This is a genomic window from Streptomyces sp. MMG1121, from assembly GCF_001280015.1.
Taxonomy (GTDB): domain Bacteria; phylum Actinomycetota; class Actinomycetes; order Streptomycetales; family Streptomycetaceae; genus Streptomyces.
In genome coordinates this window covers 230687-286609 of the sequence record NZ_LGDV01000001.1, presented here as the reverse complement: position 1 = coordinate 286609, position 55923 = coordinate 230687, and the positions used below count along the sequence as shown (strand labels likewise).

General features: G+C 72.1%; 52 protein-coding genes and 4 pseudogenes (2 of these 56 only partly in view). 15 read left to right on the top strand and 41 right to left on the bottom strand.

Annotated elements, in window-relative coordinates; translation table 11 throughout:
- Nucleotides 1-2936 carry the 3' portion of a pullulanase-type alpha-1,6-glucosidase gene (pulA, locus tag ADK64_RS01310; protein ID WP_053654021.1) on the top strand. Its footprint begins 2437 nt before the window's first position, so the window shows 2936 of its 5373 coding nt (coding positions 2438-5373); its start codon lies beyond the left edge, outside the window; the stop codon is at nt 2934-2936.
- Nucleotides 2937-2979: 43 nt separating this feature from the next.
- Entirely contained in the window at nt 2980-3342 is a 363-nt protein-coding gene (locus ADK64_RS01305) for a 5-carboxymethyl-2-hydroxymuconate Delta-isomerase (RefSeq protein WP_053654019.1), read from the top strand.
- Nucleotides 3343-3348: 6 nt separating this feature from the next.
- Here the strand turns inward: ADK64_RS01305 and ADK64_RS01300 are convergent, their stop codons facing one another.
- The 5 genes and pseudogenes from ADK64_RS01300 to ADK64_RS44685 form a co-directional block, all read right to left on the bottom strand.
- The gene (locus tag ADK64_RS01300; protein WP_107092891.1) at nt 3349-4038 is read right to left on the bottom strand and encodes a TetR/AcrR family transcriptional regulator; all 690 of its coding nucleotides are present in this window, start codon (nt 4036-4038) and stop codon (nt 3349-3351) included.
- 36 nt (nt 4039-4074) lie between these two features.
- Entirely contained in the window at nt 4075-5097 is a 1023-nt protein-coding gene (locus ADK64_RS01295; RefSeq protein WP_053654015.1) for a PDR/VanB family oxidoreductase, read from the bottom strand.
- Complete coding sequence (locus tag ADK64_RS01290) at nt 5097-5975, bottom strand: metal-dependent hydrolase (RefSeq protein ID WP_053654013.1); 879 nt, start codon at nt 5973-5975, stop codon at nt 5097-5099. The genes ADK64_RS01295 and ADK64_RS01290 overlap by 1 nt, the downstream gene beginning before the upstream one ends.
- A gap of 76 nt (nt 5976-6051) precedes the next feature.
- On the bottom strand, nt 6052-7971 hold the full coding sequence (locus tag ADK64_RS01285; RefSeq protein WP_053654011.1) for a hypothetical protein: 1920 nt from the start codon (nt 7969-7971) through the stop codon (nt 6052-6054).
- Nucleotides 7972-8067: 96 nt separating this feature from the next.
- Nucleotides 8068-8341 (bottom strand): annotated as a pseudogene (locus ADK64_RS44685) (tetratricopeptide repeat protein); the annotation flags it as partial.
- A 124-nt stretch (nt 8342-8465) separates the two neighbouring features.
- Here ADK64_RS44685 and ADK64_RS01280 point away from each other — a divergent pair.
- The gene (locus ADK64_RS01280; RefSeq protein WP_199829447.1) at nt 8466-8867 is read left to right on the top strand and encodes a hypothetical protein; all 402 of its coding nucleotides are present in this window, start codon (nt 8466-8468) and stop codon (nt 8865-8867) included.
- Nucleotides 8868-8959: 92 nt separating this feature from the next.
- On the opposite strand, the gene ADK64_RS01275 is transcribed toward ADK64_RS01280, so the two are convergent.
- The 8 genes and pseudogenes from ADK64_RS01275 to ADK64_RS01240 form a co-directional block, all read right to left on the bottom strand.
- The gene (locus tag ADK64_RS01275; protein WP_053654007.1) at nt 8960-10516 is read right to left on the bottom strand and encodes a DUF1996 domain-containing protein; all 1557 of its coding nucleotides are present in this window, start codon (nt 10514-10516) and stop codon (nt 8960-8962) included.
- A gap of 149 nt (nt 10517-10665) precedes the next feature.
- Nucleotides 10666-11319 carry a LuxR C-terminal-related transcriptional regulator gene (locus tag ADK64_RS01270; protein WP_053654005.1) on the bottom strand — a complete coding sequence of 218 codons (654 nt, stop codon included), beginning with the start codon at nt 11317-11319 and terminating at the stop codon, nt 10666-10668.
- Complete coding sequence (locus ADK64_RS01265) at nt 11304-12578, bottom strand: sensor histidine kinase (protein WP_053654003.1); 1275 nt, start codon at nt 12576-12578, stop codon at nt 11304-11306. Before ADK64_RS01265 ends, ADK64_RS01270 begins: the two co-directional genes overlap by 16 nt.
- 31 nt (nt 12579-12609) lie before the next feature.
- The gene (locus ADK64_RS01260; protein ID WP_199829446.1) at nt 12610-13659 is read right to left on the bottom strand and encodes an NAD-dependent epimerase/dehydratase family protein; all 1050 of its coding nucleotides are present in this window, start codon (nt 13657-13659) and stop codon (nt 12610-12612) included.
- A 68-nt stretch (nt 13660-13727) separates the two neighbouring features.
- Entirely contained in the window at nt 13728-14294 is a 567-nt protein-coding gene (locus ADK64_RS01255) for a winged helix-turn-helix domain-containing protein (RefSeq protein WP_053653999.1), read from the bottom strand.
- Nucleotides 14295-14652: 358 nt separating this feature from the next.
- Nucleotides 14653-15066, bottom strand: coding sequence for a hypothetical protein (locus ADK64_RS01250; protein ID WP_053653997.1), 414 nt, complete (start codon nt 15064-15066; stop codon nt 14653-14655).
- Nucleotides 15067-15134: 68 nt separating this feature from the next.
- Nucleotides 15135-16166: a glutamine synthetase gene (glnII, locus tag ADK64_RS01245; protein WP_053653995.1), complete on the bottom strand. Its 1032-nt coding sequence runs from the start codon at nt 16164-16166 to the stop codon at nt 15135-15137.
- Nucleotides 16167-16321: 155 nt separating this feature from the next.
- Nucleotides 16322-16708 (bottom strand): annotated as a pseudogene (locus ADK64_RS01240) (MarR family transcriptional regulator); the annotation flags it as partial.
- 5 nt (nt 16709-16713) lie between these two features.
- Between ADK64_RS01240 and ADK64_RS01235 the strand changes: the two are divergent.
- Nucleotides 16714-17034, top strand: a pseudogene (locus ADK64_RS01235) (alpha/beta fold hydrolase); the annotation flags it as partial.
- A gap of 3 nt (nt 17035-17037) precedes the next feature.
- Here ADK64_RS01235 and ADK64_RS01230 read toward each other — a convergent pair.
- On the bottom strand, nt 17038-17745 hold the full coding sequence (locus ADK64_RS01230; RefSeq protein ID WP_053653993.1) for a hypothetical protein: 708 nt from the start codon (nt 17743-17745) through the stop codon (nt 17038-17040).
- A gap of 132 nt (nt 17746-17877) precedes the next feature.
- The gene (locus ADK64_RS01225; protein WP_053653991.1) at nt 17878-18246 is read right to left on the bottom strand and encodes an arsenate reductase family protein; all 369 of its coding nucleotides are present in this window, start codon (nt 18244-18246) and stop codon (nt 17878-17880) included.
- Between the two features lie 164 nt (nt 18247-18410).
- Between ADK64_RS01225 and ADK64_RS01220 the strand changes: the two genes are divergently transcribed.
- Nucleotides 18411-18725: a hypothetical protein gene (locus ADK64_RS01220; protein ID WP_053654385.1), complete on the top strand. Its 315-nt coding sequence runs from the start codon at nt 18411-18413 to the stop codon at nt 18723-18725.
- Here ADK64_RS01220 and ADK64_RS01215 read toward each other — a convergent pair.
- Complete coding sequence (locus tag ADK64_RS01215) at nt 18706-19158, bottom strand: hypothetical protein (protein ID WP_199829445.1); 453 nt, start codon at nt 19156-19158, stop codon at nt 18706-18708. The genes ADK64_RS01220 and ADK64_RS01215 overlap by 20 nt on opposite strands.
- A gap of 173 nt (nt 19159-19331) precedes the next feature.
- Here ADK64_RS01215 and ADK64_RS01210 point away from each other — a divergent pair, with 173 nt between their 5' ends.
- Entirely contained in the window at nt 19332-19619 is a 288-nt protein-coding gene (locus ADK64_RS01210; RefSeq protein WP_053653989.1) for a hypothetical protein, read from the top strand.
- A 16-nt stretch (nt 19620-19635) separates the two neighbouring features.
- On the opposite strand, the gene pspAB is transcribed toward ADK64_RS01210, so the two are convergent.
- From pspAB to ADK64_RS01190, 4 genes are all read right to left on the bottom strand, one after another.
- Nucleotides 19636-20220 carry a PspA-associated protein PspAB gene (pspAB, locus tag ADK64_RS01205; protein ID WP_053653987.1) on the bottom strand — a complete coding sequence of 195 codons (585 nt, stop codon included), beginning with the start codon at nt 20218-20220 and terminating at the stop codon, nt 19636-19638.
- 3 nt (nt 20221-20223) lie between these two features.
- Entirely contained in the window at nt 20224-21141 is a 918-nt protein-coding gene (gene htpX, locus ADK64_RS01200; RefSeq protein ID WP_078992428.1) for a zinc metalloprotease HtpX, read from the bottom strand.
- A 161-nt stretch (nt 21142-21302) separates the two neighbouring features.
- Complete coding sequence (locus ADK64_RS01195; protein ID WP_053653983.1) at nt 21303-21554, bottom strand: hypothetical protein; 252 nt, start codon at nt 21552-21554, stop codon at nt 21303-21305.
- 143 nt (nt 21555-21697) lie between these two features.
- Nucleotides 21698-22288: a cysteine hydrolase family protein gene (locus ADK64_RS01190; protein ID WP_053654383.1), complete on the bottom strand. Its 591-nt coding sequence runs from the start codon at nt 22286-22288 to the stop codon at nt 21698-21700.
- Nucleotides 22289-22386: 98 nt separating this feature from the next.
- Here ADK64_RS01190 and ADK64_RS01185 point away from each other — a divergent pair, with 98 nt between their 5' ends.
- Nucleotides 22387-23376 carry a GlxA family transcriptional regulator gene (locus tag ADK64_RS01185; protein ID WP_053653981.1) on the top strand — a complete coding sequence of 330 codons (990 nt, stop codon included), beginning with the start codon at nt 22387-22389 and terminating at the stop codon, nt 23374-23376.
- A 166-nt stretch (nt 23377-23542) separates the two neighbouring features.
- Here the strand turns inward: ADK64_RS01185 and glnA are convergent, their stop codons facing one another.
- The gene (gene glnA / locus ADK64_RS01180; protein ID WP_053653979.1) at nt 23543-24952 is read right to left on the bottom strand and encodes a type I glutamate--ammonia ligase; all 1410 of its coding nucleotides are present in this window, start codon (nt 24950-24952) and stop codon (nt 23543-23545) included.
- Nucleotides 24953-25162: 210 nt separating this feature from the next.
- On the opposite strand from glnA, the gene ADK64_RS01175 reads away from it, so the two are divergent.
- From ADK64_RS01175 to ADK64_RS01170, 3 genes and pseudogenes are all read left to right on the top strand, one after another.
- Nucleotides 25163-25630 carry an RDD family protein gene (locus ADK64_RS01175; protein WP_053653977.1) on the top strand — a complete coding sequence of 156 codons (468 nt, stop codon included), beginning with the start codon at nt 25163-25165 and terminating at the stop codon, nt 25628-25630.
- A 213-nt stretch (nt 25631-25843) separates the two neighbouring features.
- Nucleotides 25844-25966 (top strand): annotated as a pseudogene (locus tag ADK64_RS48860) (hypothetical protein); the annotation flags it as partial.
- Nucleotides 25967-26206: 240 nt separating this feature from the next.
- On the top strand, nt 26207-26707 hold the full coding sequence (locus ADK64_RS01170) for a flavin reductase family protein (protein WP_078992427.1): 501 nt from the start codon (nt 26207-26209) through the stop codon (nt 26705-26707).
- A gap of 28 nt (nt 26708-26735) precedes the next feature.
- Here the strand turns inward: ADK64_RS01170 and ADK64_RS01165 are convergent, their stop codons facing one another.
- From ADK64_RS01165 to lipB, 4 genes are all read right to left on the bottom strand, one after another.
- A complete protein-coding gene (locus tag ADK64_RS01165) occupies nt 26736-27425 on the bottom strand; it encodes a DUF4191 domain-containing protein (RefSeq protein ID WP_053653974.1) in 690 nt (229 codons plus the stop codon).
- Between the two features lie 60 nt (nt 27426-27485).
- Nucleotides 27486-27683, bottom strand: a complete 198-nt coding sequence (locus ADK64_RS01160; protein WP_053653973.1) for a hypothetical protein — start codon at nt 27681-27683, stop codon at nt 27486-27488.
- A 234-nt stretch (nt 27684-27917) separates the two neighbouring features.
- Nucleotides 27918-28883, bottom strand: coding sequence for a lipoyl synthase (gene lipA / locus ADK64_RS01155; RefSeq protein WP_053653971.1), 966 nt, complete (start codon nt 28881-28883; stop codon nt 27918-27920).
- 107 nt (nt 28884-28990) lie between these two features.
- On the bottom strand, nt 28991-29788 hold the full coding sequence (gene lipB / locus ADK64_RS01150) for a lipoyl(octanoyl) transferase LipB (protein ID WP_053653969.1): 798 nt from the start codon (nt 29786-29788) through the stop codon (nt 28991-28993).
- Between the two features lie 247 nt (nt 29789-30035).
- On the opposite strand from lipB, the gene ADK64_RS01145 reads away from it, so the two are divergent.
- Complete coding sequence (locus tag ADK64_RS01145; RefSeq protein ID WP_053653967.1) at nt 30036-31505, top strand: hypothetical protein; 1470 nt, start codon at nt 30036-30038, stop codon at nt 31503-31505.
- A 61-nt stretch (nt 31506-31566) separates the two neighbouring features.
- Here the strand turns inward: ADK64_RS01145 and ADK64_RS01140 are convergent, their stop codons facing one another.
- A complete protein-coding gene (locus ADK64_RS01140; RefSeq protein WP_053653965.1) occupies nt 31567-32931 on the bottom strand; it encodes an NAD(P)/FAD-dependent oxidoreductase in 1365 nt (454 codons plus the stop codon).
- A 216-nt stretch (nt 32932-33147) separates the two neighbouring features.
- Nucleotides 33148-34044 (bottom strand): TIGR01777 family oxidoreductase, encoded by an 897-nt coding sequence (locus ADK64_RS01135; RefSeq protein ID WP_053653963.1) that lies wholly within the window; start codon nt 34042-34044, stop codon nt 33148-33150.
- Between the two features lie 65 nt (nt 34045-34109).
- Between ADK64_RS01135 and ADK64_RS01130 the strand changes: the two genes are divergently transcribed.
- On the top strand, nt 34110-34589 hold the full coding sequence (locus ADK64_RS01130) for a GNAT family N-acetyltransferase (protein ID WP_053653961.1): 480 nt from the start codon (nt 34110-34112) through the stop codon (nt 34587-34589).
- A gap of 3 nt (nt 34590-34592) precedes the next feature.
- On the opposite strand, the gene ADK64_RS01125 is transcribed toward ADK64_RS01130, so the two are convergent.
- Nucleotides 34593-35777, bottom strand: coding sequence for a MarP family serine protease (locus ADK64_RS01125; protein WP_053653959.1), 1185 nt, complete (start codon nt 35775-35777; stop codon nt 34593-34595).
- 475 nt (nt 35778-36252) lie between these two features.
- Between ADK64_RS01125 and ADK64_RS01120 the strand changes: the two genes are divergently transcribed.
- Nucleotides 36253-37017, top strand: coding sequence for a peptidoglycan recognition protein (locus ADK64_RS01120; RefSeq protein ID WP_420712934.1), 765 nt, complete (start codon nt 36253-36255; stop codon nt 37015-37017).
- 275 nt (nt 37018-37292) lie between these two features.
- Here the strand turns inward: ADK64_RS01120 and ADK64_RS01115 are convergent, their stop codons facing one another.
- The 9 genes from ADK64_RS01115 to ADK64_RS01075 form a co-directional block, all read right to left on the bottom strand.
- The gene (locus ADK64_RS01115; protein ID WP_053653954.1) at nt 37293-37811 is read right to left on the bottom strand and encodes a DUF4240 domain-containing protein; all 519 of its coding nucleotides are present in this window, start codon (nt 37809-37811) and stop codon (nt 37293-37295) included.
- A 99-nt stretch (nt 37812-37910) separates the two neighbouring features.
- Nucleotides 37911-38897 (bottom strand): helix-turn-helix transcriptional regulator, encoded by a 987-nt coding sequence (locus ADK64_RS01110; RefSeq protein ID WP_053653952.1) that lies wholly within the window; start codon nt 38895-38897, stop codon nt 37911-37913.
- Between the two features lie 65 nt (nt 38898-38962).
- On the bottom strand, nt 38963-41665 hold the full coding sequence (gene aceE, locus ADK64_RS01105) for a pyruvate dehydrogenase (acetyl-transferring), homodimeric type (RefSeq protein ID WP_053653951.1): 2703 nt from the start codon (nt 41663-41665) through the stop codon (nt 38963-38965).
- Between the two features lie 292 nt (nt 41666-41957).
- The gene (locus tag ADK64_RS01100; RefSeq protein WP_053653949.1) at nt 41958-42581 is read right to left on the bottom strand and encodes a GntR family transcriptional regulator; all 624 of its coding nucleotides are present in this window, start codon (nt 42579-42581) and stop codon (nt 41958-41960) included.
- 203 nt (nt 42582-42784) lie between these two features.
- Nucleotides 42785-44443 (bottom strand): 2-oxoglutarate dehydrogenase, E2 component, dihydrolipoamide succinyltransferase, encoded by a 1659-nt coding sequence (gene sucB, locus ADK64_RS01095; RefSeq protein ID WP_053653947.1) that lies wholly within the window; start codon nt 44441-44443, stop codon nt 42785-42787.
- A 62-nt stretch (nt 44444-44505) separates the two neighbouring features.
- Nucleotides 44506-45894, bottom strand: coding sequence for a dihydrolipoyl dehydrogenase (gene lpdA, locus ADK64_RS01090; protein WP_053653945.1), 1389 nt, complete (start codon nt 45892-45894; stop codon nt 44506-44508).
- Between the two features lie 292 nt (nt 45895-46186).
- Nucleotides 46187-47743 carry a leucyl aminopeptidase gene (locus tag ADK64_RS01085; RefSeq protein WP_053653943.1) on the bottom strand — a complete coding sequence of 519 codons (1557 nt, stop codon included), beginning with the start codon at nt 47741-47743 and terminating at the stop codon, nt 46187-46189.
- Nucleotides 47744-47962: 219 nt separating this feature from the next.
- Nucleotides 47963-48571: an RDD family protein gene (locus ADK64_RS01080; protein WP_234384420.1), complete on the bottom strand. Its 609-nt coding sequence runs from the start codon at nt 48569-48571 to the stop codon at nt 47963-47965.
- 45 nt (nt 48572-48616) lie between these two features.
- A complete protein-coding gene (locus tag ADK64_RS01075) occupies nt 48617-49411 on the bottom strand; it encodes an adenosylcobinamide-GDP ribazoletransferase (RefSeq protein WP_053653941.1) in 795 nt (264 codons plus the stop codon).
- 59 nt (nt 49412-49470) lie between these two features.
- On the opposite strand from ADK64_RS01075, the gene ADK64_RS01070 reads away from it, so the two are divergent.
- Nucleotides 49471-50235: a hypothetical protein gene (locus tag ADK64_RS01070; protein WP_053653939.1), complete on the top strand. Its 765-nt coding sequence runs from the start codon at nt 49471-49473 to the stop codon at nt 50233-50235.
- An 8-nt stretch (nt 50236-50243) separates the two neighbouring features.
- On the opposite strand, the gene ADK64_RS45745 is transcribed toward ADK64_RS01070, so the two are convergent.
- From ADK64_RS45745 to cobT, 3 genes are read right to left on the bottom strand one after another with little or no spacing between them, the layout of a single operon-like run.
- A complete protein-coding gene (locus ADK64_RS45745; protein ID WP_053653937.1) occupies nt 50244-51008 on the bottom strand; it encodes a hypothetical protein in 765 nt (254 codons plus the stop codon).
- A 24-nt stretch (nt 51009-51032) separates the two neighbouring features.
- Nucleotides 51033-52829: a phosphatidylglycerol lysyltransferase domain-containing protein gene (locus tag ADK64_RS01060; protein WP_053653935.1), complete on the bottom strand. Its 1797-nt coding sequence runs from the start codon at nt 52827-52829 to the stop codon at nt 51033-51035.
- A gap of 57 nt (nt 52830-52886) precedes the next feature.
- The gene (gene cobT / locus ADK64_RS01055) at nt 52887-54002 is read right to left on the bottom strand and encodes a nicotinate-nucleotide--dimethylbenzimidazole phosphoribosyltransferase (protein WP_053653933.1); all 1116 of its coding nucleotides are present in this window, start codon (nt 54000-54002) and stop codon (nt 52887-52889) included.
- 133 nt (nt 54003-54135) lie between these two features.
- On the opposite strand from cobT, the gene ADK64_RS01050 reads away from it, so the two are divergent.
- Nucleotides 54136-55098, top strand: a complete 963-nt coding sequence (locus tag ADK64_RS01050) for a class I SAM-dependent methyltransferase (RefSeq protein WP_053653931.1) — start codon at nt 54136-54138, stop codon at nt 55096-55098.
- A 2-nt stretch (nt 55099-55100) separates the two neighbouring features.
- Here the strand turns inward: ADK64_RS01050 and ADK64_RS01045 are convergent, their stop codons facing one another.
- Nucleotides 55101-55923, bottom strand: partial view of a bifunctional adenosylcobinamide kinase/adenosylcobinamide-phosphate guanylyltransferase gene (locus ADK64_RS01045; protein ID WP_053653929.1) — the 3' portion only. Its footprint extends 380 nt past the window's final position; 823 of the gene's 1203 nt are visible here — the last part of the coding sequence; the start codon falls outside the window, past its right edge; its stop codon occupies nt 55101-55103.

Sequence of the window (55923 nt, the reverse complement as noted above, 5' to 3'; positions counted from 1 at the left end):
CCGACGTCGTCACGGAAAGGCCCGCGTACCCGGCCCAGGACACCACCAGGGCCGTCCTCCACTACCACCGCGCCGACGGGAACTACGACGGCTGGGGCCTGCACGTCTGGACGGGTGCCGCGAACCCCACCGACTGGTCGAAGCCGCTGCAGCCGGTGAAGACTGACGCCTATGGCGCGGTCTTCGAGGTGCCCCTCACCGAGGGTGCCACCAGCCTCAGCTACATCATCCACAAGGGCGACGACAAGGATCTGCCCACCGACCAGTCACTCGACCTCAAGGCCGACGGACACGAGGTGTGGCTGTTGAACGGCCAGGACAAGCACCTGCTCCCGCAGCCGGCGGGCAGCGCCGCCGCGCTCGACCCGACCACCTCCAAGGCGGTCTGGATCGACCGGAACACCGTCGCCTGGAACGGCGCCGACGGTGCCGCCTCCACCCAGTTGCTCTCCTCCCGCGACGGCTCGATCACGGTCAGGGACGGGACCCTGACCAGCGACGACGAGCGCTGGATCCGGCTGGAGAAGACCTCGCTCACCGACACCCAGAAGGCGAGGTTCCCCTACCTGAAGGACTACGCCGCCTGGTCCGTCGACCCGCGTGACCGGGGCCGGGTGCGGACGGCGCTGACCGGCCAGCTCGTCGCCTCCCAGCGGGCTGCCGACGGCGCCGTGCTGGCCGCGACCGGGGTGCAGATCGCCGGCGTGCTGGACGACCTCTACCCCGGTGCCACGAAGGCCGCGCTCGGGCCGGTCTTCCACGACGGCAGGCCCACCCTGTCCGTCTGGGCGCCGACGGCCCAGAGCGTGTCGCTGGAGCTGGGCGGCGCCACCGTGGCCATGCACCGCGACGACACGACCGGCGTCTGGTCGGTCACCGGCCCCGCGTCCTGGAAGGGCAAGCCCTACCGGTACGTCGTAAGGGTCTGGGCGCCCAGCGTCCGCAAGCTGGTCGTCAACAAGGTCACCGACCCCTACTCGGTCGCCCTCACCGCGAACTCCGAGCGCAGTCTCGTCGTCGACCTGAACGACAGGTCGCTCGCCCCGAGCGGCTGGTCGGGCCTCGCCAAGCCCAAGGCCGTACCGATGAAGGACGCGCAGATCCAGGAGCTGCACATCCGGGACTTCTCGGTCGCCGACAAGACCGTACCGGCGAAGGACCAGGGCACGTATCTGGCCTTCACCGACAAGAACAGCGACGGGTCCAGGCACCTGCGGGCGCTGGCGAAGGCCGGCACGTCGTACGTGCATCTGCTGCCCGCCTTCGACTTCGCCACCGTTCCCGAGAAGAAGGCCGACCAGGCGGGCCCCGGCTGCGATCTGGCCTCCTACCCGGCGGACTCCGACCAGCAGCAGGCGTGCGTGGCGAAGACCGCCGCGAAGGACGCCTACAACTGGGGCTACGACCCGTACCACTACACGGTCCCCGAGGGCTCGTACGCCACCGACCCGGACGGCACCGCCCGCACCGTCCAGTTCCGCGAGATGGTCCAGTCCCTCAACCAGGACGGCCTCCGCGTCGTCATGGACGTCGTCTACAACCACACCGCCGCGAGCGGCCAGGCGGACACCTCCGTCCTCGACAAGATCGTGCCCGGCTACTACCAGCGGCTCCTCGCCGACGGCTCGGTGGCCAACAGCACCTGCTGCTCCAACACTGCGCCCGAGAACGCGATGATGGGCAAGCTGGTCGTGGACTCGATCGTCACCTGGGCCAAGGAGTACAAGGTCGACGGCTTCCGCTTCGACCTCATGGGCCACCACCCGAAGGCCAACATCCTCGCGGTCAGGAAGGCACTCGACGCGCTGACCTTGAAGAAGGACGGCGTCGACGGCAAGAAGATCATCCTGTACGGCGAGGGCTGGAACTTCGGCGAGGTCGCGAACGACGCCCGGTTCGTGCAGGCCACCCAGGCGAACATGGCCGGCACCGGCATCGCCACCTTCTCCGACCGGGCCCGTGACGCGGTGCGCGGCGGCAGCCCCTTCGACTCCGACCCCGGTGTCCAGGGCTTCGCGTCCGGGCTGTACACGGACCCCAACTCCGCTGCCGCGAACGGCACGTCCGCCGAGCAGAAGGCACGTCTCCTGCACTACCAGGACCTGATCAAGGTCGGCCTGAGCGGCAACCTCGCCAAGTACCGCTTCACGGACACCGACGGCAAGGAGGTCAGCGGCGCCGAGATCGACTACAACGGCGCCCCCGCCGGATACGCGGACGCGCCCGGCGACGCCCTCGCCTATGTGGACGCACACGACAACGAGTCGCTGTTCGACGCGCTGGCCTACAAGCTGCCCGCGAGGACCGGCGCGTCCGACCGGGCCCGGATGCAGGTCCTCGCGATGGCCACGGCCGTCCTCTCACAGGGGCCGTCCCTCTCCCAGGCGGGCACCGACCTGCTGCGCTCCAAGTCGCTGGACCGCAACTCCTTCGACAGCGGCGACTGGTTCAACGCCGTCCACTGGAACTGCGCCGACGGCAACGGCTTCGGGCGCGGGCTGCCGATGGCGGCCGACAACCGGTCCGCGTGGGACTACGCCCGGCCCCTGCTCACCGGCGTCAAGGTCGGCTGCCCGCAGATCACCGGCGCCTCGGCCGCCTATCAGGACCTGCTCAGGATCCGTACGACCGAGCGGGCGTTCTCCCTCGGCACGGCCGCCCGGGTACAGGACGAGCTGTCCTTCCCGCTGTCGGGGACGGACGAGACGCCCGGAGTGATCACCATGCGCCTCGGTGACCTGGTCGTCGTCTTCAACGCCACCCCGCAGCGGCAGGACCAGCGGATCGGCGCCCTCGCCGGAACGCCCTACCGGCTGCACCCGGTGCAGGCCTCCGGTGCCGACCCGGTGGTGAAGGGCTCCTCCTACGCGGCCGGCTCGGGCACGTTCACCGTCCCGGCGCGGACGGTGGCGGTGTTCACCCGGGCGGCGAAGTAGGGTCGGGCCGTCGCCGTAGAAAGCCGTGGAAACAGGAGTGCTCATGCCGCAGATCACCATCGACTACTCGGACCTCGTGGCGGACGCCTTCGACCGCGAGGGCTTCGCCCGGGCGCTGCACGAGGCGACCGTGGCGATCGCGGCGGCGAAGCCGGAGGCCTGCAAGACGCAGTTCCGGCCGAGCGCGTACACGGTGTTCGGATACGAGGACCCCGGAGCGGGCGGGCACGCCATCGTGCACGTGACGATCGGGCTCCTCGCCGGACGCAGCGACGAGACGAAGGCCAAGCTCACGGAGACGGCCCTGGAACTGCTCCGCGAGCACGTGGCGGACGAGGGCGTCACCCTGCACGCCTCCGCCGAGGTCCGCGAACTCGACCCGTCCTACCGGAAGTCCGACCGGTAGCGGCCCTCAGAAGCCGAGGCCGATGAGCCGGCCGAGCAGCTCCGCGAAGGGGCCGTCGGCCGGCTCGTCCTTCACCATCTGCTGCAGCAGCGCGGCCATGTCCGCGTCGTAGGCGGCACTCACCGCCGTGAGCGCGGCGAAATCGTGCACGAGCTGGAGCTCCAGCTCGGCGCGCGGGACGCGCCGGCCGTCCAGCCACAGCAGCGCCGTCGACTCGGCGAGCGAGATCCAGGAGCGGACGACCAGCTCCAGGCGCGGGGAGGGGGTGGCGACCGCGAGGTGCGACAGGATCTGCTCGTAGGCGGCCTGGCGGACCGAGTCGATCAGCGCGTTGGCGGCGGACGAGCCCGCCGCCGGACCGCCGCGCATCAGCGCGGAGAAACCGGGGCCGTGCTCGTCGACGAAGTCGAAGAAGCGGCGCATCACACGCAGCAGCCGGGCGCCGAGCGGACCCTCGTGGGGTTCGCCGAAGCGGTCCGCGAGTTCTTCCGAGGCACGCTTCAACGCGGCCTCGTACAGGCTGAGTTTGCCGGGGAAGTAGTGGTAGACCAGCGGACGTGAGATGCCGGCCGCCGAGGCTATCTCGTCGATGGAGACCTCGTCGGGCGAGCGCTGGCTGAAGAGGTCGAGAGCGACGCCGATCAACTGCTGCCGCCGCTCCTCGACGCCCATCCTGCGGCGAACCCCGGTACTCATGCGAACACCTTACCGATCGGATCCGGCCGCAGGTGTTCACAGATCGAGCACGAGCCGCTCGCTCCTCGCCCGGGACACACAGATCAGCATCGAGTCGCCACGCTCCGCATCCGTCAGCAACTCGTCCCGGTGGTCGATCTCGCCCTCCAGCACCCTCTGTTGGCAGGTCCCGCAGAAGCCCTGCTCACAGGAGTAGGCGGTGTTCGGCAGCTCGCGTCGTACGGCCGCCAGCACGGTGGAGCCGGCCGGGACGGCCAACGTGCGTCCGCTGCGGCGCAGTTCGACCTCGAACTCCGTGTTGCCGTCGGACGACAGACGTGGCGCGAATCGTTCGATGCGGACGTCCGGGAAGCGCGCCGCGACGGCCGCCATGAGCCCCTCGGGACCGCAGCAGTAGACGGCGGCCCCTTCCGGCACCTCCAGCGCGTCGAGATCGGGCTGCCCCTCCACGACGGTCACCCGGTCGCGGCCCAGCTTCTCGACCTCCTCCAGGAACGGCATCGAGGCCCTCGCGCGCCCCGCGTACAGCAGCCGCCACTCGGCGTTCTCAGGGAGCGCCCGCAGCATCGGCAGCAGCGGGGTGATCCCGATCCCGCCGGCGACGAAGACGTACGACTCCGCCTCGACCAGCGGAAAACGGTTCCGCGGCCCCCGCACCTCCAGTTCCGTGCCCTCCGTCACCTGCTCGTGCACCTCGCGCGAGCCGCCCCGCCCGCCCTCGACCAGCCGGGTCGCGACGGTGTACGAGGAGGTGTCCTCCGGGTCACCGCACAGCGAGTACTGCCGCACCAGCCCCGACGGCAGCACCAGGTCGAGATGGGCGCCGGGCTGCCAGCGCGGCAGGTCCGCGCCCTCCAGGCGGAGCCGGACGACCCCGTCGGCCACCGTCTCGCGAGAGGTCACCAGCAGCCGCAGCGCCCGCGAGCGCGGCCGGCCCGAGGCGGGCTCCTCCAGCGCGGGCAGCGGCCACAGCGGCGAGACCTGGATACGGCGGCGCAGGGCACCCCGGGTCAGCAGCGCGGCACCCGCGAGGAGTACGACGGTACGCAGCCTCGGCATCACGCGGCACCCTTCTCCGCCGCCGTGGCTGCCGGAGAGGACGCCAGGTAGGCGACGGCCTGCTCGGTGTCGCCCTCCTGCGAGGGGTGGTAGTCGGGGCTCAGATAGCGGGGGATGGACCTGAGCATGTCGCCCGTCGCGGGGAGCAGACCGCGCCGGCCACGGACGTAGAACTCCTTGAATCCGGCCTTGGCGTCGACGAGGGTCGGGTCGTTCTCCATGAAGAACCGCACCCCGCGCTGCCACAGGAACACCAGCGCCGAGAAGGCCGTGGCCCAGGTCCGTGCGCGGCGGCCGTAGCCCCCGTCGACGTGCGTGAACAGCTCGAAGGCCACGGAGCGGTGCTCGACCTCCTCCGCGCCGTGCCAGCGCAGCAGGTCCAGCATGGTCGGGTCGGCGCCGCGCCGGTCCAGCTCCCCGGCGTTGAGCACCCAGTTGCCGAGGAACGCGGTGTAGTGCTCGATGGCCGCGATGAGCGCGACCCGTTCCATCAGCCACCACGTGCGCGGCCTGCCCGGCGGCAGCGTGCGGTCGCCGAGCAGCTTCTCGAAGAACCAGTCGACCTGCGCGGTGTACGGCGTCGGGTCGAGCCCCTGCTCGCGCAGATGCGGCAGCACCTCGTCATGGGCCTGGGAGTGCATCGCCTCCTGCCCGATGAACCCGATGACGTCCTCGCGGAGCCGCTCGTCGCGTATGTGCGGCAGCACCTGCTTGTACACGTGCACGAACCAGCGCTCACCGGCGGGCAGCAGCAGGTGCAGCACGTTGATGGTGTGCGTGGTGAAGGGATCGCCGGGCACCCAGTGCAACGGCGTGCCGTCCCAGGAGAAGGACACCTTGCGTGCCTTGAGCGGCACCCGGGCCTGCGTGTTAGACATGGCGTCAATGTACTGATGGGTAGGCTCGCTGAGAACCCCTGCGGCCGAGCTTGTTTACGCCCATGTCAATAAAGGGTCACCGCAGTCCGTCGATCGCTCGCCCGTCCTCCAGCGTGCCCTTGAGCGTGGCCTGCGCCCCCTGCTTGGCCCGGGCGACGAGCAGCGGGCCCTGACCGGCCGCCGTGATCCCGCCCCCCGCCTGGATCGCCGCCGTGTCCTTGCTGCCCGCCGCCAGCAGATACCAGTGCCCGGCCGAGGACTTCCACAGCACCCCGGCCAGCACATGCGGATCACGCGGCCCGCAGGCCCGTACGTCCGTGCCCTTGGCGACGACCGCCCCGACGCGCCCGCCCGGCGTGCGGAACTGGGCCAGCGCGGCCGTCCCGTCGCCGCGCCAGGTCTCGGCCCGGGTGCACATCCACTGCGCGGCCCCACTGCCGTCGGGCAGCGGCTGCGCGGCGTAGGCCCAGGCGTTGACGCTCCGGACGCCCGCCGCGCGCTCGGCCGACAGGGAGCAGGCGAACGGCGCCCAGGTGCGCAGCCCGGCGGCACCGGACGCCGCACCGGCGGAGCCGGGTCGGCCGGCGGTCAGCCGGGCCGGGACCAACTCGCCCAGATCGGTCGCGAGTTCGGTGCCGGAGGCGTCGGTCAGCTGCAGCACGGTCCACGAGGTGCAGCTGCCGGTCTGGAGCGCGGGGCTGGTCAGCGGGGCGGTGACACCGGCGGTGAGGGGCAGGGGGGTCGTGGCCCCGTCCGGCTTCATCAGGTCCCGCGCCGCCGCCGTCTTCACCCAGGGCGCCGTCAGGTACTGGACGTTGCCGTCGGAGCGGCCCAGCACCAGCGCGCTCGCCTCCGCGCCGGTCGCGCCGTCGACGCGGGCGAAGTCGAGGGCCGCGCCCTGGGTGCCGTTCACCGGCTCGGCGTAGCGGGCGATGCGCAGACCGTCGTAGAGGAGCACGACGCGGGCATTGTCGACCTGGCCCGCGTACAGCAGCTGGGGCGGGCCGGCCGGGCCGCCGGTCTGGGTGCCGGGGGTCGCCGAGACGCGGACCGTGTCGCCGGGGCGGGCCCAGACGGCGAGGGCGCGGCGCAGCAGGTCCTGGTCGCCGGTGAGCGGCCCGCGCGCGGGCCACACGGAGAAGTCGGTGCGCGTGGCGGTCTGCCAGGCGGTGGGGGAGACCCGGGTGAGGTGGGCCGGGTCGAGGGCGGCCTGGGCGGCCGGGTTCTCGGCGTAGGCGGGCGCGGCGGCGCCGTCCGGGCCCCAGCCGTCGCCCGGCATGACGACCAGCGCCCCGCACACCGCGAGTGCGGCGACGGCCGCGAGCGCGGCCTTGGTGTGCTGGCGGCGGCGCATCAGATCGGTGGGCCGGGCCTGGAGCGAGCACGGGTCGAACTCGGGGGAGGAGAGCAGTGCGGGCTGGATGGGCACGCTGTTCGCGGCGGCCAGCGCGCCGCCCGGGTCGTCGGCCCCGGCGCAGTCGAGGATCCTGCGGATGTCGGCGTCGGGCAGCTTCTCCAGGCCGCGCAGTACATAGGCGGCGCGGGCCGGGCCGGACAGGGCGGACAGCCGCTGGTCCAGGGCGAGTTCGTCGGCACCGCCCGAGCGCGGGAACAGCCTCAGGCCCCAGACCTGGGGCAGCAGCGGCGGCAGCTGGGAGAGCCGGGGCAGGACCCCCCGCGGCCGGCCCGCCTCCAGGGCCGTGTGCAGGACGCGCTCGCGCAGGAACGCGTAGCCGGGGTCGCCCTCGCGGCCCGGGGGCTGGGCCGGGATCACGGCCGGCTGCTTGCGGCCCCGGGGCAGGGCGCGCTGGACGAGGGAGTGTGCGGTCAGCACCCGGCGGTTGCGGCCGAGGCTCGGCGGCAGCACCAGATAGGCGATCCGGACCAGCCGTGGGTAGTGCTCGACGAGCGCGGCCTCGGCCTGCTCGAAGTCGACCGGGCCGGGCTCCCCGGCGGAGGTGGCTGCGTGACGCTGGGCTACATCCTGTGACTGCACGTCGTGGAGAACGAGCGAGCGGTGGTTTGGTCACCGCCGGATGGGTGACGCGGCCCGTTGTTCCGGCCCGCCGTCAGCCCGTCGTCAGCGCGGCCGTCAGTCCTCGGGATCGACCGGCAGGCGCGCGCAGGTGGCCATCGACCGCTGGCAGTACGGCAGATGGGGGCCGGTGCGCCGAGGACGGGCAAGAGGCCCTCGCGGTCCCGGCCGAGGCCGGACAGGCGCAGCGCGGGAGTGGCCCGTACCCCGTCGTCCAACTCGCCCCAAAGGGCGTCCGGTTCGGGTGTGCGGAGCTTGACGCCCTCCTCCGCCCCCGGCCGGTGTTCCGCAGGAAGGGCGACAGCCGGATCCTGGCCCGGCGGCCCTGGTACTCGTTCGCCGGGGCACTTCCGCGCATCCGTGCGCGGCCGGTCACCGGAATTGAGCGTACGGCGGCCCGGGTCCGTATCCGAAGGGGCCGAGGCATGCTTGGGCCATCAGGACCGGAGGAACAGATGAGGGTGACACGACTGCTGCTGGGCGGCGCGGCCGTACTGGCGTTGGCGGGCTGCGGCGCGGGCGGGCAGACCAAGGCGGTCCCGCCCGCCGCGACCGGCAGCCTGGAGAGCCTCGCCGCCGAGGTGAAGTGCAGGCCGGACATGCAGACCGACGCCGACGAGATCCGCCAGGCCATCTGCACGAACACCGACGGCAAGTTCATCCTCGCCACCTTCGCCACCGACCGCGGCCAGCGCGAGTGGATCAACGACGCGAAGGACTACGGCGGTTACTACCTCGTCGGCCGCAAGTGGGTCGCCGTCGGCGACGACGGCGTCGTCAAGGCGCTGCGCGGCACGCTCGGCGGGGACGTGGAGCTGGGCACGAACCATGCCGCTCATTCCGCGCACGGCGGCTGAGGCGGCCGCGCGCACACGAAGGCCGGTGACGGGAGGGGGTTCCGTCACCGGCCTCGTTCGTGGGCCCTGTGGCCGTGGGCCCGGTCAGGCGCTCACTGGCAGTTCTGACCCCGGTTGATGCAGTTCGCGATCTTGTTGGCCAGGCCGCCGGTCGTGACGCTGATGAAGTCGTCGTGGTCGGTGATCGGCTTGTGCAGTTCCTCCGGGAAGCCGTCGACCGCGTAGGCGTTCTTCACCGTCCCGTCCGCCTGGACGACGGGCTGCGGCACGTTGTAGACCAGGCGCATCGTCAGCTGCGGGATCGCCTTGAAGCCGTTCGGGCAGACACCGCTCGCCGGATCGGCGAAGGCCACGTGCGTACGGTGGTTGGCACTGTCGATGTTCACGCCGTCCCAGCAGCTCTGGAAGGCGAACAAGCGCACCACGTTGCTGCCCTGCGGGCAGATCGGGTACTTGTCGGTCAGCTGCACCTTGTTCTCGAAGCCGGTGCAGCTCCAGTGCGCGTTGGCGTTGGCCGGGCCGTTGACGAAGGCCTTGGCGTCACCGGTGATGATCCGCAGGAACTGCGGCATCGCGGCGACCTTGCTCGCCGGGCTGCCGACGTACTTGATCTGCGCCTGCTGGGCGACCAGGATCTTGCCGACGTTGAGGTCCTTGCCGCCGCCGTCGGCGCCTGCGTCCTTCTCCTGGGTGCCGTCCTGTTCGCGGATGACCGGCCAGTAGTACGCCGACAGGTCGTTCCTGTTCTGGCAGCTGGTGCCGCCCTGCAGGAACGTCTGGTTGCTGGAGAACGCGTTGACCTTCTGGTTGCCGACGTAGTCGTGCACGTGGTGGGCACCGTTGGTCACACCGGGCGCGACGATCACGTTGTCGCTGTTGTGGTTCTGGTTCGCGTTCACACCGCAGCGCGTGGTGAACGTGCCGGTCGAGGCGTTCTGCAGCTGGCGCGGCCTGCCCTGGACGTTCGGGGCGACCTTCGTGATGTCCACGAAGTCCGCCGCGGCCGGGCCGTCACCGCCCTGGCCGCCGTTGCTGCCCTGCTGCTGACCGCCCTGCTGCTGGCCGCCGTTGTTCTGCTGGCCGCCCTGCTGCTGACCCCCGTTGTTCTGCTGACCGCCGTTGTTCTGCTGGCCGTTGCCGCCCTGCTGCCAGCCGCCGGCGGTGGTCTGGTTGGCGGCCTGGGTCGTACAGGCGGCGAGCTGGGACAGCGAGCTGTTGAACCGCCCGCCGACGCGCTGGATGTCGATGCGGATCCGGTCGATCGTCGCGGCCCGCTTGTTCTTCAGGGGGCCGACGATCGCGTTCTGCACGAAGCTCGGGTCGTTCGTCTGCGCCTGCCGGGTGGAGGCGAGCCGGTTGTAGGCCTCGGTGATCTGCTTGTCGAGGTTGGCCAGCTCCGTCGCCACGCCCTGGCGGGCCCGGTACGGAACGTTCGTCAGCTTCTGGCCGACGTCCGGGCAGGAGATCGTCGCCACCTGCGCCGTCGCGGCCTTCGTCTGGTTGCCTCCCCACGTCTGGTTGTTCGACTCGTGCGCCGAGGCGTAGAAGTTCGCCCAGATCAGCCCGCCCCCACCGAGCGCTAGGGCCGCCGATGCGGCTATGGCCTTGGTGGCCAGCGGCGTACGGCGTTTTCGTGTGTTGCGTCCCATGGAACTCCTCTGACTTCCTTGCGGGGCAGCAGCGAGGCGCCCGACAGGAGTGAAGCGGCGCCCATGGATACGGACGCCGCCTCAGAGGTGTTCACCGGTCTCACAAATTCCTCGTGGAAACAGGGGAGTTGGCAGGTCACCGGCTTCTGTCAGCGGTCCTGGTCGAGGTGGGCGAGCACCGCCAGTACGCGCCGGTTGTCATCGTCCGACACCTCCAGTCCCAGTTTGGCGAAGATGTTGGAGGTGTGTTTGGCGATGGCCCGTTCCGTCACCACGAGCTGGGCCGCGATGCCCGCGTTCGACCGGCCCTGCGCCATCAGCTCCAGCACCTCCCGCTCACGCGGGGTGAGACGGCCGAGCGGCCGGTCCTCGGCGGCCCGCCGGGCCAGCAACTGCTGGATCACCTGCGGGTCCATCGCCGTCCCCCCGGCCGCGACCCGTCGTACGGCGTCGATGAACTGCTCCGCGTCGAACACCCGGTCCTTCAGCAGATAGCCGATCCCGCCGGTGCCGTCGGCCAGCAGCTCGCGCGCGTACAGCTGCTCCACGTGCTGGGACAGGACCAGCACCGGCAGCCCGGGCCGCTCCCGGCGGGCGGCGAGCGCGCACTGCAGCCCCTCGTCGGTGTGCGTGGGCGGCAGCCGTACGTCGACCACGGCGATGTCGGGCTCCAACTCGGCGAGCGCCCGGGTGAGTTCGGGGCCGGTCTCGACGGCGGCCGCGATCTCGAAGCCGAAGGCCTGAAGCATCCGGACCAGCCCGTCGCGCAGCAGGAAGAGGTCTTCGGCTAGGACAACGCGCACGGGAGCTCCATGGTCACCATGGTGGGGCCGCCGGCGGGACTGCTGACGGCCAGGACGCCGTCGAATGTACCGAGCCGGCGCTCGACCCCGGCCAGCCCCGACCCGGCGCCGAGCGCCGCGCCGCCCCGGCCGTTGTCGGTGACCGTGATCCGCAGCCTGCCCTCCGTGTGGTGCAGGTCGGCCCAGATCCGGTCGGCGCCGGAGTGCTTGACGGCGTTGGTGAGCACCTCGCTGACCGCGAAGTAGGCGGCCGACTCGACGGGGGCGTCCGCGCGGCCGGACAGCTCCACGGTCACCTCCGTGGGCAGGGGCAGCCGCAGCGCCAGCGCCCGTACGGCGTCGCCGAGTCCGCGTTCGGCGAGGACCGGCGGGTGGATGCCGCGCACCAGGTCGCGCAGCTCCTCCAGGGTCTCGGCGGAGTTCCGGCGGGCCTGGGCGAGCAGCCTCTTCGCCTGTGCGGGATCGTGTTCCACCAGCATCTCGATGGTGCCGAGGTCCATGCCCATGGCGACGAGCCGGGCCTGGGCGCCGTCGTGCAGGTCGCGCTCGATACGGCGCAGCTCGGCGGCGGAGGTGTCCACGGCGTCCCGCCGGGTCTCGGTCAACACCCGGACCCGCTCGGTGAGTTCGCTGTCGCCGCCGAGCGCGGCCCGGGCGATCCGGAAGTGCAGGACGAGCATACGGCGGGAGTGGCGCTGGGCCACCGGCAGAAGCGCGGCACCGAGCGCGGCCGCACCGAAGGCGGTCGCCTGGCCGGAGACCGGGACGAAGGCGTACCAGTAGGTGCCGCCGGAGTCCGGCACGTACGCCCGCCACAGCCCGGCCGCCAGCAGGAACCCCTCGACGGGGTAGAACAGCAGCAGGGCCGGGAGCAGCGCGGTGACGAAGCCCGCCGTGATGTCCACCGGCAGCCACAGCACATCGCGCCGGACCTGCGGGTCGCCCAGCAGGTGGAAGGTGAGCGTCCACCGCTTGGCGTCCGGCGGCGGGGGCCGGTACGCCGCCGGGATCCGCACTCCGCACCACTCGGCCGCGAGCCGCCTGCGCACGTCCGCCAGGGCCCGCACCCCGGTCAGCAGCACCGGGGTCGTGAAGAGCCCGACGCCGAGCGGGACGAGGGCGAGGGAGACGAGGGTCAGCACGAGGAACGCGACGCCGAAGGGCAGCACGGCCACGGCCAGCGTCAGGCCTTGTACGGCGGCCAGCAGGACCTCGCGCGCACGGGGCCGCAGGGTGCCGCGCTTCGTGTCGGTGTTCATGCCGCAAGTCTCGCCGACGGCCCCCGGCGCGTCAGTCGTCCGAAGGCCCCTGTCCTGAGGTGGTGCCAGGTACACCGTCGGCCCCGGCCAGCACCTTCGCCTCGGCCTCGGGGGCGAGCCCGACGGGGGGCCGGTCCGGGCGCCGCGGTGCCTCGCCGCCGATGCCGGTGAGCCAGCGCCAGGTGTCGGCGACGGTCTCCCGGACCGGCCGGCAGCGCAGGCCGGTGGCCAGCGCCCGGGACACGTCACCGCGGTGCGCCGCGGCGTGCAGGTCCGTGTCCGGCGGCGTCCACACCGGCAGTTCGGTCCACGGCGCGATCCCGGCGCCGAGGATCACCTCCGGATCGGTCCAGCGCAGCTCCGCGTCCGCGCCGGTGACCCGGACGCACTCCCGGAGCAGCTCGCCCATGGTGGCGTGCCCGGACGGGCCGACCAGGTCGTACGGCCCGCTCAGCCGCTGTTCGAGCGCGCCGAGCAGCCAGTCGGCGAGGTCGCGCGCGTCGATGTACTGAAGCGGCAGATCGCTGGGTCCCGGAGCCAGGACCGGGCCGCCGCGGGCGATCCGGGTCAGCCACCAGGGCAGCCGGCCGACGTTCTCGTACGGGCCGAGGATCAGCCCGGCCCGCACCAGCAGCGAGCCGTCCGCGCCGAAGGACTCGACGGCGGCCAGTTCGCCGCCCCGCTTGTCCGCCGCGTAGTCCGTCGGCTCCGCGTCGGCGGCGCCCTCGACGACGGCCCCGGCCTCGGCGGGCCCGCCGGCGCTGGGCCAGGGCCAGACGTACACGGACCGGCTGGAGACGTACGCGTACCGGCCGGCCCGCCCCCGCAGCAGCCGTGCCGTGTCCTGGACCGCGCGTGGCCCGGCCGACCAGGTGTCGATCACGGCGTCCCAGGTGCCCGGGTCCGAGGCGAGGGCGGTGAGGCCGTCGGGAGCGGTGCGGTCGCCGTGCAGCGACCGCACCCCGGCGGGTGGTTGGTGCCGTCCCCGGTTGAAGACGGTCACCTCCCATCCGCGCGCCAGCGCCGACTCCACGACGGACCGCCCCACGAACTCCGTACCGCCCAGCACAAGAAGTCTCATGCCGGTGATCGTGCCCGCTGGGGGCGGGCGCCGGTAGCGGACTCTGCCCAGAGCAGAGCGGGGGAGGGTCAGTGGGTGGTCGGCGGGGTGTACTTGTAGCCGACCCGGCGCACCGTCTGGATCGTCTGCCGGTACCGGTCGCCCAGCTTGCGGCGCAGCCGGGCGATGTGCACGTCGACGGTACGGCCGTCGCCGACATGGCCGTAGCCCCACACCGTGGTGACCAGCTGGTCGCGGGTGTGTACCCGGTGCGGATGCGCCACCAGGTGCGCGAGCAGCTCGAACTCCAGGTAGGTCAGGTCGAGTTCACGGCCGTCGACGCTGGCGGTGCGCTGCACGGGGTCGATCCGCATCAGCGGCTCGGCACCGGTGCCGTCGGGGGACTTCGGCTCGTCCGGCGCCACGGCCGCCAGGAACGGGGGCCGCTGGTCGGCCGGGACCAGCACCAGATAGCCGACCATCGGCGGCCGGCCGGGCAGGGTGGGCAGGGTGTGCTGCGGCGCGGGCAGCCAGGTGGCGCCGGGCGGCAGGAAGTCCGCGACGTCGATCGCCTCGTCCCGGTCTACGGCGCGCAGCCGGTGCCGGGCGGGTGCGGTGAGCGTGGAGGCGGAGGAGAGGGAACGGGTGGTCGCCATGAGAGGTCAGCTCTTTCGCGCGAGAAAGTTCGTCGGGCAGGACGACGGCCGCGATTCGTGGTCGGGCACGCCGGAGGGACGTACGGCGTTTCGCGCTGGCCGGAGGCCGGGGATTACGGCTCTAGAAGGCCCGCGCGTCGGTCGCGCGACAACACACCCGGTCGAAGTCGTGATGCTGACGAGAAGGCCAGAAGGGCTCGAGGTCATGGCGACCCGTCGCGGTGTACTTCTGGAAGCTGGCCATGCGCCCATTGAAGCAGACACCGCCGCCGGACAGGACCCTCCTCTCACTGCTTGGACGCTTCCTTGGCGGGAAGTTGACGGCTCGTGCCTCCCGCTCCCGTGGATTCGCCCCTGATCAGCGGCTTCTGGCCTGCCGTGCTGTCCGGAATGTCGTCTCGCCATCCGGACGAGGAGTGTTCAGTGGAGCACTGTCGCCGCGGCCGGCAGCTCGCGTAGGCGGCAGCGCCTCGGCCACCGCCCGCTGCGCGGCGGCGCGTTCGGCGGGCTGTCCCGCGGCGTCCGCGATGCCGCCGAGCAGCCGGGGCGACTCCCGCCGGTGGCCGGGCCCGTCGAGGGCGAGCCGGGCCAGGTGGGGTACGGCGGGGGCCGACGCGGGGTAGACGTCCGCCTGGTGGCACAGCGCGGAGCTCAGCTCGTCCAGGGCCTGTCCGCGTACGTCCGCGTCCTCGGACTCCGTCGCCCGCGGCGGGCCGGGGGCGACGTCGGCCGGCCCGTACGCCGGTGAGAGCCCGCCCCGGTCGATCTCCACGACAGCGCACGACATGCCCGAGGGGCGCCCGCCATGACGGCGGGCGCCCCTCGGGCGAGCGGGACGGATCAGACCTGGCCGGCCTTCTCCAGGGCGGAGCAGCAGGTGTCCACCAGCAGGCGGGTCACCACGTACGGGTCGACGTTGGCGTTCGGGCGGCGGTCCTCGATGTAGCCCTTGCCGTCCTTCTCGACCTGCCACGGGATGCGGACCGAGGCGCCGCGGTCGGAGACGCCGTAGGTGTACTTGTCCCACGGGGCGGTCTCGTGCAGACCGGTGAGGCGCTCGTCGATGCCGGCGCCGTAGTTCTTGACGTGGTCCAGCGGCTTGGAGCCCTCGCCGAGCGACTCGCACGCGGTGATGATCGCGTCGTAGCCCTCGCGCATGGCCTTGGTGGAGAAGTTGGTGTGCGCGCCCGCGCCGTTCCAGTCGCCCTTGACCGGCTTCGGGTCGAGGGTCGCGGAGACACCGAAGTCCTCGGCGGTGCGGTAGAGCAGCCAGCGGGCGATCCACAGGTGGTCCGAGACCTCCAGCGGGGAGACCGGGCCGACCTGGAACTCCCACTGTCCGGGCATGACCTCGGCGTTGATGCCGGAGATGGCGAGGCCGGCCTTCAGGCAGTTGTCCAGGTGGGCCTCGACGACGTCGCGGCCGAAGATCTCGTCGGCGCCGACACCGCAGTAGTAGCCGCCCTGCGGGGCCGGGAAGCCGTTCTCGGGGAAGCCGAGCGGACGGGAGCCGTCGAAGAAGGTGTACTCCTGCTCGATGCCGAAGATCGACTCCTGTGCGGCGAACCGCTCGGCGACCTCGGCCAGCGCGGCGCGGGTGTTGGACCGGTGCGGGGTCATGTCGATGTCGAGGACCTCGCACAGCACCAGGATGTCGTCGCCGCCGCGGATCGGGTCCGGGCAGGTGAAGACCGGCCTGAGCACGCGGTCCGAGGCGTGGCCCTCGGCCTGGTTGGTGGAGGAGCCGTCGAAGCCCCAGATCGGCAGCGCGTCGAGACCGGCCGGAGCACCCGTGATGATCTTCGTCTTGGAACGGAGCTTCGCCGTCGGAGCGGTGCCGTCGATCCAGATGTACTCGGCCTTGAACGTCACGGGGCACTTCCTTCGGGGGTGGTTCGGGCGCAGTCGGTGCGGGTGCCGCGGCCTCGGTGCGCCGCGTCGATCTCCCCGGCAGCCTGACAACAGGCGATTTCCCGTCCGTTGCTCTTATGTGAACCCCGTGTTACCTGATGTTTCTGTGGCGCGTCTCACGTGGTGGTGCCCCCGCCGGCCGCGGCGGCCTCGTGGGCGCCGTGCAGGAAGCCCCGGATCGCGGCCAGTTCCCGCTCGTCGTATGCGCACAGCAGCTCCACCGGGCGCTCGATGAGCGGCCCGAAGAAGGCCCGGCCCGGTTCGACCGCCCGTTCCTCGACCTCGATCACGACCCGGCGCCGGTCCCGCTCCGCACGCACCCGCCGCACGTGCCCCGCCCGTTCGAGCCGGTCGACGAGCGCTGTCGGGCCGGCCGAGCTGAGCCCGAGCACGGCCCCGAGCCGCCCCGCGGTCATCTCCGCACCGGCCCGCCGGGCGTCCATGAGCGCGATCAGGGCGCGCACGTCCGTGGGGTGCATGTCGTTGTGGTGCGCGAACCGGGCGCCGCCTGCGGTGGCAGACCGGGGGAGCGGTCCCGGATCCGGACTGGCTCGCCCTCCAGGAGGCGGCCGCGGGCTTCCCGGCGCTCAGGCCGGTGACCGGCCCGCGCCCGGCGCCGGACGCGCTGCGGGAGCTGGACGTACGGGTCCTGCTGCTCGTGGCGGCGAACAGCAGGACCCATCACCCGGGTCAGGTGGCGGCGCGGGCGGCGGCGGTGCTGCCACGCGTGGAGGCGGAGGTCCTGCCGGACGTGTCGCACCACGCGCTGCCGCAGGCCGCACCCCCCGCCCTGGCCGGCCGCCTCACCGGATTCCTGTCCGGTGCCTGAGCCTCACCCCACCTTCTCGATCACCGCGTGGCGGATGAGGAACTTGCCGGGTTCCCGGACCTGTTCGAAGGCCGCGTTGTTGAGCAGGACACAGCTGCCCGAGACCGAGGTGACCTTCACCGTCGTGGACTTGTTGTTGTCCAGGTTGGTGACCTTCAGGGTCGTACCCGCGGGGAACTGGTTGCTGGACGCGGCCGGGGCGCCTGCCTCGCCGGAGAGGGTGACGGTGGACCCGTTGCACACCTGCTGGCCGGAGCCCGCGGCGGCACTCTGCGAGGGCTGCGCGCTCTGCTGTCCGGTGCTGCCCTGTTGCCCAGTACTGCCCTGTTGCCCGGTGCTGTCCTGCGGTCCGCCGTTGCTGCCGCCCTGCGCCGCCTGGGAGCCCTGAGCCGACTCCCCAACCGTGCAACCGGCCGCCTTCTGCTGGACCTTGATCTGTGCGATGACCGCCTGCCGGTTGGCGATCCGGGCCGCCGACTGGGAATCCGGAGCGGCCTGCTGCCCGGCGATGAACCGTTCGTTGTTGCCGAGGGCGGTGGCGAGCCCCTGGCAGACGGTCGAGTCCCCGGTGGACAGGGTCTTCGCGTTCTGTGCGGGCTGGGCGGCGTTGGACGTGCTCGCCAGCGCGAAGGCCCCGCCGCCCGCCACCGCCGCGGCGCTGACGAGCAGTGCGATCTTCTTCTTCGTACCGAGAGTTCTCCTGCGCGACATGCGCGCCTCCTGAAGAGGTAGGGGAGCGTACGCCGCTATGTACGAGATACCGAACGTGGTTGCTCAGCGGTCGCAGGAGATGCTGAAGTAACGTATGTCACAGGGGAGTTGAGTCGATCCAGGAAGTGACGCTCAGCTCCTGCCGTGGGACAGGGCCTCCCGTACGGCCTCCTCGGTGCGGGCCACCAGGGCCGTTCCGTCGTCGGCGGTGATGATCGGGCGCTGGATGAGCCTGGGGTGCTCGGCGAGCGCGGTGATCCACCGCTCGCGCGTGCTCGCGTCCTTCGCCCACTCCTTGAGCCCCAGCTCCTTGGCGTCGGCCTCCTGGGTGCGGGTGATGTCCCACGGTTCGAGCTCCAGCCGCTCCAGTACGGCCCTGATCTCCTCCGCGCTCGGCACGTCCTCCAGATAGCGGCGGACGGTGTACTCGGCCCCTTCGGCGTCGAGCAGGCTGAGGGCGCTGCGGCACTTGGAGCAGGCCGGATTGATCCAGATTTCCATGCGGGACACGGTACGCGAAACCCGTACTGCACCCGTGTCACGGCAGCCCCGAAAGCCCTGGTGGCCAGGGGCTTTTGTCAGTGGTGGGTCGTAGAATAGAAGCAGTGTTCGAGGGTGTCGCCGGGCTGTCCGGCCGGCACCCTGACCGCGACAGGAGGATGCCCGTGCCCGCTGCCGCCCTGAAGCCGAAGCCGCTCCCGACCCAGTCCACCGCCCAGCATCCCGTTCTCTTCGACTCGCCCTACGAGCCCGTGACGAAGCGCCCGCTGCCGGCCGGGCGCCCGCGCGAGTGGTACGTCAGTCACAACCGCCGGCTGAAGGCCATGCGCCTCGCCATAGCCCTCCTCGACTCGGGCCTCTATCTGCCGGCCCAGGCCCACGACGACACGATCCGCGCCACGGCTCGGGACATCGGCATGCGGCCGCCGTCCGACATGACCTGCCACATGGTCCGGGCGTTCATGCGTGACAGCCGCTGAGACCGGCCGGACGCCGGGTGCCCCGCGCTGCGGCGGGGCACCCGGCGCCCCTCACGCCGAGGTGACCTTCGCCGGCTCCGGCCACATCGGCCAGTACACGCGCCGCGAACGCCTGCCGGTCCTCGATGTGGTCCCGGAACCGGAGGCCCAACCGGTGCTCCGCGCCCGGGACTTCGAAGCGGGGGAACCGGGCCCGTGCCGACAGCGCGTCCTGCACGGCCTCGGTCACGGCCGGCGGAATGGCCGCGTCGGTGCCCGGCACGGCCGGCACCGCGCGGCCCTCGTACGCCCGCAACGCCTCCAGCGCGGCGGAATCCCGCCGGCTGTCCGGCGTGCGGATGATCCCGCTGAACCGCCCCCCGCCGTCCCCGAACGGCACTTCCCAGGCCTCGGGAGCGCAGACGGCGGGCGCGCGCAGGCCGACGGCCGCCACCCGGCCACCGTGCAACCGTCGGTGTAAGTCCGTTCATCGAGTCATTCGCTCACGGCAGGCGTGCGGCGGGCGGAAAACGGGGTGCGGGCGTGGTGGCACGCTCCCTACGCTGAACAAACGGCACGAAGCCGACACACTCCACCCCCGCCACCCTCACCCCACGGAGGTCCGTCATGCGTGGCATCGTCGCGTCCGGGACCGTCGTCCTGGTGATCCTCGGAATCGGAAACCATCTCTGGTGGCTCGCCGCCGTCGCACTGCTCTACCTGTACGCGACGCACGGGCGTGGCTCCCCCGGCACGTCGCCGACCAGCACCGGCGCGGGCACCCCGGCCTCGCCGCCACCCGAGAACTACCGCGCCTACCGCGAGCGCAGGGACCGGCAGGCCAAGTGGGAGCGGCGCTACCGCCGTGAGCGTCCCTACGAGACCCGTCGGCAGGAGCGCGAGAAGAGCAGGTGAGCGACGGCGTCCCCGGTCACAGGCCGGGGGCGCCCCACACCGGGAACCAGCGGCTCAGATCCTGCTCGATCCGCAGATCGTTCGCGAGCGTCGCCTTCACCTGGAGCTCCAGCGCGCTGTCCCGCCGCTCGGCGGCCCCGGGCAGGGGAGCGAAGGGGTAGAAGGTGCCTCGTTTGTAGAGGTAGACCAGGGCCAGCTTGCGGCCCGCGTCGTCCGTGAAGGCGGCCAGCGAGCACAGCAGCTGCGGGCCGAAGCCGTTGACCTCCATCGCGCTGTTCACCGCGTGCAGATCGTTGACCAGCTGCACCAGCTGGTCGGGGGACCGCTCGGAGACCAGCCACGAGTAGCCGTAGTCGTCCCGCCGCAGCTCCACCGGCGGCCCCGTCCGGTCGGTGTCCGCGTCCAGCAGCGCCTGCACCTCCCGATGGGTCTGCTCGAACGCCGCGCCCTCCACCGTGGCGAAGCACACCGCCCCGCTCCCGGTGGGTGTGAAACCGGCCGCGGCCTGAAGGGTCACGGCCGCCGAAGGCAGCGCGAAGAGCTGGTCGAGATCGGGCGCGACCGGTTTCGTACGGCCCAGCAGGATGTCCAGCAGCCCCAATGCTCAGCCCGCCTTCCCCGGTGTGGCTGCCTCGCCCAGCTCCGCCGAGATCCGGCCCAGCTGCTCCAGCCGCTGCTCCAGGGTCGGGTGGGTGGAGAAGAACCGCTCCAGGCCCGGCTCCTTTCCCTCCGCCGGAGTGAAGAAGAAGGCGTTGAAGGCCTGGGCCGTGCGCAGGTCCTTGGTCGGGATCCGGGCGATGTCCCCGGAGACCTTGGTGAGCGCCGAGGCGAGGGCCGACGGGCGGCCGGTCAGATGCGCGGCCGCGCGGTCCGCCGCCAGCTCCCGGTACCGGGACAGTGCCCGGATCAGCAGGAAGCTGATCGCGTACACCGCCACCGAGACAGCCAGTACGGCGGCCATGACGGCGGCCGTGTTCTGGTCCCTGCGGCCCCCGAAGACCTGCGAGTAGAAGGCGAAGCGGACGATCAGGCCCGCCAGCACCCCGAGGAAGGACGCGATCGTGATCACGGCGACGTCCTTGTGCGCCACGTGCGACAGCTCGTGCGCCAGCACGCCCTCCAGCTCGGCGGGCTCCAGCCGCCGCAGCAGCCCGGTCGTCACACAGACCACCGCGTGGTCGGGGTTACGCCCGGTCGCGAACGCGTTCGGCATGTCCAGCTCCGACACGGCCACGACCGGCTTGGGCATGTCCGCGATCGCGCACAGCCGGTCCACCACCGCGTGCAGCTCGGGATACTCCTCGCGCTCCACGACCCGCCCGCGCATCGCGAACATGGCGATCTTGTCGGAGAACCAGAACTGGGCCACGAACATCGCGCCGACCACGACGACGACGAGCACCCAGGACTTCAGCAGCACGATCAACGCCGCAACGAATCCCACGTACAACAGCCCGAGCAGGAACATCGTGAGTCCCATGCGCACGCTCAGCCGTCGATCGCTCCGGAACCGGCTCTGCATCTTGCATCACCCCGCAGTCAGGCACTCGTCCCGCTGTCCAGTGTGCACCAGCCGAATCCCATGAAGTGGTCCCGAACGACCCTAGGGGCAGCAAAAGCTACCTGTGAGCGCTGCCCCTGGCACGAAGAGTGAAGCCGCCGCGCGGAGTGGAACCGGCCGGGCTACGAGGAGTGGAACTGAATGAACCCGATCAGTGCCATCACCGCGACCACGGATCCGATCACCATGGCCCACGACGCCCACGACGCCCGGCGCGGCGCCGGGTCCGGGTCGCCGCGGAAGGGCGCCGGGTCCGGCGGGCTCTCCTTCCAGCGGGCGGCGAGCATCCGGGCCCGGGCCGAGGGCTCCTTGTGTTCGGCGGACTCCGCCCACCGGTGATCGAACTCCCGCTCCCAGTCGTCCTGTTCCGTCATCCCCGTTCAACCTCTCTCGTCCGGCAGGGTCAGGGAGGATGATCCCCCGACAATAGGAAGTCCGGAAAGCGGAAAAGGTTGCACGCCCCCGGACACCCGCCGGTGCCCGGCCGGGCACCGGCGGGTGTCCGGCCGGGCGGCGGTCAGGAGAGCGACGCGGCGGACGGCACGACGACGCCGTACAGGTCCGTGATCGTCGCGAGCGCGCCGTGGTGGAGGTGTTCGGCGGAGACCCCGGCGACGGCGGACTCGAGCGGCCGGGTCGCGCAGGCGTCGGCGACGACCGTGGGCCGGTTGCCGCGCAGGAAGGCGCCCTGGGCGGTGAAGACGACGCACATGTGGGTCATGAAGCCCGCGATGATCACGTCCTTGTGCCCGGCGGCATCCACGTGGTCGGCCAGATCGGTGTCCAGGAACGCGTTCGGCACCTGCTTGACGACCACCGGCTCGCCCTCGACCGGGGCGACCTTCGGGTGGATCGCGCCGATCTCGGCACGGATGTCGTACGGCGTGCCTTCGCCGCCGTCGTTGACGACGTGCACGATCTTCGCGCCCGCGCTCCGGGCCCGCGCCAGCAGATCGGCCCCGGCATCGAGGGCGGCCTCCCAGCCCGCCAGTTCCATGACGCCCTGGGTGTAGGTGTTCTGGTAGTCGATGAGGATCAGCGTCGCACCGGCGAGCGAGGCCGGGGTCTGATCGAAGCCGTTGAGTTCACGCAGAGTGGTCGTAGCCATGACCACAACGCTATGAGCGACCCGGCATGGCGGCAATGTCGTGTAACTTGCAGATCCGGACATCGGCGAGGGGGGCGGTGAGGGGTGTGGCGAGGGACATGGAACACAGGGAACGGCTCGTCGTCGTCCTCCTCTTCGACGGCGTCGATCTGCTCGACGTCACCGGCCCGCCCGAGGTGTTCGCGCTGCTGCGCCGGGAGACGGACGACGCGGCCGGCTGCCGGGTCGTCCTGGCCGCCGAGACCCTGGACCCCGTCACCACCTCCGCCGGGGTGCGTGTGCTGCCCGACGTCACCTTCGAGGACGCCGCCCGGCGCGGCATCGACACCCTGCTGGTGCCCGGCGCGGTCGAGGTCGACGACGAGCGCCGGGTGCGGGCGCTCACCGACGAGGGCGTGGTCCGGTGGGTACGCGCGCTCGCCGGCCGCTCCCGGCGCGTCGCCTCCGTCTGCGTGGGCGCGCACCTGCTCGCCGCCGCGGGGCTGCTCGACGGCAAGCGCGCCACGACCCACTGGTCGACCGCGCGGCAACTGGCCGCCGAGCATCCGGCCGTGCGGGTCGACGCCGACCCGATCTTCCTGCGCGACGGAAAGGTGTGGACCGGCGCGGGCATCACCGCCTGCCTCGATCTGTCCCTCGCGCTGGTCGCCGAGGACTTCGGCGAGGCCGTCGCGCTGCGCGTGGCCCGGCAACTGGTGATGTACCTGAAGCGGCCGGGCGGCCAGAGCCAGTTCAGCGTCCCGATCGAGCCCGTCTCGACCACCCGCCGCATGGACGATCTGCGCCACTACGTCGCCCAGCACGTCACCACCCGCCTCACGGTCGCCGACCTCGCCGCCCAGGCCCACGTCAGCGAGCGCCAGCTGACCCGGCTGTTCAAGACGGAACTCGACATGACCCCGGCCGCCTACATCGAGTCCGCCCGCGTCGAGGCGGCCCGCAACCGCCTGGAGTCCACGGACGACACCCTCGACCGCGTGGCGTCGTCCTGCGGCTTCCACACGACCGACACCCTGATCCGCGCCTTCCGCCGCCGCCTGGACACCACCCCGACGGAATATCGCAGCCGCTTCCGGCACCGGGGCTAGCAGCGGGCCGACAGGAGCTCCGCTGACCGTGACCGTCCGCCGCCGGCCCCCGGACATGGGGAAACCCCCCGGTCCTCTCCTTTTCACGAAGAGAGCCGAGGGGTTTCCCCATGTCGTGGAACACGCGCCGGGCCGCAAGAGGCGGGCCGTGCGGCCGGCGGGTCTGTCACACGTCGAAGTAGAGCTCGAACTCGTGCGGGTGCGGACGCAGCTGCAGCGGCGCGATCTCGTTGGTGCGCTTGAAGTCGATCCAGGTCTCGATCAGGTCCGGCGTGAACACGTCGCCCTGGAGGAGGAACTCGTGGTCGGCCTCGAGCGAGTCGAGGACGGCCGGCAGCGAGGTCGGGACCTGGGCGACGTTCGCGTGCTCCTCGGGAGCCAGCTCGTACAGGTCCTTGTCGATCGGCTCGGCCGGCTCGATCTTGTTCTTGATGCCGTCCAGACCCGCGAGGAGCAGGGCCGAGAAGGCGAGGTACGGGTTGCCGGAGGAGTCGGGCGCGCGGAACTCGACGCGCTTGGCCTTCGGGTTGGAGCCGGTGATCGGGATGCGCATGGCCGCGGAGCGGTTGCGCTGCGAGTACACCAGGTTGATCGGCGCCTCGAAGCCCGGCACCAGACGGTGGTACGAGTTCACCGTCGGGTTGGTGAAGGCCAGCAGCGACGGGGCGTGCTTGAGGATGCCGCCGATGTAGTAGCGGGCCATGTCCGACAGGCCCGCGTAGCCGGCCTCGTCGTAGAACAGCGGGTCGCCGTTGCTCCACAGCGACTGGTGCACGTGCATGCCCGAGCCGTTGTCGCCGAAGATCGGCTTCGGCATGAAGGTCGCGGTCTTGCCGTTGCGCCAGGCCACGTTCTTCACGATGTACTTGAAGAGCTGGAGGTCGTCGGCGGCGGCGAGCAGCGTGTTGAACTTGTAGTTGATCTCGGCCTGGCCGGCGGTGCCCACCTCGTGGTGCTGACGCTCGACCTTCAGGCCGTTCTTCTCCAGCTCCAGGGAGATCTCGGCACGCAGGTCGGCGAAGTGGTCGACCGGCGGGACCGGGAAGTAGCCGCCCTTGTAGCGGACCTTGTAGCCGCGGTTGTCCTCGAGGGCGCCGGTGTTCCAGGCACCCGCTTCGGAGTCGATGTGGTAGAAGGACTCGTTCGCGGTGGTCGCGAAGCGGACGGAGTCGAAGACGTAGAACTCGGCCTCGGGACCGAAGTACGCGGTGTCCGCGATACCGGTCGACGCGAGGTAGGCCTCGGCCTTCTTGGCCACGTTGCGCGGGTCACGGGAGTACTGCTCGCCCGTGATCGGGTCGTGGATGAAGAAGTTGATGTTCAGCGTCTTGTCGCGGCGGAACGGGTCGACCCGAGCCGTGGACAGGTCGGCGCGCAGCGCCATGTCGGACTCGTGGATGGCCTGGAAACCACGGATCGACGATCCGTCGAAGGCCAGCTCCTCGTCGGGGTCGAACGCCTCGACGGGCACCGTGAAGTGCTGCATGACGCCCGGCAGGTCGCAGAACCGGACGTCGACGAACTTGACGTCCTCGTCCGCGATGAACTTCTTGGCCTCGTCGGCGTTCTGGAACATCCAGCTCCTCCTACTCCCGACCGTCCTCGCCGGGGTGGTAGATCGTTCGTGCGGCCAGTGCGGTGGCACACGCTGGTCTCGACCCTAGGGACGGGTGATTTCTCGGGCGTGACCCGTTTGTTTCGCAGAAGTTAACCGGCCACGGGTCCACCGTAGCCCCGACACACCCCTCGGCGTAGGGCCGTGGACCGGGCGCAGTACCGTTTACGGGTGGACAACAGGCGTGTCATCGGATCATGGCTCTCCGGGCCCCGCGAGGCCATGGAAGACGCCGGTGCCGACTTCGGTTACCGGGGTGAACAGCTCGGCCTGCCCGAGGACGGGCCGAACTCGATCGCACGGCCCGGCCGGCGCCTCGGCGCGCTCGCCGTGGACTGGGCGCTGTGCGTCTTGATCGCATACGGCCTGATCACCCACGGCTACAGCCAGGCGACCAGCAACTGGTCCCTCGGCGTCTTCTTCGTCCTGAGCGCCCTGACCGTCGGCACGGTCGGCTTCACCCCGGGCAAGCGCCTGTTCGGCATCCGGGTCGTGGCGCTGGAGACCGGCGTGGTCAGCCCGGTACGCGCGCTGGTGCGCACGATCCTGCTGTGCCTCGCCATCCCCGCGCTGGTCTGGGACCGCGACGGCCGCGGCCTGCACGACCGGCTCGCGAAGACCGTCGAAGTACGCATCTGAGCCACACGCACGCGAAGCACGCATCTGGGCCACACGCAAGCGAAGTACGCATCCGAGCCACACACCTGACGCGCCCGACCCCCGTCTGACCCACCCGGGCCCGGCTCCACCCGGCGTCGGGGCGTCCCTGAGTCCGCCGCTGCCCCACGCCCGGGCCCGGCCCGCACCCCGCGCCCCTCGCCCGGGCCCGCCGCGGTCGGCACGCGTCCAGTCCTGCCGCAGGCGCCACGCGCCCGGTCGAGCTGCTGCAAACGTCTCTTCCGTGCCACGGGGACCTCGGGGCACTTCGCGTCCGACCCCGTCCAGTGGTCGCGGCGGGACATCGACACGGTGGCGTCGCACGTGGCCCCGTCCCTCGAGACCTGCGGCGCGGCGCCCACGGCGCCCGGGCGCTCGGCGCCGAGAACGCCGTACCGGCACACTGACCGCCCCGGCGCCTGCCCGGGCCCTCTCTGGTTGCCCGGTGCCCGCGGCGGCGGCATAGTCGGTCCTGATCGGTACGGTGACGGGCCGCACACGCACGGTCGCCGTGCCGGGCCCAGCCGGGCCGGACTTCGCGGGACAGGTGGTGCGCGTATGACCGATGGCCAGGATGTGATGACGGCGGGGGTGACCCCCGAGGAGTTCCGCGACGCCATGGCGCGCTATCCGTCGGGTGTGGTGGTGGTGACCGCGCAGTGCGAGGACGGCACCCCGCGCGGCTTCACGGCCAGTTCCTTCTGCTCGGTCTCGCTGGAACCGCCGCTGGTCCTGGTGTGCCTGGCGGACGCGGCCGACTCGGCGGTCGTCTTCGCGCGCTGCGACCACTTCGCGGTCAGCGTGCTGGCCCCGGAGCACCAGCATCTGGCGCTGCGGTTCGCCACCAAGGGCGCGGACAAGTTCTCCGACGGCCTGCTGCAGCCGAACTCGGCGGGGCTGCCGACGGTGTGGCAGGCGCCGGTGCAGCTGGACTGTGCCGCATACGCGCGTTACCCGGCCGGGGATCACACGATCCTGATCGGCCGGGTAACGGGGGTGCGGCTGGGCGAGGGGTCGCCGATGGTCTACTGCGAGCGGGAGTTCCGGGCGCTGCCCTGACGGGGCCGCCCGCAGGGGACCACGAGCCTCAGCGGCCCTTCGGCATGCGCATGCCCTTGGGCATGGGCCCCTTCGGCAGCGGCATGTTGCTCATGAGGTCGCCCATGGCACGCAGCCGGTCGTTGGTGGTCGTCACCTGGGGGCCGGTCAGCACGCGCGGGAACTTGAGCATGGTCGTGCGCAGCTTCTTCAGCTCGACCTGTCCCTCACCGGTGCCCACGATGACGTCGTGCACCGGGACGTCCGCCACCACGCGGTTCATCTTCTTCTTCTCGGCGGCCAGCAGGCTCTTCACCCGGTTCGGGTTGCCCTCGGCGACCAGCACGATGCCGGCCTTGCCGACCGCGCGGTGCACCACGTCCTGGCTGCGGTTCATCGCCACCGCCGGAGTGGTCGTCCAGCCCCGGCCGATGTTGTCCAGCACGGCGGCCGCGGCACCCGGCTGGCCCTCCATCTGGCCGAAGGCGGCGCGCTCGGCGCGGCGGCCGAACACGATCGCCGCTGCCAGCACACCGATCAGCAGGCCGAAGATGCCCAGATAGACCGGATGACCGATCAAGAAACCGATCGCGAGGAAGACAACGAGAGTGCCGATGCCGACGGCCGCGAGTACAAGACCGATCTTCTTGTCGGCCTTGCGGGTCATCTTGTACGTGAGGGCGATCTGCTTCAGTCGCCCTGCGTTCGCGGCGTCCGCCGCGGTTTCCTTCCTCGCCATGGCACGAAGTCTACGTGTCCGCGGGAGTGCCGACGACGGCAGTGTCCGCGGCGGCGGGCCTCAGGAGCGGCCCGCGGCCTGCTCCAGGACGCGCTGCGCCTCGACCCGGTCCTTGGCACGGCGGCGGTCCTCCAGCACGGAGGTCCAGGCGTTGCGGCGGGCGGTGCGCTGGCCGCCGCTCATGAGCAGGGACTCGACGGCGCGCAGGGCGTCGGTGAAGGACGGGATGGCGGTGGCGCGTACGGGCGCGGCCTGCATGTTCGAGGTCCCCCCTCGGGGCGGCGGGTGGTGTACGGGGCGTGATACCAGAGTCACTGTTTGGTGTTACCAGGGCGTGACCGACCGGTCAAACGCCAATGAAACCTTGATGCGGAGCGCCCGAACGATGACGCGGCCCTGACGAACGCCCTCATCAGCGAGGACGGTCAGGACCGCGTCGGCTCGGCCATTACTGGCCGGTAATTGCTTGTGCGTGAATTCACACGCGCGTGGTCACACCGCCTGTGTGGCGATGTACGTACCGCGCTTCTCGATCGCCATCCGGTACAGGCGCCCGGCCCGGTACGAGGACCGCACCAGCGGGCCGGACATCACACCGGAGAAGCCGATCTGCTCGGCCTCCTCCTTCAGCTCCACGAACTCCTGCGGCTTGACCCAGCGCTCGACCGGGTGGTGCCGGACGGAGGGGCGCAGGTACTGGGTGATGGTCACCAGCTCGCAACCCGCGTCGTGCAGCTGCCGGAGCGCCTCGCCGACCTCCTCGCGGGTCTCGCCCATGCCGAGGATCAGGTTCGACTTGGTGACCAGGCCGAAGTCGCGGGCCTCGGTGATGACCTTCAGCGAGCGCTCGTAGCGGAAGCCGGGGCGGATGCGCTTGAAGATCCGCGGAACCGTCTCGACGTTGTGCGCGAAGACCTCGGGGCGCGACTCGAAGACCTCGGCCAGCTGCTCGGGAACCGCGTTGAAGTCGGGGGCCAGCAGCTCGACCTTCGTACGGCCGTCCTCGCGCTCCGCCGTCTGCCGGTGGATCTGGCGCACGGTCTCGGCGTACAGCCAGGCGCCGCCGTCCTCCAGGTCGTCGCGGGCGACGCCGGTGATGGTGGCGTAGTTCAGGTCCATCGTGACCACGGACTCGCCGACGCGGCGCGGCTCGTCCCGGTCCAGCGCCTCGGGCTTGCCGGTGTCGATCTGGCAGAAGTCGCAGCGCCGGGTGCACTGGTCACCGCCGATGAGGAAGGTCGCCTCGCGGTCCTCCCAGCACTCGTAGATGTTCGGGCAGCCGGCTTCCTGGCAGACCGTGTGCAGGCCCTCGCTCTTCACGAGGTTCTGCATCTTCGTGTACTCGGGACCCATTTTCGCCCGGGTCTTGATCCACTCGGGCTTGCGCTCGATGGGGGTCTGGCTGTTGCGGACCTCCAGGCGCAGCATCTTGCGTCCGTCGGGTGCGACTGCGGACACGACCGGCTCCCTAAAGCTTTGATTCCTCGGCGTACATCAGGGTACGCCCGTGCAGATTGCGCCCTGCCGCTGAGGCCAACCTCGCGGATGCAGGGCGCATTCCCGATTCAGACGGAGGTCTTCTCGATCACCCGGGGCTTGAGGTCCGCGTTCTCCAGGACGTCCTTCAGGTGCTTCTCGGCGATGGGCAGCACCTCGTCGATGGTGACCTCGCGGCCGAGTTCGTACGAGAGGGAGGTGACGCCCGCGTCGCGGATGCCACACGGGATGATCTTGTCGAAGCTCGATGTGTCCGGGTTCACGTTCAGCGCGAAGCCGTGCATCGTGACGCCCTTGGCGACGCGGATGCCCATGGCGCAGATCTTGCGGTCCTCGCGGCGCTGGCCCGCGTTCGAGGGGGCGTACTCGGGGCCGTTGAGCCGGGGGTCGAACTCGGGGTCGTTCGCGCGCGGGTCGAAGTCCAGCGTGAGTCCGCCGAACGCCGGACGCCGCTCGACGGGGTCGCCGAGGACCCAGACGCCGGCGCGGCCCTCGACGCGCGAGGTCTCGACGCCGAACTCGGCGCACACCCGGATCATCGCCTCCTCGAGGCGGCGCAGATGCGCGACCACGTCCACCGGGCGCGGCAGCTTCTGGATCGGGTAGCCCACCAGCTGGCCCGGGCCGTGCCAGGTGATCTTGCCGCCGCGGTCCACGTCGACGACCGGGGTGCCGTCCAGCGGACGCTCGCTGTCCTCGGTACGGCGGCCGGCCGTGTACACCGGGGGGTGCTCCAGGAGGAGTACGGAGTCCGGGACCTCGTCGGCGAACCGGGCCGCGTGCACCCGGCGCTGCTCGTCCCACGCCTCCTGGTACTCGACGGCATCCGCACCGAACCCCATGCGGACGAACCGCAGTCCACTCACGGCAAGCGCCTCCCTCAGCGACCGAGCAATCGGTGTGTCAGGCACGTACCGCGCCCACGCCACTGTACGTCCGACCGGTGTACGTCAGCCCTGCGGGCGTTCCTCACACGATCGGATGAATGCGCATCGAAAGGTGCAATCGCCTGCTCACTCTCCGCTACATTCGCGCCGTTCGTGAGGCCATAAGGGCTGCTCAAAGGCAATCCGGGCACTTCAGAGGCCCGGAAGGCAGGAGACCGCACCGCAGATGACGGACCGACCCGCGCAGCGCACCCCCAACCGCCAGCTCGCCGCGCTCATCGCAGAAGCGGGGTTCTCCAACGCAGGTCTGGCTCGTCGCGTCGACCAGCTCGGCCTCGAGCACGGACTGGACCTCAGATACGACAAGACCTCCGTCACCCGCTGGCTGCGCGGGCAGCAGCCCAGGGGCACGACCCCCGCCCTGATCGCCGAGGTGTTCACACGCCGTCTCGGGCGCCGGCTCACGGCCCAGGATCTCGGCCTGGACGCCTGCGCGCCGGTCTACGCCGGGCTGGAGTTCGCGGCCACCCCGGAGGAGGCCGTCGACATCGTCAGCGGGCTGTGGCGCAAGGACTCCGGCAGCCACGCCGAGCTGCGCAAGATCGCCTTCACCCCGGCGGGGCTGGTCGTGCCCAGCCGGGACTGGCTGATCGGCAAGCCCGACGACAAGGTGGCCCGGGAGCCGGCACCCCGGGTGCCCGCGCAGGTCCGGCCCGTCGCGGCCAGGGCCGAGGGCCGGCCGGCGGTGCCCCTGCCGCCCCGGACGCGCGGGAACGCCGAGCGCGCCCCCGGGCACAAGGTCACCGGCGGTGACATCGCCGCGCTCCGCTCGGTGGGCGAGCTGTTCCGCACCCTCGACGACCGGTTCGGCGGCGGCCACGCCCGCCAGGCGCTCGTGCGCTACCTGGAGCACGAGTGCGAGCCGATGCTCCGCGGCACCTACGACGAGCAGACCGGCCGCCGGCTGTTCGGCGCCGCCGCCGACCTGACCCGGCTGGCCGGCTGGACGTCGTACGACATCGCCGCGCACGGACTCGCCCAGCGCTACTTCGTGCAGGCCCTGCGGCTCGCCCAGGCGGCCGGGGACCGGCCCTACGGCTCCTACGTCCTGGTCACCATGAGCCGCCAGGCCGTCTATCTCGGGCACGGCAGGGAGGCCGTGCAGCTGGCCCGAGTGGCCCAGCAGGGGGTCGGCACCGGTGCCCCGCCGGTCGTGCAGGCGCTGCTGCACGCCTCCGAGGCCCGGGCGCACGGCGTGCTGGGCGAGGTGCGGGCGTGCACCGCGGCGCTGGTCCGGGCCGAGCGCGCCCTGGAGGCGGCCCGGCCCGGGGACGACGTGCCGTACTGGGCCAAGTTCTTCGACGAGGCACAGCTCGCCGACGAGTTCGGGCACTGCCACCGGGATCTGCAGCAGTTCCGGGCCGCCGCCCAGCACGCCGAACGCTCCCTCCAGCTGCGCGCCCCCTCCTTCGCCCGCAGCCGCCTCTTCTGCCGGGTCGTCCTCGCCACGGCCCGCCTCGGCCTCGGCGAGCTCGATCAGGCCTGCGCCCTCGCCGCGGAGGCCGCCGGCCAGGCGGCGGAGATGCGCAGCGCCCGCGCGATCGAGTACGTGAAGGACTTCGAGCGCCGACTGGAGCCGTACCGGGACGCGGCACCGGTGAGGGGGTACCGGGAGAAGGTGGCAGCGCTGGGGTAGTTCACCCTCCGCCGCCGCCTTCTCCGCCGCGACGGTACCGAACCGGCCCCTTCGGGGCGCCTTACGCCGCCCTCGGCAGCATCGGCGCCGGGTCTGCCCGGTGGATGGATCCCGCCGCGCCGAGGTCGGCCAGGATCGCCGCGGCCGCCCGGCGGGCCGAGTGCAGCGAACCCTGGACCGTGCTGGTGTCCCGGTGGTCGCCGCAGACGTACAGGCCCGCCAGGAGCCGTACCGGGCGGCGCAGGTCGTGCGGGGGCCGCATCTTCGGGACCGCCTCCGGGGTGTGGTGCACGGCCAGCGTCTCCCAGCGGCGCGTCGAGGTGCCGTAGAGCCGCGCGAGGTGCATACGGACCGCCGTGTCCACGCTCTGCGGCGGTGTGCCCAGCACCGTGGAGGAGATCAGCGCCCGGCCGACCGGCGCCCGGCTCGGGTCCACGTTGCTGACCACCGCCGTGTGCGCCACCGGCCCGCCGCGGTCGGCGTCCAGCAGCAGCGAGGTGCCCGTGCCGAAGGCGGCCGCCGGCTCGTCGGTGGTGTGGTGGACCACGGTCACCGGGTGGAAGTCCGGCACCCGCAGCCCGGGCAGCAGCTCCGCCGCGGCCCGCGCGTCCGTCGCCAGCAGCACCGCCCGGCAGCGGAACTCGCCGTGCTCGGCGGTGCTCACCGAGGTGGTGCACACCGAGGTCACACGCACCCCGGTGTGCACGGTGCCGGACGGCAGCGCCCGCGCCAGCAGCTCCGGCAGTACGTCCGCGCCGCCCTCCGGCACACACAGCCGCCCGCTCGCGAAGGCGCGCAGCGCGAGGTCGGCGCACCGGCTGGAGGTGGTCAGCTCCGGGTCGCACAGCAGCGTGGCGAGCAGCGGCCGCAGAAAGCCCTCGACGGTGCGCGCCGGCACCCCGCGCTGGGCGAGGGCCTGGGCGGCGGGCATCTCGGGCCGGGCCAGGACGCGTTCGACGGGCATGGCGGCGATCCGGCCGAGCGCGGCGCCCAGCCGGGCCTGGTCCACCGCACCGCCCACCGGCGTGCCGACCCGGCCGGGCACGGCCGCCGGGCCCCTGGGGGCGCTCGCGAGGGCGCGCACCGCATGGAGTGCGCCCCTCGCGCTCCCGCCGGCCGCCGGCGCGCCCGCGCGCTGTGTCCGTCCGTCGCGGTGCAGCAGGACGCCGGGCGCGAAGCGGCGCAGGACGAGGGAGTCCAGGCCCGGGGTCAGCCGGAGTTCGGGGTAGGACGTGGACAGCAGCTGTCCGATGCGGTCGAGCCGGAAACCGTCGACCTTCTCCGTCGACATACGGCCGCCCACGTACGGGGCGGCCTCCAGGACTGCGGTCGTTACTCCTGCGCTGGTGAGCCGATGAGCCGCCGAGAGTCCGGCGATTCCGGCTCCCACGATGACGACGTCCACCTGGTACGCGGGCTCAAGCACGAGGCCCCTCCTGTGGTTGCGCGGCCGGTGGAGACGTCATGCCCCCAACTGGCTCCGGGGATACCCGAGTTCGGGTCGAGGTTAGGGCCGCGATCGGTCGCAAACAGTCGCGCATGAACAGGGCACGGTCGCATGGAGGTCGCATACGGTCACAAGAGGTCGCAGGACATCTCTCGTGACATCCCTCGTGTGCGTCGGGCCATGGGGCCGGATGCGTCAGGCCGCCCGGATCGCCTCCTCGATGTCCGGGAACGCGAACCGGAACCCCGACTCCAACAGCCGCTTCGGCACCACCCGTTGGCTGCCCAGCACATCCCCGGCCAGCTCGCCCAGGGCCGCGCGCAGCACCGGGGCCGGTACCGGGAAGAGAGCCGGACGGCGCAGTACGCGCGCCATCGCCGCCGTGATCTCACGGTTCGTCAGTGGCCGCGGCGCCGTCAGATTGACCGGTCCGGACAGGGCCTCGGTGTCGATGAGATGCCGGATCGCGGCGACCTCGTCGTGCAGCGCGATGTACGACCAGTACTGCCGCCCGTCGCCCAGCCGCCCGCCGAGCCCCGCCCGGAACAGCGGGAACAGCCGCCCCCAGGCCCCACCGCCCCGGGCCACCACCAACCCCGTTCGCGCGAACACCGTCCGCACGCCCGCCTCCTGCGCGGGCGCCGCCGCCTCCTCCCACTCCACGCACAGTGCGGGCAGGAACCCGTCGCCCGGCGGCGCCTCCTCGTCCACCGCCCGGTCGCCGGTGTCGCCGTAGAAGCCGATCGCGCTGCCGCTGACGAAGACCCGCGGCGGCTCCGGCAGCGCGGCCACCGCCTCCGCCAGCGCGGCCGTGCCCAGCACCCGGCTGTCCCGGATCAGCCTCTTGTACGCCGGCGTCCAGCGCCGGTCGCCGATCCCCGCGCCGGCCAGGGCGACCACCGCCGTACAACCGGTCAGCCCCGCCGCGTCCACATACTGTTCCCCGGGGTCCCAGCGGACCTCCCGCGGCCCCGCCGCAGCCCGCCGCACCAGCCGTACGACCTCGTGCCCGTCCGCTGCCAGGGACCGCGCCAGGGCGCTGCCGATGAGTCCCGACGCCCCGGCCACCGCGATGCGCATCCGTTGTTCCATGGCCCCAGCATGCCCGCGCGAATGCCGCGTGAGGTGCTCCGACCGCCCGCCGTAGGGTGAGCGTCATGCCGGAGCCGTACATACGCATCGCCGTCGCCGACGACGAGGAGGCACTCGCCCTCCTCGACCGGGCCACCTGGTCCACCCTGCACGCCGTGTCGCCCCCGCCCGAGGGGCCGTTCTTCGACGAACGCCATCCCCCCGGGGACTACCTGGTCGCCGAGGCCGGCGGACGGCTCGTCGGCTACATCCGCATCGGCCGTCCGACCTCGCTCGCCTCGAACGCGCACGTACTGCAGATCCAGGGCCTGGCCGTCGCCGACGAGGCGCGCGGGCTCGGGCTCGGGCGCACGCTGGTCCGGGCCGCCGTCGACGAGGCGCGCGGGCGCGGTGCGCGGCGGCTGAGCCTGCGCGTGCTCGGGCACAACGCCCCCGCCCGCGCGTTGTACGCGTCCGAGGGGTTCGCCGTCGAGGGCGTCCAGCCGGCGGAGTTCCTCCTCGACGGCGCCTACGTCGACGACGTGCTCATGGGCCGCGAGCTGTGACGGCTACGAGCTGACCAGCTGGCCCGTGTCCACCGGTGCCGTCGCCATGGCCGCGCGCTGCGCGTCGCCCGCCACCTCGGCCGCCGTCAGCGCGTACCCCGTCTCGGAGTCCGAGGTGGAGCGGGCGAAGACCACGCCGAACACCCTGCCGTCGGTGGTCAGCAGCGGGCCGCCGGAGTTGCCCGGGCGGACCGTGGACCGGATCGAGTAGATGTCCCGGGTGACCGCGCCGTCGCTGTAGATGTTCTGCCCGGTCGCCCGCACCCGGCTCGCCACCGTCGCCGCCTGCAGGTCCAGGCTGCCGTCCTGCGGATAGCCCGCGACCACCGCAGAGTCCCCGCGCGCCGCGCTCGTGTCGAAGCGCAGCACCGGGGCGCGCAGCTGTGGCACGTACAGCACCGCCACGTCCCGGTCGGGGTCGAAGAGCACCACCCGGGCGTCGTACGACCGCCCGACCCCGCCGACCCGCACGCTCGGGTGGTCGATGCCCGCCACCACGTGCGCGTTGGTCATCACGTGCTCCGTGGCGAAGACGAAGCCGCTGCCCTCCCGGCCCTCGTTGCCGGAGATGCCCTCGATCTTGACCGTGCTCAGCTTCGCCGCGCTCGTCGCGGCCGGGGTCACGCTGTCGCCCGAGGGCCGGGCCACCCGGGCCGTCGACTCGCTCTCGAACGGGTTGAAGACCTGCGGGAAACCCGCCTCCGTCAGCGCCGAGGTGGCCCGCGAGAACCACGCGGGCGTCGTCTGCGGCATCGTCTGCTGCACCGCGCCCAGCAGCGTCGAGTTCCGGATCGCCGTCGCCAGCGTCTGCGACGGGGCCGCGCCCAGCACGCTCGCCGCCACCCAGGCCACGATCAGCACCGCGACCGAGTTGGCCGCCGCGCCGCCGATGCCGTCCGCCACCCGCAGCGGGCCCCGGTCCAGCTCCCCGCGCAGCCGCAGCGCCAGCCGGCCCGCCAGCTCGTGGCCCACCACGGCGGGCACCAGCACCGTCACCAGGGCGAGCACCGTCGCCGCCGCCGAACCGCGCGCCACCAGGCCGGTCACCCAGGGCAGCACCCACACACCGACGACGGCACCGCCGACGAAGCCCGCGAGCGAGACACAGCCGGCCACCAGGCCGCGCCGGTAGCCGGACACCGCGTAGACGAGGATCACCAGCACAAGTACCAGGTCGAGCAGGTCCACTGAGCCGCCTTTCTCTCGGACCCCTCAGTACGGACGGGACGGGCCCGCTGATTCAGTCACCCACACCTGAACGGCCACCGCGCGGCGAACCGACCACCGTATGTGTGTACCCCCAGAAACGTCCCGGACCAGGACGATGGTTCCACCGGGTGGCACAGCGCACATCGCGGGCACGGCGCGTCGGCTCGAGAGTAGGACCATGCGCGCTGTCCGAAGATCGCTGAGAAGGCTGAGAAGGCTGACAGGACCGGCGGCCCCGGATCCGCTGCCGGGAGCGGCTGGGACGCCGGGGTCGCCGGGAGGGCGGGCGGGGACGACCGGGCTGCCGGGCGAGGCGGGGCTGCCCGAGCTGCCTGGCCCGCCCGAGGCGCCCGAGCCGTCCGGGTCGTCCGAGGCACCCGAGCCCCCAGCGGCACGCGGCATGACGCAGTCGCGGCGGCTCGCTTGGAGTGATCGGGTTCCCGGGACCGTGCTGGTGCTGCTCGAGTGTCTGCCCGGGATGTTCGCCCTGTTCGCGCTCGTGCTGTTCGCCCGTGGTGTCGACAGGCCCGTCACGGTGCGGCTCGAGCAGCACGGAGCGGGTCCGGTCACGATGGCCTACCGGGCCGCCCAGCCGCGCATCGTGCCCCGGTCCGTCTGGCTGGGCCCGTCCGCCGGGCACCAGCCGCCCCCGCGCTACGACGACAAGGTGGTCGCCATCTTCCTGCACCACACCGACTCGCCGGGCAACTACGACTGCAAGGACGCGCCCCACATCATCCAGCACCTGTACAGCGGCCAGACCGGTGACCGCCAGTGGGACGACATCGGCTACAACTTCATCGTCGACCGCTGCGGCACCATCTACGAGGGCCGCGCCGGAGGCGTCGACCGGGCCGTCACCGGCGCGCACACCATGGGATTCAACCACCGCACCGCCGGCATCGCCGCCCTCGGCACCTTCACCGCCGGCGTCCCCGTGCCCCGGGCCATGACCGACTCCATCGCCGCCCTGACCGCCTGGAAACTCGGCCTCGCCGGTATCGACCCGCGCGACAGCACCCTCCTCCAGTCCAACAGCAACCTCAGCCGCTACAAGGCCGGCACCACCGTCGCCCTGCCCGTCCTGGCCGGCCACGACGCCGGCTACATGACCAGCTGCCCCGGCGCCGCGCTCACCGCCCGCCTGCCCGAGATCCGCCAGACGGCCGCCCGTCTCCAGGGCCGCCCCGTCCGGGGGCCGGCCACAGGAACGCCATAGGCGCCGCGCAGCCCGCTCCGAGCCCCGCGCCCTACGGTCGAGAGCACGACAACAGACCGACCGGAGGCGGGGCAGACGATGAGCGGTCGTGCACAGCGGCAGGAACAGCACACCTCTTGGCGGAGCCGGGCCGTACGCGGCCCCTGGACCGTGGTCTGCGTGGTCGCCGCGGTCGTGGTCGGCCCGGCGGCCGGCACGGCGTCCGCGCTCGACCGGGCCAACGCGGCCCCGACCCTGCCCAAGTCCCTCGTGGGACGAGGTGATCCGGGCCCGGCTCAGCCCCTGAAGCGATCCCAGAGCCGGGGATAGCGCTCCGCGAGGACGGCCTCGTTCTCGAAGTCGATCGAGGCGCCCTCCGGCTCGGCGGGGGCCGGGGCGATGCCCAGATCGGGCGCGACGGTGCCGGTCAGCTGCTCATAGGCCTCGTCCGCCGCGTACCCCAGCTCCTCGCCGTCGCCGTCGATCTCCTCGTCGAACTCGCCCAGCAGCCCGGCCAGCGAGTCAGGATCGTGCAGACCGCCCTCGAAGACCTCCCGCCCCTGACCGATCAGCCAGCACCGGAAGAAGTCGAACGCGTCGTCGCTGGCCCCGTCCAGCAGCACCCAGGCGGCGCCCCACAGGTCCCAGTGATAGGCACGGTTGTAGCGGGCCTCGAAGTGACGGGCGAAGTCCAGGACCATGTCCGGCTCCAGCTGGAGCAGCCGGTCCAGAAGCAGGTCCGCCTGCTCCTCGGGGTCACCCTCGGCGGCCTCGCGGGTCGCGTCGATCAGCTCCCAGAACTCCGTCTCGTCCATCACCGCTCCAGCATCGGGCCTCGGCCGGTGCGACGCACGCGGAGTACGCCGGAGTACGGCGGATCGTTATCCGACGGCCCCGCGGCCGCCGGGCCCGCGTCATCCGGCGGCCCCGCGGCCGTAGCGCGCGGCCAGCCGGGCCGCGTCCCGCGCGAACCGCTCCCGCAGGCCCGCCGGGGCCAGCACCTCGGCCTCCGCCCCGAGCGCCGTGAGCTGCGTGTGCGCGACCTCCTCGGACTCCACCGGCAGCGTCACCGACACCCAGCCCTCGCCGTCCGGCTCGCCCACGTCCGCCAGCGCCTCCCGCGCGGAGATCGGATCGACGGCGTACCGCAGCCGGCGCACACCCTGCGGAGACAGCCGTACGACGACCTCGGCGCGCAGCAGCGAGCGCGCGAACCGCTGCGCCTGCCCGGTCCAGTGGGCCGGCAGATCGAAGCCGGGGTCGCGGTCGAAGCGCTCGTCGACCGGTTCCACCGCGTCGAACCGGTCGATCCGGTACGTCCGGAAGGCACCGCCCCCGGCCACCCGCGCGCACAGGTACCAGACCCCCGCCTTCAGCACGAGCCCGTACGGCTCCAGCTCCCGCCCGACCGTGCTCTCCCCACGCCGGTAGCGCACGCGGATCCGCCGGTCGTCCCACACCGCCTCGGCCACCACCGGCAGCAGCGCGGGCGTCTCCGGCTCCCGGAACCAGGCGGGCGCGTCCAGATGGAAACGCCGGCCGGCGCTGTCCGGGGCGTCCCGCAGCGAGGGCAGCAGCGCGGCCGACACCTTCAGCCGGGCGGCGCAGGCCGCGTCCGCCAGGCCCATCTCGCGCAGCGCCTCCGGCACCCCGCTCAGGAACAGTGCCTCGGCCTCGCTCCTGGCCAGCCCCGTCAGCCGTGTGCGGTACCCGCCCACCAGCCGGTACCCGCCGGCCCGCCCCCGGTCGGCGTACACCGGCACGCCCGCCTCCGACAGCGCCTGCGCGTCCCGCGTGACCGTCCGCTCCGACACCTCCAGCTCCCGGGCCAGCTCGGCGGCGGTCATGGAGGGACGGGACTGGAGCAGAAGCACCATCTTGATCAGGCGGGCCGCGCGCATACGGCCATCATGCAACGAGGCCCCCGCCGGAGCGGGGGCCTCGTCACAGGGACAGCGGCGGGCTCTTACAGCCCGTACTTCTCCCGGGCCTCCTTGACCGCCGTGGCCTTGACCTCGCCGCGGCGGGCGAGCTGGGCCAGGGCCGCGACGACGATCGACTCGGCGTCGACGCCGAAGTGGCGGCGGGCGGCGTCACGGGTGTCCGACAGACCGAAGCCGTCGGCGCCCAGGGAGGAGTAGTCCTGCTCGACCCACTGCGCGATCTGGTCGGGGACCTGGCGCATGTAGTCGGAGACCGCGAGGACCGGGCCCTCGGCGCCCTGGAGCGCCTGGCGGACGTACGGCACGCGCTCCTCGCCCCGCAGGAGGGCCGCGTCGGCCTCCATCGCGTCGCGGCGCAGCTCCGTCCAGGAGGTCGCGGACCACACGTCGGCGGCCACGCCCCACTCCTCGGCGAGCAGCTTCTGCGCCTCGAGGGTCCAGTGGATCGCCGTACCGGAGCCCAGCAGCTGGATGCGCGGGGCGTTGGCGGCCGGGGACAGGCCCGCGGACTCCACCGTGTTGAAGCGGTACAGGCCCTTGACGATGCCCTCGTCGATGCCGAGGCCCTGCGGCTTCGCGGGCTGCGGCAGCGGCTCGTTGTAGACCGTCAGGTAGTAGAAGACGTTCTGGTCCTCGCCCGGCTTGGCCTCGCCGTACATCCGGCGCAGACCCTCACGGACGAGCACCGCGATCTCGTAGGCGAACGCGGGGTCGTACGACAGCGCCGCCGGGTTGGTCGCGGCGATCACCGGGGAGTGGCCGTCGGCGTGCTGCAGGCCCTCGCCCGTCAGGGTCGTACGGCCCGCCGTCGCACCGACGAGGAAGCCGCGGCCGAGCTGGTCGCCGAGCTGCCACATCTGGTCGGCGGTGCGCTGCCAGCCGAACATCGAGTAGAAGATGTAGAAGGGGATCATCGCCTCGCCGTGCGTCGCGTACGACGACGAAGCGGCGATGAAGTCGGCCATCGATCCGGCCTCGGTGATCCCCTCGTTGAGGATCTGGCCGTTCTTGGCCTCCTTGTAGTACATCAGCTGGTCGCGGTCGACCGGCTCGTACGTCTGGCCCTTGGGGGAGTAGATGCCCAGCGACGGGAAGAGGCTCTCCATGCCGAAGGTGCGCGCCTCGTCGGGGACGATCGGCACCCAGCGCTTGCCCGTCTCCTTGTCGCGGACCAGGTCCTTGACCAGGCGGACGAAGGCCATCGTGGTGGCCACGTTCTGCGAGCCGGAGCCCTTGTCGAAGGAGGCGAAGGCCTTCTCGGCCGGGGCCGGCAGCGGGGCCAGGGCGTGCGTGCGGCGGGCCGGGGCCGGGCCGCCGAGGGCCGCGCGGCGCTCCTGGAGGTAGCGGACCTCGGGGGAGTCGGCGCCCGGGTGGCCGTAGGGGACCACGCCGTCGACGAAGTCGCTGTCCTTGATCGGCAGACCGAGCAGGTCGCGCATCGCCTTGAACTCGTCCACCGTCAGCTTCTTCATCTGGTGGTTGGCGTTCTTCGACGCGAAGCCGTCGCCGAGGGTGTGGCCCTTGACCGTCTGGGCCAGAATCACGGTCGGCGCGCCCTTGTGCTCGACGGCGGCCTTGTACGCGGCGTAGACCTTGCGGGCCTCGTGGCCACCGCGCGAGAAGTGGAAGACCTCGAGGATCTTGTCGTCGCTCAGCAGCTTCGCCAGCTCGGCGAGCGCCGGGTCCTTGCCGAAGAAGTCGGCGCGGATGTAGGCGGCGTCGCGGGTCTGGTACGTCTGGATCTGCGCGTCCGGTACCTCGCGCAGCCGGCGTACGAGCGCGCCCGTGGTGTCGAGGGCGAACAGCTCGTCCCAGGCGGAGCCCCACAGCGTCTTGACGACGTTCCAGCCGGCGCCGCGGAACTGGGCCTCCAGCTCCTGCACGATCTTGAAGTTCGCGCGGACCGGGCCGTCGAGGCGCTGCAGGTTGCAGTTGATGACGAAGGTGAGGTTGTCCAGCTCCTCACGGGCCGCGAGCGCGAGGGCCGCCGTCGACTCCGGCTCGTCCATCTCGCCGTCGCCGAGGAAGGCCCAGACGTGGGACGCGGAGACGTCCTTGATGCCGCGGTTGGTCAGGTAGCGGTTGAAGCGCGCCTGGTAGATCGCGGAGAGCGGGCCGAGGCCCATCGACACCGTCGGGAACTCCCACAGCCAGGGCAGCCGGCGCGGGTGCGGGTACGAGGGCAGGCCGTTGCCGCCGGCCTCCTGGCGGAAGTGGTCCAGGTGGTGCTCGCTGAGCCGGCCGTCGAGGAAGGCACGGGCGTAGATGCCGGGGGAGGCGTGGCCCTGGATGTACAGCTGGTCACCCGACCCGTCCCCCTCCTTGCCCTTGAAGAAGTGGTTGAAGCCGGTCTCGTACAGCCAGGCCGCGGAGGCGAAGGTGGCGATGTGGCCGCCGACGCCGTGCTTGGAGCCGCGGGTCACCATGGCGGCCGCGTTCCAGCGGTTCCAGGCGGTGATCCGGGCTTCCATCTCCGGGTCACCGGGCAGGCCCGGCTCGGCGGAGGTGGGGATGGTGTTGACGTAGTCCGTCTCGAGGAGCTTCGGCAGCGCGATGCCGCCCGCCTCGGCGCGCTCCAGCGTGCGGCGCATCAGGTACGCGGCGCGGTGCGGCCCGGCCTCTCGGGCGACGGCGTCCAGGGAGGCCTGCCATTCGGCGGTCTCCTCCGGGTCGCGGTCGGGGAGCTGGTCGAGCGCGCTCGGCTGGATGGCGTTGGGGTCGGTCATGTCGCCGCCTTCCTCAGTCGAAGGGGGTTCCCTCATCGGTGTAAGGGTTCAGGGGTGCCCTTGGTCTTTGGCAGGACAGGGCTAGGACTTCGGTGGAAGTCCGTCGGCGACTGTAACTCCCTGATCGATGATCGATCAAAGGGTTGAGGGGCAAAACTTCTCGATTACGAGAAAGTCGGCACGGGGTGCCTCGTATCAGGGCACCGAGTGTCTGTTCGGAGGCGCGTTTTCGCAGGTCGAGCCACGTTTGAGCGAGACTCTGCTCCGCTGCGCCAAGGGCGCGGCATGTGCCCTAGGGGCGCGGTGCGCAGCCCAGCACATGCGCCTTCACCAGCTCCGCGATCCGCGGATCCCGGCGCTTGAAGGCCTGCACCAGCTCCTCGTGCTCCTCCGCGTACGACTGCTGGACCGTGCCCAGCCAGCGGATGGACAGCGCCGTGAAGACCTCGATGCCGAGGCCCTCCCAGGTGTGCAGCAGCACCGAGTTGTCCGCCGCGCGGACCAGTTCGCGGTGGAAGCCGACCGTGTGGCGGACCTGGGCGGTGCCGTCGGCCATGCTGTCGGCCGCGTACAGGGCCAGGACGTGCGGTTCCAGGGCCGAGCAGTCCTCGGCGAGCCGGTCGGCCGCCAGCTCCGCCGCGATGGCCTCCAGCCCGGCGCGGACCGGATAGCTCTCCTCCAGGTCGGCCGCCGTCAGGTTCCGCACCCGGACGCCCTTGTTCGGCGCGGACTCGATCAGACGCAGCGACTCCAGCTCGCGCAGGGCCTCGCGGACCGGGGTCTGGCTGACCTCCAGCTCGGTGGCGATCCGCCGCTCCACGATGCGCTCGCCCGGCTGCCAGCGCCCGCTGACGATTCCCTCCACGATGTGCTCGCGGATCTGTTCGCGCAGCGAGTGGACGACGGGCGCGGTCATGGGGGCTCCTTAGGGAGGGCTGACGTTTAGACAATAAGCCCGAGGGGCCTTCCGGGAGGGGTGCGTGGGGGTGCTTTGGTGCAGGTGAGACGAGACTTACACGCAACGTGTGCCGACAAACACGAACACCCCGCCCGGAAAGCCCGGACGGGGTGTCGTACTGCCTGATCAGGCCGGAGATCCTCGGCCCGGGGGCCGCGGGGTCACAGGCCGAGCTCGACCTCGAACTCGCCCGCCTCCAGGATCGCCTTGACCGCCGTCAGGTAACGGGCCGCGTCGGCGCCGTCCACCAGGCGGTGGTCGTAGGAGAGGGTCAGGTAGGTCATGTCGCGGACGCCGATGACCGTGCCCTCCTCGGTCTCGATGACGGCCGGACGCTTGACCGTGGCACCGATGCCGAGGATCGCGACCTGGTTCGGCGGCACGATGATCGTGTCGAACAGCGCGCCGCGCGAGCCGGTGTTGGAGATGGTGAAGGTCGCGCCGGACAGCTCGTCCGGGGTGATCTTGTTGGCGCGGACCTTGCCCGCCAGATCGGCCGTGGCCTTGGAGATACCCGCGATGTTCAGGTCGCCGGCACCCTTGATGACCGGGGTCATCAGGCCCTTCTCCGAGTCCACCGCGATACCGATGTTCTCGGTGTCGAAGTAGGTGATCGTGCCCTCGGCCTCGTTGATCCGGGCGTTGATGACCGGGTGGGCCTTCAGCGCCTGGGCGGCGGCCTTGACGAAGAACGGCATCGGGGAGAGCTTGACGCCCTCGCGGGCCGCGAACGCGTCCTTCGCCTTGGCGCGCAGCTTCATCAGGCGCGTGACGTCGACCTCGACGACCGACGACAGCTGGGCCTGCTCGTGCAGCGCCTTGACCATGTTGTCGCCGATGACCTTGCGGATGCGCGGCATCTTGACGGTCTGGCCGCGCAGCGGGGAGACCTCCAGCGCCGGGGCCTTCTTGGCGGCGGCAGCAGCCGGAGCGGCAGCGGCCGGGGCCGGGGCCGGAGCGGCGGCGGCCTTCGCGGCCTCGGCGGCGGCGGTGACGTCCTGCTTGCGGATACGGCCGCCGACGCCGGTGCCCTTGACGGTGGACAGGTCGACGCCGCTCTCGGCGGCGAGCTTGCGCACCAGCGGGGTGACGTACGCGCCCTCGTCGGTCGCCTGGGCGGCGGCCGGAACGGCGGCGGGCGCCGGGGTGACCGGGGCCGGAGCGGCCGGCGCGGGAGCGGCCGGAGCCGGGGCCGCGGCGACCGGGGCGGGCGCCGGAGCCGGAGCCGGGGCAGCCGGAGCCGGGGCAGCCGGGGCCGGAGCCGCGGGGGCCGGGGCAGCGGCCGGAGCGGCGGCGGCCGGAGCCGCACCCGGAGCGCCGATGACGGCGAGCTTGGCGCCGACCTCGGCGGTCTCGTCCTCGTTCACCACGATCTCGAGCAGCACGCCGGAGGCGGGCGCCGGGATCTCGGTGTCGACCTTGTCCGTGGAGACCTCGAGCAGCGGCTCGTCGGCCTCGACGGAGTCGCCGACCGACTTCAGCCAGCGGGTGACGGTGCCCTCGGTGACGGACTCACCGAGCGCGGGCAGGACCACGTCCGTGCCCGTGGCGCCGCCGGCCGGGGCGGCCACGGGGGCGCCGGAGCCGTCGTCGATCAGGGCCAGCTCGGCGCCGACCTCGACGGTCTCGTCCTCGGCGACCTTGATGGAGGCCAGCACGCCGGAGACGGGCGAGGGGATCTCGGTGTCGACCTTGTCGGTCGACACCTCGAGCAGCGGCTCGTCGGCCTCGACGCGCTCGCCCTCGGCCTTCAGCCAGCGGGTGACAGTGCCCTCGGTGACGCTCTCACCGAGCGCCGGAAGGGTTACGGAAACCGCCATGGTTTCGGTTGCTCCTTACGAATTGCGGAAAGTCTGTGTCGTCGCGCCCGTTGACCGAAGGCTCAGTCGTGGGAGTGCAGGGGCTTGCCGGCCAGCGCCAGGTGCGCCTCGCCGAGCGCCTCGTTCTGCGTCGGGTGGGCGTGGATGAGCTGGGCGACCTCGGCCGGCAGTGCCTCCCAGTTGTAGATCAGCTGGGCCTCGCCGACCTGCTCACCCATGCGGTCGCCGACCATGTGGACGCCGACCACGGCACCGTCCTTGACCTGGACGAGCTTGATCTCGCCCGCGGTCTTGAGGATCTTGCTCTTTCCGTTGCCCGCCAGGTTGTACTTCAGAGCGACGACCTTGTCCGCGCCGTAGATCTCCTTGGCCTTGGCCTCGGAGATACCGACGGAGGCGACCTCCGGGTGGCAGTACGTCACCCGCGGGACACCGTCGTAGTCGATCGGAACGACCTTCAGACCGGCCAGACGCTCCGCCACCAGGATGCCCTCGGCGAAGCCGACGTGCGCGAGCTGGAGCGTCGGGACCAGGTCACCGACGGCGGAGATGGTCGGCACGTTGGTGCGCATGTACTCGTCGACCAGGACGTAGCCGCGGTCCATGGCGACCCCGGCCTCCTCGTAGCCCAGGCCCTGGGAGACCGGCCCGCGGCCGACGGCCACCAGCAGGACCTCGGCCTCGAACTCCTTGCCGTCGGCGAGGGTGACCTTCACGCCGTCCTGCGTGTACTCGGACTTCTGGAAGAAGGTGCCGAGGTTGAACTTGATGCCGCGCTTGCGGAACGCGCGCTCAAGAAGCTTCGAAGAGTTCTCGTCCTCGACCGGGACGAGGTGCTTGAGGCCCTCGATGACCGTGACGTCCGAGCCGAAGGACTTCCACGCCGAGGCGAACTCGACGCCGATGACACCGCCGCCCAGGATGATCGCGGACTTCGGCACGCGGTCCAGGACGAGGGCGTGGTCGGAGGAGATGACGCGGTTGCCGTCGATCTCCAGGCCCGGCAGCGACTTCGGCACGGAGCCGGTCGCGAGCAGCACGTGGCGGCCCTGGATGCGCTGGCCGTTCACGTCCACGGAGGTGGGGGAGGACAGCCGGCCCTCGCCCTCGATGTACGTCACCTTGCGGGACGCGATGAGACCCTGCAGGCCCTTGTACAGGCCCGAGATCACGTCGTCCTTGTACTTGTGGACGGCCGGGACGTCGATGCCCTCGAAGGTGGCCTTCACACCGAACTGCTCGCTCTCGCGGGCCTGGTCGGCGATCTCGCCCGCGTGCAGCAGGGCCTTGGTGGGGATGCAACCCCGGTGCAGGCAGGTGCCGCCGACCTTGTCCTTCTCGATCAGGGCGACGTCCAGGCCCAGCTGCGCCCCGCGCAGGGCCGCGGCGTAACCACCGCTACCACCGCCGAGGATCACTAGGTCGAAAACGGTGCTGGCGTCGTTCGCCACGTCACGTCCTCCATGCATGTGCGCCTTGCGCCGGTCGCCTGTGACCGGCGGGCGGCTGGTGTCCGGCCGCTTGATGCTTCGGCCCTTCGGTGGGGGCCCTGTCCTGCCGGGCTCCATCTTTGCACTTGTTCGAGGCGTACGAGACGCCGGGCCGGGGTGTGAGACACCCCACTAGAGCGCCCCGAAGGCGCGCGGGGCCCCGTTCGACATGCGGCTCCGCCGCGTGGGCGCGACCGGCCCCCACGCGGCGGAGCCGCTGTACAGCACTGCGACCCGAGTCAACGGGCGAACGTCAGCCCAGGTCACCCGCGGCGGTCAGCTCCGCCAGCCGGACCAGCGTCCGTACACCGGAACCCGTGCCTCCCTTGGGCGTGTACCCGAACTCGCCGCCCTCGTTGAACGCAGGGCCGGCGATGTCGACGTGCGCCCAGGTGATCCCCTCGCCCACGAACTCGCGCAGGAACAGACCGGCCACCAGGCCGCCGCCCATCCGCTCGCCCATGTTCGCGATGTCGGCCACCGGCGAGTCCATGCCCTTGCGCAGGTGCTCCGGCAGCGGCATCGGCCAGGCCGGCTCGCCGACCTCCTCCGCCGCCTCGTGCACCGTGGAGCGGAACGCGTCGTCGTTGGCCATGACACCGAAGGTCCGGCTGCCCAGTGCCAGCACCATCGCGCCGGTCAGCGTCGCGACGTCCACGATCGCGTCCGGGTTCTCCTGCGAGGCCGCCCACAGCGCGTCGGCGAGCACCAGCCGGCCCTCGGCGTCGGTGTTGAGCACCTCGACGCTCTTGCCGCTGTACATGCGCAGCACGTCACCCGGGCGCACGGCGGAGCCGGAGGGCATGTTCTCGGCCAGCGCCAGCCAGCCGGTGACATTGACCTCCAGGCCGAGGCGGGCGGCGGCGACGACGGCGGCGAACACGGCGGCGGCACCGCTCATGTCGCACTTCATCGTCTCGTTGTGCCCGGCCGGCTTCAGCGAGATGCCGCCCGAGTCGTAGGTGATGCCCTTGCCGACGTAGGCGAGGTGCTTCTCCGCCTTCGGGTGCTTGTACGTCAGCTTCACCAGGCGCGGGGTCGCGGCCGAGCCGCCGCCGACGCCGAGGATGCCGCCGTAGCCGCCCTTGAGCAGGGCCTTGTCGTCGAGCACCTGCACCTTGAGGCCGTGCTCCTTGGCCGCGGCCTGCGCGATCTCCGCGAAGGCGGCCGGGGTCAGGTCGTTCGGCGGGGTGTTGATCAGGTCACGGGCGCGGTTCAGCTCCTCGCAGACCGCGGCGGCACGGGCGAGCGCGGCCTTGTGGGCGGCGTCGCGCGGCTTGCCGCCGAGCAGCGCGGCCTCGGCCAGCGGCGCCTTGCCGTTCTTGGCCTTGGCGGAGCCGTTCGCGGCCTCCTTGTAGACGTCGAAGGCGTACGCGCCGAGCAGCACGCCCTCGGCGATCGCGCCGATGGCGCCGGGTCCGTCGACGGGCAGCGCGAACGCGGCCTTCCTGCACCCGGTGAGCGCACGGGCGGCCACGCCGGCGGCCTTGCGCAGCGCCTCGGCGTCGTAGCCGCCGTCGGTGTCCTCGGTGGCGTCGGCGTTCTCGGCGTCGGGTTCCGCGCCCAGACCCACCGCCACCACGAGCGGTGCCTTGAAGCCGGCCGGGGCCGGCAGCTTCGTCAGCTCGCCCTCGGCACCCGAGGCGCCGAGAGTCTCCAGGACGCCGGCCAGCCGGCCGTCGTACGCCTTGTCCACGGCCTCGGCGCCCGGCGCTACGACGGGGCCCTGGGCGCCCTTGGCGACACCGATCACGATCGCGTCGGCCCGGAGGCCGGGCGCCGCGGCGGTGCTGAGAGTCAGAGCAGTCACGGTGGTGAAATCTCGCTTCCGATGTGAAGTTGCAGTGGCCGATATGGGGTGGGTCGACCGGGCCCGAGAGCCGACCTTAGGTCCAGGCCTTCGGACAGGTGGCAACCGGGGCCTTCACCCTGTCGGCGAACACCCGGGACGAGACTACGCGCGTGCGGGCGTTCGCTCATTCCTACGGGCGTTCACCTGTGTGTGGCGTCGTGGTCATGTCCCCCGCGCTCAGTCCTGGGGCACGCCGCCCGGCGCCTGGGACGCGACCCGCCGGAACGCGCCCTCCACGGAGGTGCCGGCCAGCCGGTCGGCCAGGGAGCGGCGGCCGGGGAAGAACACCGGAACCGCGTTGACCAGGAAAAACGCCATCGCGACCGCCCACATCAGCAGCGACAGCAGGAAGTGCCCCTCGATCAGCAGCACGCAGGCCAGCGCGTACACCGCGACGTCGGCGGCGGTGGTGACGGCGGCCCGGCGCAGGGCGTGCCGGGACAGCCTCGGGGTGACCCGCAGACCGAGCAGGCCCTTGCCGAGGGTGCGGCCGAGCAGCCTCAGACAGGTCCACTGGTAGAGGAACGTGACGACCACGAGTGCCCCGAAGGCCTCCTCCACGTCCAGCACCACCGAGTCCCACAGGGACAGCCCCAGGTGCTCGGAGGCGCCGACGACGTCACCGCGCGAGGTCAGCAGGTCGAGGCCGCCCCGGGTGGCCAGTCCCGGCACATCGGTGACGAGCGCGGCGATCCGGTGGAAGGTGAGGAACGCGAGCAGCGAGGCCGCGCCCGCCACCAGCGCGAAGTCGATGAACCAGGCCACGGCACGGCGCAGCTTCAGCACGGATGTCCCCCGATCACACATTCCTGTCCGTGTACCGGCGAAAGCCTAATGACCCAGAGCCAGCACCACGAGCGCCGCCGTCGCCGCCGTCTCCTCCAGCGCGCCGAAGACGTCCCCCGTCACCCCGCCGAAGCGGCGCACACAGCGGCGCAGCAGGAGTTCCGCGGCCGCCAGGGACAGCAGGACCGCGGCCGCCGCGCGCACGGTGCCGTACCCGCCGCAGGGCGTGCCCGCGGCGGCCGCGGCCAGCGTGCAGACGGCCGCGACCGCCGCCGCGCCCGGCACCGGCACCACCCCGGCGACCGCCGCGCCGAGGCCCTCCGGGCGGGCGGGCGGTACGCCGGTGCGGGCGGCGAGGGTGAGGGCGAGACGGGCCGCCACCGCCGAGGTCACGGCCGCCGCGGCGCCCCGCGTCCACGAGTCGCCGTAGAGCTGGGCCAGCACGGCGACCTGGGCCAGCAGGGTCAGGACCAGGGTGATGACGCCGAACGGGCCGATGTCCGACTGCTTCATGATCCTGAGCGCGTCCTCGGCGGGCTTGCCGCTGCCCAGCCCGTCCGCCGTGTCGGCGAGGCCGTCGAGGTGCAGGCCGCGGGTCAGTGCCGCCGGTACGGCGACGGAGCCGACGGCGGCGAGCAGCGGGCCGGCGCCGAGGACGAGCAGCAGCAGACCGAGGCCGGCCGCCGCGGCGCCGGTGACCAGGCCGGCCACCGGCGCGGCCAGCATGCCGCCGCGCGCGGCCTCCCGGTCCCAGCGGTGCACCCGGACGGGCAGCACGGTGAGGGTGCCGAAGGCGAAACGGAGGCCGTCGAGGGGCGAGGGCGACGAGGACGTGAGCACCGGCGCAGGGTACCGGGCGGCTGTCGGCTCCCCGATGGCCGCGGGGATAAAGTGCGCACATGGGGCACTGGTGGGAACGAAACATCCTCGAACCGGGCAAACTCCCGCTGCTGCTCGCTCTCACGGCCTTCGTGCTGACCTTCGTCATCACCCGGGTGATCACGCGTCTGATCCGGGCCGGCAAGGGCCCGTTCGGCAACGTCAAGGCGGGCGGGCTGCACATCCACCATGTCGTCCCGGGGGTCGTGCTCACCGTCGTCGGCGGCTTCGGCGCGGTCGCCAGCGACCGGCAGGGCGTCGGCGGGGTGGTCAGCGCCGTCCTGTTCGGCATGGGCGCGGGTCTGGTCCTGGACGAGTTCGCGCTGCTCCTGCACCTCGACGACGTCTACTGGAGCGAGGAGGGCCGCAAGAGCGTCGAGGTCGTCGTCCTCACCGCCGCGCTCGTCGGCCTGCTGCTGGCCGGGTTCTCGCCGTTCGGCGTCAACGACCTGTCCCAGCAGGAACTCGCGGACCGCAGCACGGTCATCTCCAACATCGCCGCGAACTTCCTCCTGTCGCTCATCGCGCTGAGCAAGGGCAAGGCCCGTATCGCGGTCTTCGGGGTGATCGTGCCGCTGGTCGGGCTCGTCGGCGCCGTCCGCCTGGCCCGCCCCGGCTCCCCGTGGGCCCGTCGCTTCTACGGCGGCCGCCCCCGCGCCCGCGCCAAGGCCGCCCTGCGCGCCTACCGCCACGACCGCCGCTGGGCCCGGCCGCGCCGCGCCCTTCAGGACTGGATCGGCGGTAAACCGGACCCACGCCCGGCCCGGCTTCCCGGCGGTCGCTGAGGGTCTCGTCAGGGGTGGATCGGAGGCGCTCCCGGCCCGCGCCCGGTTCGGCTGCCCGGACGCCGTGGGCCGCGGCGCATCCGGCGGGCGTACGCGCGTCGCAGTCGCCGGCGCAGTTCGTGTGCGAACCGGTGCCGCACCGCCACCGCCAGACACAGCAGCCCCACCGCCATCAGCGCGGCCAGGTGCTCCTTGCCGGCGAGGTTCTCCTTGACCAGCACCTCGGCCACCATGGCCACGGTCACCGCACCCGCCGTCGCGTAGGCGCCGTAGCGCCAGGCCACGTACACGGCGAGCCCCACCACGGCCGCCGACGGGCCGGTGTCCACCACCTGAGCGTCCGTCCAGGGCAGCCCGAACGGGGCGTGCCCGCCGAGCGAGATGCCCACGCGCGCGTAGAGGGTCCCGGCGAGCGTCGCGACGTACGCGATGGTCAGCGTGCGCCACCAGCCGATGCAGATCTCGGCGATCCCGAACACCAGCAGGATCTGCGCCAGCGCGCCCCACACCGGCAGGTCCAGCGCCGGTACGAAGAGGGACAGGGGAGTGCGCAGCAGGGCCAGCCACAGCGGGTCCTCGGCCCGTACGGCGCCCACGTTCTGGACGAACTGAAAGCCCCACTCCTGGTTCTGCACCCACTGGAGCAGGGCCGTCAGACACACCGCCGCGAGCGTCATCGGGATCGCCCGCAGGCGCCGCTTCAGCAGGGTCTCCCGCACGGTGACGTACAGCAGACCCCACTCGGCGCGGGCCCAGCGGGCGGGCGTTCTCATCAGGTGTTCCTCATCCGGTGTGCGTCATCGGTGGGTGTCCAGGTGCCTGCGGTGCAGCCACTTCGGCAGTCCCGGCGCCTCCAGGAAGCCCTCCGCGCGGGCCGAGGCGAGGCCGATGCGCAGCAGGTCCGCGCTCTTCTCGAAGAGCAGGAACCGCGGCTCCCAGATGGGCCGGTACTTGGCGTTGGCGCGGTACAGCGACTCGATCTGCCACCACCGCGAGAAGAAGCTGAGCAGCGACCGCCACAGCCTCAGCACCGGACCGGCACCGAGGCGCGCGCCACGTTCGAAGACCGACCTGAACATCGCGAAGTTGAGTGAGACCTGAGTGATCCCGATCTCTCGGGCCCGCCGCAGCAGTTCGATGACCATGAACTCCATCAGCCCGTTGTCCGAGTCCCGGTCCCGGCGCATGAGGTCCAGGGACAGCCCGTGCGGCCCCCAGGGCACGAAGGACAGCACCGCCCGCAGCCGGCCCTCCGCGTCGGTGCACTCCAGCATCACGCACTGCCCGTCCTCGGGGTCGCCGAGCCTGCCGAGCGCCATGCTGAACCCGCGCTCGGTCGCGCCGTCCCGCCAATCGTCCGCCCGCTCGACCAGAGACGCCATCTCGCCCGCCGGGATGTCCGTGTGCCGCCGGATCCGCACCTCGTACCCGGCCCGCTTCACCCGGTTGTGCGCCTGCCGGACGGTGCGCATGGCCCGCCCCTCCAGGGTGAACTCGGCGACCTCCACGATCGCCTCGTCGCCGAGTTCGAGCGCGTCCAGACCGTGCCGGGCGTAGATCGTCCCCGCCTCCTCGCTCGCCCCCATCACCGCCGGGATCCAGCCGTGCGCCCGTGCCTCGGCGAGCCACGGCGCGATCGCCCCCGGCCAGGCCTCGGGGTCCCCGATCGGATCCCCGGAGGCGAGCGAGACGCCGCCGACGACGCGGTAGGCGACGGCCGCCTTACCGGTCGGCGACCACACCACGCTCTTCTCCCGGCGCAGCGCGAAGTAGCCCAGCGAGTCCCGCTCGCCGTGCCGGTCCAGCAGGCCCCGCAGCCGCTTCTCGTCGTCCTCGGTCAGCGGGTCGACGGCACGCCGGGAGCGGAAGGCGGCGTAGAACACGGCGAGGACGAGGGCCGTGCTGAGTACGTTGATGGCCACGTTGACCCAGTTCGGCGGGTCGATGGCGGGGAAGCGGGACTCGTCGGCGGCCACCGACACCAGGCGCAGGGCGCCGTAGTGCCAGCGCTCCAGGAAGGTCGAACGGGCCGTGTCCGGCGCCTGGTTGGTGGCCGTCACCAGCAGCGCCGCCAGCAGCGAGGCGAGCAGTCCGCCGCCGACGGCGACGGTCGCCGCGAGCCGGGGGTTGGACCGGTCGCCCTTGGCGTAGAACTCCCGCCGGCCCACGAGCAGCGCGCCGACGAAGCCGGCCGTGAGCGCCAGCGAGATCCAGTTCTGCGCGTAGCGCCGGATTTCCGGGAACGCCATGGCGAACGCGAACAGGGCCAGGAACACCCCGCTCATCACCAGGTTGAGGATCCACGCGGCCCGCTTGCGCCGGCGCATGGTGATCGCAAGGAACGCGGTGAAGACACCCGAGGCGAAGCCGGCCGTCAGCAGGTACGGCGTGAAGAAGTCGTCCTGGTTGTGGCGGCGCACGTCCTGGCCGAGCGAGACCCAGACCGCACTGAGGAAGTTGATGAAGGCGACGGTCCGCAGATACCAGACGGCGAAGGCGGCGGCCCGCCGGGAGGCCCCGGTGGACCGCCGCCCCTCCTCACCCGGGCGCCCCGGATCGGCTTGCTGCGGCACGGCAATTCGGGCATCTCCCATGGGGCAGGATCATATGGGCGCCGCCCTGACGAACCCCACTTTTCCGCCGGGGTTGCCCTACTCCTGCTCCTCTTCCCCGGTCTCCTTCTCGGAAAGCTCCCCCGGCTCCTTCCCGGACAGCTCCTCCGGCTCCCGCTCGGGAAGCTCCGCGGCCAGCGCGGCGGCGGCCCGGACCAGCGGCAGCGCGAGCAGTGCCCCCGCGCCCTCGCCGACCTTCACGCCCTGCTCCAGCAGCGGCTCCAGGGCCATCCGGTCCAGCGCCTTCGCCTGCCCCGGCTCCCCGCTGTCGTGCCCGGCCAGCCACCAGTCCGGCGCGCGGAAGGCGACCCGCTGTCCGACCAGCGCGCACGCGGCGGCCACGACACCGTCCAGGATCACCGGCAGCTTCCGTACGGCGCACTGCAGCAGGAACCCGGTCATCGCGGCCAGGTCCGCCCCGCCCACGGTCGCCAGCAGCTGCATCTGGTCGCCGAGCACCGGCCGCGCCCGCCTGAGCGCGTCCCGGACCGCCGCACACTTGCGCATCCACGCCAGGTCGTCGATCGCGACGCCGCCCCGCCCGGTCACCACCGACGCGTCGGTCCCGCACAGCGCCGCGATCAGCACCGCCGCCGCCGTGGTCCCGCCCACGCTGATGTCGCCGAGCACCACCAGGTCCGTACCCGAGTCGGCCTCCTCGTCGGCGATCGCGATCCCCGCCCGCAGGGCCGCCTCGGCCTCGTCCAGGGTGAGCGCGTCCTCGATGTCGATACGGCCGCTGCCGCGCCGCACCCGGTGGCGTCCGACGTCCTCCGGGAAGGTGTCCGCGGCGCAGTCCAGGGCCATGTCCACGACCCGCAGGGGAACCTCGGAGCGCCGCGCGAGCACGGACACCGGGCTCGCGCCCTCCAGTACCGCCCGTACCAGCCGTTCCGCGCTGCCCGCGGGCCGCGCCGAGACGCCCCGTTCGGCGATGCCGTGGTCACCGGCGAAGAGCACCACACGCGGCCGTTCGACGGGCCGTACCGGTGTGGCACTCTGCGCGGCGGCCAGCCACTCGCCCAGCTCGTCAAGGCGTCCCAGCGCCCCGGGCGGCACGATCTGGCGCTCCCGACGGGCCTCGGCGTCACGGCGCACGCCCCCGTCCGGGCGCTCGATCAGATCGGTGAAGTCGTCCAGATTAAGCCTGCTCATTCGCCGAACAGTACCGCCAGCGAACGCGTGCTTCCGCGCCACATCGCCACCACACCCCCTTGATGTCATTGCACCCAAGATCGGTATCCCATACGTTCCGCTTTGCAGTGGAATGTCGCACAGGGAGCCGCCCATGCCGACCTCGCCCCGGACCACACCCCACGCCGCCCCGTACCACGAGCCGCGCCGCGAGAACTGCCCCTGGTGCGGCGGCGATCGCCTGCGCACCCGGGCGCGGGCCACCGCGCCGGGGTGGCGCGATCCGGGCACATGCGTCGTGGACCAGTGCCGCGACTGCAAGCACGCCTTCCAGAACCCCCGGCTCACGGTGGCGGGCCTCGCCTTCCACCACCGGGACTTCTACCCGGGCCACCTGGAGGACTTCGCCGAGCGGATCCTCTCCGCGCGGGCGCTGCGCCGCCGGCACCGGGCGGCGGCCGGCGCGGTGCCGGCGCTGCCCGAGCCGGAGAGCTGGCTGGACGTGGGCACGGGCCACGCCCGCTTCCCGGAGACGGCGAAGGAGATGTTCCCCTACACGTCCTTCGACGGCCTGGACGCGACCCCCTCGGTCGAACAGGCCCGCCAGGCGGGCCGCATCGAGGAAGCGCACATCGGCGACCTCACGAACCCCTGGATCCTGCCCCGCCTGCACGCGCGCTACGACGTGGTCAGCATGTTCCGCCATCTGGAGCACACACCCGACCCGCGCGCCGAACTCCGCGCGGCCCTGACCGTGCTGCGGCCCGGCGGCCATCTGCTCCTCGAACTCGCGGATCCGCGCAGCGCGTTCGCCTGGCTGCTGGGCCGCCGGTGGCTGCCGTACGGCCGGCCCCGCCATCTGCACCTGCTGCCCCTGGCCAACGTGTGCGCGGAGCTGGAGAGCCAGGGCTGCACGATCCTCACCACGGACCGCCGCACCCCGCACATCCCCTACGACCTGTCGGCGGCCCTGTCCCTGTCCCTGCGGAACGCGGTACTCCGCACAGCGGCGGCCCCCCTCGCCGGGCTGGCCTCGGTCCTGGAGCACACCCTGGCCCCCGTACTGCGCCGCACCGGTTTCTCCAACGCCTACCGCATCGTCGCCCGCCGGGACTGACCTCAGCCCCGCAGCACCGACGCCTGCCCCGCCACCACCAGCAGCACCTGCTCGCACTCGGCCGCGAACGCCGCGTTCAGGCGGCCGAGTTCGTCCCGGTACCGCCGCCCGGACGCGGTCGCCGGCACGATGCCCGAGCCCACCTCGTTCGACACCGCCACCACCGTCCGCCGAGTGCGGCGCACGGCCGACGTCAGCTCGCGCACCCGCTCGCGCAGGGACTTCTCGCCGCCGCCCGCCCACTCCGCGTCGTCCCACGCCCCCACGACGTCCATGACGTCCGTCAGCCACAGCGACAGACAGTCGATCAGCAGCGGCGGCCCGTCCTCCTCCAGCAGCGGCACCAGGTCCGTCGTCTCCGTCGTACGCCATGACCCCGGCCGCCGCTCCCGGTGCGCCGCCACCCGCTGCGCCCACTCGCAGTCCCCGCCCCGCGTCCCGCCGGTCGCCACGTACAGCACGTCGGGGAAGGACTCCAGACGCCGCTCGGCCTCCACGGACTTGCCCGAGCGGGCGCCGCCCAGCACCAGCGTCCGGCGCGGCACGTCCGGCACGTCCTCGTACGCCCCGACCGCCAGCGTCGTACCGTCCGGCACCGCCCGCGCCCCGGCCGCCGCCAGCCGTCGCCGCAACTCCGCGCCGGGCGGCACGTCGTGGTCGAGATGGACGGCGACCACGTCCGTCGTCGGGCCGGCCGAACCCACCGCCCGCAGCCGCGCCAGCGCGTCCGGGCGGCCCACCACGTCAGCGAGGACCAGGTGGTACGACTCCGCCGTCGCCTCGTCGAGGCCGGCCGGGGCCCCGCCCGGCGGCAGATACAACAGC

Bases quoted from the DNA above. Each gene is read 5' to 3' on its own strand.
- ADK64_RS01295 (WP_053654015.1), bottom strand. From the start codon at position 5,097: ATGCCGAGGCTGCGTACCGTCGTACTCCTCGCGGGTGCCGCGCTGCTG.
- ADK64_RS01050 (WP_053653931.1), top strand. From the start codon at position 54,136: ATGCCGACCTCGCCCCGGACCACACCCCACGCCGCCCCGTACCACGAG.
- ADK64_RS01160 (WP_053653973.1), bottom strand. From the start codon at position 27,683: ATGCAGGCCGCGCCCGTACGCGCCACCGCCATCCCGTCCTTCACCGAC.
- ADK64_RS01305 (WP_053654019.1), top strand. From the start codon at position 2,980: ATGCCGCAGATCACCATCGACTACTCGGACCTCGTGGCGGACGCCTTC.
- ADK64_RS01115 (WP_053653954.1), bottom strand. From the start codon at position 37,811: ATGGACGAGACGGAGTTCTGGGAGCTGATCGACGCGACCCGCGAGGCC.
- ADK64_RS01060 (WP_053653935.1), bottom strand. From the start codon at position 52,829: ATGGGAGATGCCCGAATTGCCGTGCCGCAGCAAGCCGATCCGGGGCGC.
- ADK64_RS01280 (WP_199829447.1), top strand. From the start codon at position 8,466: ATGAGGGTGACACGACTGCTGCTGGGCGGCGCGGCCGTACTGGCGTTG.
- sucB (WP_053653947.1), bottom strand. From the start codon at position 44,443: ATGGCGGTTTCCGTAACCCTTCCGGCGCTCGGTGAGAGCGTCACCGAG.
- ADK64_RS01100 (WP_053653949.1), bottom strand. From the start codon at position 42,581: ATGACCGCGCCCGTCGTCCACTCGCTGCGCGAACAGATCCGCGAGCAC.
- aceE (WP_053653951.1), bottom strand. From the start codon at position 41,665: ATGACCGACCCCAACGCCATCCAGCCGAGCGCGCTCGACCAGCTCCCC.
- ADK64_RS01255 (WP_053653999.1), bottom strand. From the start codon at position 14,294: ATGGCGACCACCCGTTCCCTCTCCTCCGCCTCCACGCTCACCGCACCC.
- ADK64_RS01195 (WP_053653983.1), bottom strand. From the start codon at position 21,554: ATGACGGAACAGGACGACTGGGAGCGGGAGTTCGATCACCGGTGGGCG.
- ADK64_RS01135 (WP_053653963.1), bottom strand. From the start codon at position 34,044: ATGGAACAACGGATGCGCATCGCGGTGGCCGGGGCGTCGGGACTCATC.
- ADK64_RS01300 (WP_107092891.1), bottom strand. From the start codon at position 4,038: ATGAGTACCGGGGTTCGCCGCAGGATGGGCGTCGAGGAGCGGCGGCAG.
- ADK64_RS01170 (WP_078992427.1), top strand. From the start codon at position 26,207: ATGACCGATGGCCAGGATGTGATGACGGCGGGGGTGACCCCCGAGGAG.
- ADK64_RS01145 (WP_053653967.1), top strand. From the start codon at position 30,036: ATGACGGACCGACCCGCGCAGCGCACCCCCAACCGCCAGCTCGCCGCG.
- ADK64_RS01275 (WP_053654007.1), bottom strand. From the start codon at position 10,516: ATGGGACGCAACACACGAAAACGCCGTACGCCGCTGGCCACCAAGGCC.
- ADK64_RS01190 (WP_053654383.1), bottom strand. From the start codon at position 22,288: ATGGCTACGACCACTCTGCGTGAACTCAACGGCTTCGATCAGACCCCG.
- cobT (WP_053653933.1), bottom strand. From the start codon at position 54,002: ATGAGCAGGCTTAATCTGGACGACTTCACCGATCTGATCGAGCGCCCG.
- ADK64_RS01070 (WP_053653939.1), top strand. From the start codon at position 49,471: ATGGGGCACTGGTGGGAACGAAACATCCTCGAACCGGGCAAACTCCCG.
- ADK64_RS01260 (WP_199829446.1), bottom strand. From the start codon at position 13,659: ATGAGACTTCTTGTGCTGGGCGGTACGGAGTTCGTGGGGCGGTCCGTC.
- ADK64_RS45745 (WP_053653937.1), bottom strand. From the start codon at position 51,008: ATGAGAACGCCCGCCCGCTGGGCCCGCGCCGAGTGGGGTCTGCTGTAC.
- ADK64_RS01165 (WP_053653974.1), bottom strand. From the start codon at position 27,425: ATGGCGAGGAAGGAAACCGCGGCGGACGCCGCGAACGCAGGGCGACTG.
- ADK64_RS01290 (WP_053654013.1), bottom strand. From the start codon at position 5,975: ATGTCTAACACGCAGGCCCGGGTGCCGCTCAAGGCACGCAAGGTGTCC.
- glnA (WP_053653979.1), bottom strand. From the start codon at position 24,952: ATGTTCCAGAACGCCGACGAGGCCAAGAAGTTCATCGCGGACGAGGAC.
- ADK64_RS01265 (WP_053654003.1), bottom strand. From the start codon at position 12,578: ATGAACACCGACACGAAGCGCGGCACCCTGCGGCCCCGTGCGCGCGAG.
- ADK64_RS01230 (WP_053653993.1), bottom strand. From the start codon at position 17,745: ATGTCGCGCAGGAGAACTCTCGGTACGAAGAAGAAGATCGCACTGCTC.
- ADK64_RS01185 (WP_053653981.1), top strand. From the start codon at position 22,387: ATGGAACACAGGGAACGGCTCGTCGTCGTCCTCCTCTTCGACGGCGTC.
- ADK64_RS01210 (WP_053653989.1), top strand. From the start codon at position 19,332: ATGCGTGGCATCGTCGCGTCCGGGACCGTCGTCCTGGTGATCCTCGGA.
- ADK64_RS01130 (WP_053653961.1), top strand. From the start codon at position 34,110: ATGCCGGAGCCGTACATACGCATCGCCGTCGCCGACGACGAGGAGGCA.
- ADK64_RS01110 (WP_053653952.1), bottom strand. From the start codon at position 38,897: ATGCGCGCGGCCCGCCTGATCAAGATGGTGCTTCTGCTCCAGTCCCGT.
- htpX (WP_078992428.1), bottom strand. From the start codon at position 21,141: ATGCAGAGCCGGTTCCGGAGCGATCGACGGCTGAGCGTGCGCATGGGA.
- ADK64_RS01225 (WP_053653991.1), bottom strand. From the start codon at position 18,246: ATGGAAATCTGGATCAATCCGGCCTGCTCCAAGTGCCGCAGCGCCCTC.